Below are 55,441 nucleotides of genomic sequence, written 5' to 3'. Positions count from 1 at the left end.
GCCCGACGGGCCGGTGCGGGGCTGGGGGGTGTTCTCGCACGGTTTCACGCTCGGCAAGGACTCTCCGGCCTCTGCGCGCATCTGCAAGCAGTTGGCCGCCGACGGCATCGGGATGTTGCGCTTCGATGCTCTCGGCCTGGGCGATTCGGAGGGCGACTGGGGCGACGGCTCGTTCACCGTCAAGGTCGACGACGTGATCGCGGCCTGCAGGTTCATGGCCGAGCGCGGCACCCCGGCGGATCTCCTGATCGGGCACTCGTGGGGTGGCGCGGCGGTTATCGCCGCGGCCCGGCAGTCCCCCGGTGTGCGGGCAGTGGTGACCGTCGGTGCGCCGTTCGACGTCGGACACGTCGAGCATCAGTACGACGCATGCCTCGAGCAGGTCTTCGCCGAGGGCAGCGGCCAGTGGATGGTCGGCGGGAAGACGCTGACGCTCAAGCGGTCGTTCGTCGAAGATGTCCGGGCTGCCGAACTGCTGGACAAGATCAAAAGCCTCAAGATGCCGTTGCTCATCCTGCATTCCCCTACCGACAACACCGTCGGCATCAAGAACGCCAGCGACATCTTCTGGGCCGCCCGCCATCCGCGCAGCTTCGTCTCCCTGGAGGGTTCCGAACACCTGCTGACCGGACCCGGCCAGGCCAAACGCGCGGGACGGATCATCGGCGCCTGGGCGGACGCCTACCTCGACGTGCGATAGCGTCACTACATGTCTGACGCAGCCACTCAGATCGCGTTCGTGCAAGCCACCTGGCATCGCAACATCGTCGACAAGGCCCGCGAAGGGTTCACCGAACAGATCGGAACCCACGGCTTCGACGGCTCGGCCCTGGAGTTCTTCGAGGTGCCCGGCGCCTTCGAAATCCCACTCACCGCAAAGCGTCTGGCGCTCACCGGGCGTTACCGGGCGGTGGTCGCAGCCGGACTCGTGGTCGACGGCGGCATCTACCGCCACGACTTCGTGGCCACCGCGGTGATCGACGGGCTGATGCGCGTGCAGCTCGACACCGACGTGCCGGTGTTCTCGGTCGTGCTGACCCCGCACCATTTCCACGAGCACGACGAGCACATCGACTACTTCACCAAGCACTTCGTGAAGAAGGGTGCCGAAGCGGCCAACGCCGTCGCGGCCACCCTGGCCGTGCACAGCACGCTGGGGTAACCCCGCGGCCCGACCCGGATCAGTCGCGCACCAGAGCGTCGCGGCCGGCCCGGATCATGTCCTCGCGCGCAACCACCTTCACGCGTTCACGGTTCTGCACCTCACCCAGCGACACCTCGTGGGCATCGAGGCGCTCCCACTCGGCCCAGGTGGTGTAGTCGACGCCGTTGTCCGCCAGATGCTCGAGTATCGCGTCGGGGTCGGTGGTTTCGGCGGCCCGCAGGCCCGGCAGGTCGTTGAGCAGACTCGTGACCGTTTCGGCGGCGTCGGACTTGGTGTGCCCGATCAAGCCGATCGGGCCACGTTTGATCCATCCCGTCACATAGGTGGCATCGATCAACCCTCCGTCGATGTCGAGCACCCGTCCCGCGTCATTAGGCACCACCCCGGCGTGGTGGTCGAACGGCAGACCCGCCAGATGCGTGGACAGGTAGCCGACGGCGCGGTACACGGCCTCGACCGGCCAGTCGATGAATTCGCCTGTACCACGGACATTTCCGTCCCCGCACAGCCCAGTTCGTTCGGTACGAAGTCCCTCGACCCGGTCCGTGCCCAGCACCTCCACGGGCGACTGGCACAGGTGGAGATGGATCCGGTGCGGCGCGCCGGTCGGCTCACGCTGCAGATACTTCATCATCGTGTCCACCACCAGCCTGGTCGACTTGCTCGTGTTGATGGCGTGCTGGCTGGCCTCGTCGATCTCGAAACCCTCGGGATGCACGATCACGTCGACGCTCGGCGAGTGCGACAGCTCACGAAACTCCATGGGACTGAACTTGATCTGCGCCGGGCCGCGACGGGCGAACACGTGGACGTCGGTGGCCTGATTCGCGGCAAGGCCTTGGTAGACGTTGCCGGGGATCTCGGTACCGAGTTGCTCGTCGGCCGGCTTGGCCAGCATCCGCGCGACGTCGAGTGCCACGTTGCCCGCGCCGAGCACCGCGACGTGCCTCGCCGTCAGCGGCCACGAGCGGGGCACGTCGGGATGCCCGTCGTACCAGGACACGAAGTCGGCTGCGCCGTAGCTTCCCGGCAGGTCGATGCCCGGGATGTCGAGAGCCCGGTCCGCGCGCGCCCCGGTCGAGAAGATCACCGCGTCGTAGTGGCGCCGCAGATCGGCCAGGGTGAGATCGGTCCCGTAGTGGACGTTTCCGATGAAACGCACAACGTTCTCGTCCCGGGAGAGCACCCGGCGCAACGCCTTGATGATCTCCTTGATCCGCGGATGGTCCGGGGCGACGCCGTACCGCACCAGCCCGTAAGGCGCGGGCAGCCGGTCGAATACGTCGACGCGTGCGTGCTCGTACTCCTTGGTCAGAATGTCGGCGGCATAGATGCCCGCCGGCCCCGCGCCGATGACTGCTACCTGGATCTTCCTCATGACCGCCCTTACATATTTAGGTAAGGCAAGCCTAAATACAGGCGGGCATCCCGCAAGACCTCCCCAACGAGATCCGCGTCACGGTGCGGTGGCACGGCGGACGTGCCCGGCGATCCGTTCGTAGACGCGCCGGGTGACCTCGGCCGCGTTGCTCATGATGTTGTAGCCGTGATCGACGTCGGGTACTTCGTGATATTCGGCTAGGGCACCCACCGCGTCGAGCTTCTGCGCGTACTGCCACGCCTCGTCGCGCAGCCGGTCGTATTCGGCCGTGACGATCAGCGCTGGGGCGATCCCGTGGAGTCCGTCGGCGTTGGTGCCCCAGACCGGGGAGACCAGACGGTCGGTGCGCTGCGCACGGTCGGGGACATACGCGGTGTCGAACACCTCACCCATCCACGGCTTCAACACCGCCTTGGCGCCGACCGGGGAATGCTTGTCCTTGGTGGCGGTCACCAGATCCAGCGGTGGGTAGTGCAGCATCTGGAGCCGGATCTGCGGCCCGCCGTTCTCGAGGGACAACCGGGCGGCGCCCGCCGACAGGCTGCCACCGGCGCTCTGGCCTCCGACGCACAGCCGGGTGCCGTCCCAGTCCCGCTCGGATGCCGCGGCCCAGCTGAGTACGTCATAGATCTGCTCGACCGGCGTGGGGAACCGGTGGCCCGGGGCCAGCAGGTAATCGACGTTGAGCACAACGACATTCGCGTACTCGGCCAGGAAACGGCACCACGGGTCGTCCTGGTCGCGGTGCCCGACGACGAAGCCCCCACCGTGCACGTTCACGTACACCGCGGGCTTCTGTTCACCCGACGGCGGGTGGTACACCGTCGCGGCGACCACACCGTGACGGGTTGGAATCTGTACAAGTGTTGTGCGGCCGGGTATTTCGGGGAATCGGACGTCCCGCCTGGGCGCCGGGTTCACCCCGAAGGAGAAGAAACGGGCCAGGGCATCGGCCAACTTCGGCGTGGACAGTATCGACACGGTTTCCTTCTCAGACTCGTTGCGAACAAGCGCCTTCGACCGTACCCGCGCCGGCTTTCGGTCCCGCAGCGGCACAACTCACTTCAAGGTGTCCGACGGATTCTGTCCGTAGGCACTCCGGTAGGCGGCGGCGAAACGCCCGGTGTGGGCGAATCCCCAGCGGGACGCCACACCTTGCACGGTGACGGTGGCCGGGTCGGCCGTGAGCAGCTCGCGATGGGCGTGATCCAGTCGCACCCGGCGGAGATAGCCCATCGGGGAGACGTCGAGATGCCGCCGGAACATGTACTGCAGCGCGCGGGGCGTGACGTAGACCGCCTCGGCGACGTCGGCAAGCGCTATGTCGCGGTCGGCGTTGGACTCGATGTACTCGATGGCCCGGCGCAGAAGCGCCGGTTTGGCGTCACGTCGATCGATCGGGGTCGGTTCGAGCCCGGCGGTGGTCGGCATCGTGGTGACCACTGCCGCCGCGAGCATCGACATGCTGGTCGAGACCACCAACGGCGGTACCGGCCCGGTCTGGCCGCGCGCCACCGAACGCACGTACTCGATCGCGACCTTGAGTTGATAGCCGGCCTTCGCCGATATCGGGCGGTGGCCCGCCAACCGCACCGCCGCACCCGACTCTCCGGGCGCCGACGTCGCGACGCGGTTCAACATCTCCGCATCGAACATGGTGAGGTCGTAGGCGGCCTGGCAGACGCGGCCCGAATACGGCAATTCGGGCGGCGAGTACAGGGTGACGTCTCCGGGACCGAACACGTCCTGGGGCTGGCCGATGAAATTCTCCTCGATACGCCCCGAATGCACCCGGCACAGGCAGATCTTGTTCAGCGGATCGGCGTCATAGGACAAGTGGTAATCGAGCTCGAGTTCATCGAAACTGATCGGCCCCACCCACTTGCGGACGATTCGTGTCGAAGCCCGCTCGCCGCGGCCCCGGCCGATGGACATCTTGGCGTAGGCGCGCGCAAGGAAGTCCTCGGTGACGCCGAGGTCGGCACTGGTGAAGTCCAAGTTTTCGTAAGCGGGCATCAGGTTTCGCTTCAGGTGGCCTGACGGGGCATGGGCTCCACCCCGAAACAACGAGCCTACCTGCACCGCTTACGGTGTACACGCCATCGGCGAACACCGGCCTCAGGCTGGTTCAGGCCGAGCTGCTGACCTGGCCTGTCGAATCGACCAGCGGCAGCCCGTGGTCGGCGAACACCCGCAACAACGGGCGCAAGGCCTCGCCCGCCACCAGGTGCCACGCCACATGTGCGCGATCGCACTCGTCGGAGAACGCCAGTAGCTCGCGGAACCCGCTCACCCCGATGAAGTCGATCGCCCGCAGATCGACGACGAGCGACGTTGCCGGCGGGCCCAGGCGCCGGATCGCCGCGCCCACCTGGTCGGAGTTGCACATGTCGATGTCCCCTTCGACCACCAGGACGGTGGCCGGGCCGCGGACATGGGCCGAGACGCGCGCACCGCCGCAGTCGACGATGCCGACGCAGGACGCCGGAACCGGGCGCAACGGACCGGAGCTGTGAGCCGCAGTCATGGTGGTTACCACCCATCGCATAGCTACAGGGACGAAGTACCCCTCGACCAATGACCGGCTGTGTGCTCAACCCCGTCGAGATTATCGCCATCCGGGCTCGACTGTCCCGCCACGCATTGGGCCACGGACGCCCGGATCGGACGGTACCCCTTTCGGCAGCAACGCTTTTCGTCAGATTTGGCGAAGCGCCCGACCAACCAGCCTTTTCGTTCCGTGGCTGAAGCCGAGAACCGCGGTGTTCGTTTAGTGACCTGGGCTTCGATCTTGTCGATCCGTACCGCGATCACCGCGGTCGGCCCCCTTGTCCCCCCAGGTCCCGGGGAGCAACGGGTGGACCGGCCCACCGCTGAAGGCATTGTCGCTGTCCAACGCCACCATCCCCTCTGCACGGGCGTGCCGGGAATCGGACCTGGTGCCGGCGAAACTCCCTGCCGCACCGATGTTTCCGGTACCGCGGTCAGAGATTCTGTCCTGCTGCCGGGAGTCCGCAGCGGGCGCGGGACCGTTGTCGGTCCCGTCGTCCAGGGTCATGAACTCGTCGCGGTATCCCCGCTCCTTGAGATCCGCAGCGCGACGGCGGCGCGCCTTGCGCCGGGCCCGCGTGGCGGCCAGGGCCGCAGCCGACGTCGCAGCGGCGACGCCGGCGGCCGGGGCCTTCGCTCCCGTGCCCTCGGTCAACGTGGGGCCCACCCCCTCGTCCGGGTCACCGCCGTAGACCGCGTAGGGCGCCATCGCGGCCGACGGAACAGCCGGCGTCGGCACGCCACTTCCGGGTGTTGCCGGAGCCGACGTACCCGGGGCAGCCCCGGCGCCCGACCCTCCGGCCGGCAATGCCGCGATCGGCTGAATGTTGTTGTGTTCGGCGCGAACCGGTGACTGCACCGGTGCGCCGGCACCGGCGCCGGCCGGCGGGGCGTCCCCGGCGAGTGGCACCAGGCCGACCAAACCGATCAGCCCAAGGGACGCCGCCATCAGCAGCGGTGACGCGAGCAGCAGCCCGTAGATCGTCCACCACAATGGCCAACCCCACACCAGGTTGTAGCTGACCAGGAAGAAGGTAGGCCCCCAGGTGATCAGCGCCTGCACCGGATTGGTCGCCAAGCCCGTGAGAAAGGCCTGGATCATGGCTTCGGGGTTCTTGAGGAACTCAATGGTTTCCTGGCCGCCGGGGGCAGTGGCGAGATAGTCCACCAGGAACTGCCAGATGGTGTCGGCGATGTCCAGCGAGGAGCCGGATTCGCCGGCCCGGGCCTGGGTATCGGTCTGCGCCACGGACACCGCCGCCGAACCGGTCTCGCCGACTCCGGGGGCGACCACCATGGGTGCCGGCACAGTCTGCGGCACCGCTGCCAGGGCTGCCCCCGACACAGCCTGGTAGCTCGACATGGTGATCGCGGCCTGGAGCCACATCCGGACGTAGTCCGCTTCGTTGAGGGCGATCGGGATGGTGTTGATGCCGAAGAAGTTGGTCGCCGACAGCACGCCGTGGGCGACGTGGTTCGCGGCCAACTCCCCCAAGGTCGGCATCGCGGCCAATGCTGTGGAGTAGGCGGCCGCCGCCGTTTCGTGTTGGGTGGCGGCCAAGCCGCTGCGCGCGCTCTGTGAGTTCAGCCACGCGAGGTAGGGAGCGTGTGCCGCGGCATAGCGCTCGGCGCTGGGCCCCTCCCACGAACCGGCTTGCACGACACCGACCACTGCAGTCAGCTCGGCCGCCGCCGATGCGTACTCGGTGGCCAGGTCATGCCAGGCACCCGCGGCGACCAGCAGCGATGCCGGTCCAGGACCACTGGACAGCAGCGCGGAGTGCACCTCGGGCGGCGCGGCGAGCCAGATCGGTGCGGTCATCGGGCCACTCCTGGGACACTCGGACAATGGTTAACATGAATCGGGTTCATGTTAGCCATGTGCGACGATTTGTAGGTGGTCACCCACAAGCCACTACGGCGACGACAACCTGTGCAGGAGCGCAGCAGACGACGCGTCGAACGTATCCGGGCCGCAGCACTCGAGCTCCTCGAAACCCAGGGCGTAGATGCTGTCACCACCCGCGCCATCGCCCAGCGGGCCGAAGTCCCCGTCGCGACGGTCTATCAGTTCTTCCCCAACCGCGACGCGATCCTGCAGGAGATCGTTGCCGACCACCTCGACCGGCGCGATGCCGAGGGCGCGGCCGTACTCGCCGCGCTGGCCCCGACCAGCCTGGCCGAGGTCGCCCACGGCATCTTCGAATTCCACTATGAGCACCTGCGCAACCATCCGCACCTGGTCAACCTGCACTACACCAGCCTGGCCAGCGGACTGCTCGCCGACCCGCGTGCGCGCCGGGCGGAATTCGCCCACGCCCTGCACGCCGGACTGCTGCATTGGGGTCTGCTGCGCCAGGACACCGACCCGTTGGTGACGATGGTCGCGGTGGAGATGGGTGATCGCCTGCTGGAGATGGCCTTCCACGCCGGCCCGGGACCGGACCGCGCGATCCTCACCGAGGGTGAACGGGCGCTGACCCAGTATCTGCAGGCCTACGCCGCGCCCACTGCCTGATCGACAGCCCGTTCCTGCTTGGCCAGGGCGAATCGTGCGAGCGTGCCGACAAACTTGTCCAGATCGACCACCCGACGACACAGCCCCGGACCCGTAACCCAGCGCCCGCCGCGACGTTCGAGCACCAAAGCCTCGATCGGCTCGCCGAATACCGGAGTCGCCACGCCCGGGTCGGCCGCACCGCGCCAGTCCTCGACGATGTGCACCTGCAGTGGCCGGCCGTCGAGCCGGCGCACCCGCACCGAGGTGGCCGAGACCGAGACGGCGACGACGGCTTTGGGATAGTCGCCGCCGATACCCACCTGGACGACGTCGTCGACGACGGGAACCGTCAGACAGATCGTTCCGGGTCTGAGCCGGTCCAGATCCGATGCCGGCAGGGGCGACGAGCTCTCACGCATACCGTTAATGATTATCATTTTCATCGTCTGCGCTCAACGCAACAAGCGACGACGCAGGTCAGCGGGCTGGAGAGTCAGCGACGGGTGCTGCTACCGCCGACTTCGGCGGCCAACGGCGGCGGCAGTGGGGTCGTGGGGGTGGGCGCCGCGGTTGCGGGGGCCGGGGCCGCGCCGGGAGATTTCGGGGTGTCCTGGGCCGCCGGTGCTCCGGGGCGGTGGAAGTCGATCATCGCCTCCTCGCGGATCACCTTCTCCCCCACGCTCAGCACGAGCGACTTCGAGGTCACCAGGTATTCGATCCCGGCGTTCTCGACGCGGAACGCACCGTCGTCGTTGCGCGTGGCCGGCACGACCAACTTGGCACCGTCGCGCAGCCGCACACCGCGGTACTCGTACTTGCCGCCCGAGGCCGAACAGATCGCCACGCGCGAGGCATCGGTGCTGCCGAACAGCACGGTCGCCTCCGCACTGGCGCACCGCGCCGTGGAATCGACATACCCCCGGGAATCACTGGCCGGGGCGGCCGAGGCCGACGGAATTCCCACCGCGAGCAAGGCGATACCCGCCGTCACCGCAGCGGTGAGACAGCGACGCGGGGGCCAGACACCAGACATCGGTACCACTGAACCACGGCTTTGCTGCTTACACGAGCGTCAACCCCGAGAGACCACCGAATCGTTAGGTCCCCGCAATACATTCGACCCACAACCCCGACCGGTCTAGGGGGACAGGCTTCGCATGGTTCTCACGACGTAGTCGTCCAACAGGGCGTCGCGGGTGGGCCAATCGTTGGTGGTGATCAGCAGCGCATAGAACCCGAGCAGGAAGAACACCGCGCTGTTCCACGGGTTGACGTCGGCGGCGATCTCGCCCTCCTGCTGAGCCAACTCGATCTCGCGGGCCACCCCGGAGATCACCGGGTGCTCCTGGCTGTCCGGGGCGGGTGGCCGGGTCTGTGAGAAATGCAGGGCCAGAAAGTCTTTGAACAGAACCCCGCCGAGCCTGCGCTCCAGGCCGACCACCAGCCGCATGGCCTCGCGCAGCCCGTCCTCCAGGCTGTGCGGCTTCTTGAGGAACTGGGTGTACTGCTTGGCGATCCGCTCCTCTTCGCGCTGCTCCAGTTCCAGGAGCACGTGTTCCTTGGTGGGGAAATGGAAGAAGAACGTGCCGTGTGCGACGCCGGCCGCCGTCACGATCGCGCCCACGTCCGCCTCGGCCATCCCTGCGCGCTTGAACTCCGAGATCGCCGCACCCATCAACCGCTCACGCGTCTGCAGGCGCTTCGCCTCACGCGCAGACAACCCGTCTGCCACAGCCATTCCGTTCCTTCGCTCGGACCCGGCCCGACGAACCGCTCGTCGAACCGACTCCCCGAATCTAGCCCCTGGCCGCATCCCGCAGGATCTGTTGCAGGCGGTCCAGCGGATCGCCGGCCTTGGGGTCGAGCCGGTTTCGTGGCGGTGTGGGCGTGGCGCCGGCCGGCCCCGGCGGCGGAGCCTGCGCTGCCGGGGGCGGCGGCGGGTTCGGCGGCACGAGCCCGCCGCCCGCATCGATCTTGCTGGTCAACCGCGCCGGCGCATCGTTGCGCACGGTGCGCCGGTCCGGGTCGGGATCGGCATTGCCGACGAAGCACCCGCCGGGCGCCCGGTCCACCACATCTCGGGCGGCCAGGTAATGGCTCTGTGCCATCCGGCCGTCGGACGCCGCCGCCGCACGATCCCCGAGTGTCTCGCGAACCAACTCCAGATTCACTCTGGCCGAGCATGATTCATCTGCATCGAGTTGCTCCACCGCCTGGGCAAAGTATCGATCGGCCTCGGCCAGCCGGTCCTGCAGAACCGCCAGCGCACCTGCCGCGAAGCTCGCCTTGCCGGGTTCGACGACGTCGAGCACCTGAAGCCGCGTGACCTCGCCCGCCAGTGCCTCGGTGTCCCGGTCGGTGAAACTGGCGGCCGCCGAGTTGCCGATCACCACGACCGACAACAGCTTGACGATCGCGATGACGAACACCAGCACCACCGGAGCCGAGTACACCAGAAGCCGACGACGGAGCGTGCTCATGACCGCAGCTCCACGTCGATCGGCTGGGTGCGGCGGAATTCGCGAAGCACCAGATAGAGCTCGACCAGGACCAGCAGCGCCGCCACCCCGGCGAGGACCCAGTACAGCTCGACGGCGGTCGCCAGCGCTGGGGCCGCGGGCACCTGGCTTCCGGTTTCGTCGGCCGGCAGTGCATCGTCCAACGGCGTCGCATCGGTGCGCGGTACGAACGGCACCCCGATCTGTTCGGCGACTCCGCGCAGTGACTGCGCCCCGGCGGCGTCGTACCCAAGTACCGCGCCACCGTCCACGGCGTTCTCGGGCAGCTGGAATTCACGTTGTGGCGCTTGCGATTCCGGGGCGCCCGCGCCGAGATAGAACACGAGGTTGCGGGCCCTCGGGAATTGCTGCACGGCGCTGATCAGCTGGTAACGCAGGATGTTGGCGGCTGCTCCGGCGTTGGCATCCGGGGCATCGGCAGCCGCCGGTTGCGCATTGGTCGCAGCCGCCACCGGGCGCAGGCTCCAGGTATCGGCGGACAGCGGCCAGTCCACCGACGGGCGGTCCACGAACGAGATCATCGCGAAACGCGCCTGCGGATGGCGTTCGATCAGGTCCGCGATGTCGTCGCGGGCCGCCGCCATCCGCTGGCCCGACATATCGGGTGAACGGTCCAGCAGCACAAAGATATTGGGTTCGCGGTCACCGGCCGGCCTGGGCACACGGTCATCGGTTCTGCCGACGACCGGGCCGAGGGCGGCCACCAGCAGCAGTAACCCCGCGGTGGTGAGCGACGACCACCGCCAGACCGCGGCCCAGCCGCCGGCCTGGGCCCGGACCCGCCCGAACGTGATCGCACGCGCCACGACGAGCACCACCGCGAGCACCGCGACCAGCAGCGGCGGCAAAATCGGTTCGAGCCTCATCGCCGCATCACCACCGGCCACCACCACAGCACCGCCATCGCCAGCAAGGCGAGCAACACGGGAATCCCCGGGGTCTCGGCGGATCGGACATCCGCCGCCTCACCGGTCGACCCGGCCTGCGGCGGATGGTCCCGGATCTCGCCTAGATGCGCCGCGACGTCGGCCGAATCTGCAAACCACTGCCCACCGGTGCTGCGGGCCAGGTCCGCCGCGGGTCCGTCGCCAGGGCCGGGCGTGATGGCGTTGACCTGAACACCGGCCGTCACCGCCAGGTCGCGCAACCGGTCCGCACTGAACAGCGGCGTCGCTTCGCCGGGGCGAGGCAGAGATTCGGGGCCGACGTAGATCATCGACCGTCGCTGTGCCGACGGTTCCGAAAAGGACGGGAATCCGGTCAGACACATGGCGAGTACGTCCTCCACGCCGGCAGCGTAATCGACGTAGGACACCGGCGCCACGAACGGCCGGGCACCTTCGCGCTGACCGAATGCGGCGAATTGCGCTGCGGCGTACTGGTAGTCGCGGGTAAGTGGGACCAGGCGCCGATTCGCCGAGGTCAGCCCGACCCGTTCGGTGCCGAAGGAGCCGACCCGATCGCCGAAGTACCGTAGCGTGGTGCCGACCGCCGGGTCGGTGAGCGGGCCTCCGACGCACACCATGATGTCCTCGGCGGCCGCGACCCGGGTGCTGCGGTCCCACGACGGCAGACCGGTGGGGCGGGCGGCGATCAGGACAGACGCCGCGAAGGCGACCGTCAACATGACCATGGCGAGCACGGCCGAGACGATCCGCCGGCGCGCGGCCCGGACATACTCGGGCAACCGGGTGAGCCTGCCGGTGTTGGCCAGCGGCGTGAGTTCGTCCGAGTCGACCGACTGCTTCAGGAGCAGGGCCAGACCCACGCACGCGGCCAGTGCGAGGCAACCGCCGATCACCACCACCCACCAGATCAGGTCCATCCGCGGATCAACTCCTCGGTGGCGACGCTGGCCGTGCCTGCGTCGAGCGTCGAACGGTGGTTGAACTGAATGTCGGTGAGCTCGGCCAGGATCGGGGCGGCCGGCGCCGCAGCACTGTCACCGATCGCATCGACCTGCATGTACTGGGCCTGCACCCCGGTCGCGGAGTGCAGGAATCCGCGCAGCTCGGCACTGAGGGCGGCGCCGGCGCCCGCTGCGGTGAGATCGCCGGCCCGATAGCGGTTTCCGATGGCACGGACGGCCCGGGCCGACCGTCGCCGCAGCAGTTCGGCTCGTGCGGCGCCCAGGACCGGCAGCTCTCGCACCGGACGTCGCCGCGAGGTCAGCAGGAACACACCCGTGTACCAGGCACACACCAGGACGATCAGGCCGATCGCGATCCACAGCCAGATCGGCGAGTAGGGCGTGGGGCCGATCACGTGGCGCAGCAGGTCATCCGGCACGGGCGTATACCCCGGTCATCGCGGTCAAGGCCGCCCTGATCCGCACGCTCCCGGTGACCCGGGCGTGCGGTATCCCCTGCAGGGTCAGGAATTCGGAAAGCCGTTCGCGCCGTTGCACTTCAGCCCGCCGGTAGGCCTCGATGACGTCGCGGTCCAACCCGGAGAGGATGGACCGCCCGTCTGCCACCTCGTAGCTGCGCCCGGTGTCCCGGTGGGCGCTCACCGCGGGCATGTCGCTGAGCATCGCCCACAGCACGTCATGGCGGGCGGTCAACGACCCGAGCACCTCGGCCAACCGGTCATCGACCTCGGGCTCGTCGGAAACCACGAAGACCAGCAGCCGGTGCCGATAGTGCCGGGCGACCCACTCGAGCTGAACCCGGATGTCGCTCGGACCGGGGTGGTCGGTGGCGTGGTGGTGGAACCGGTGCAGCATGCTTTCGATGTGCGTCTCGCCGCGGCGCAACCGGATGTCCACATTGCCGCGGTGATCGCCGAGCACCATGGCGATCTCGTCGGACCTGGGCAGCGTCATCAGCCCGATCGCACCGATGATGTGCAGGGCCACAGTTCTTTTCAATTCGCCCGACGGCGCCAGTGCGCAGCTGTTGCGGCCGGCGTCGGCGACCACCAGGACCTTGTGGTGCTTCTCGGAGACGAACCGCTTGATCAGGGTGTGCCCGGACCGTGCGGTGGCCTTCCAGTCGATGTCGCGGACGTCGTCGCCGGGGACGTAGGGGCGCAACTCGTCGAATTCCAGGCTGCGGGTGTGCACGAGGGCATAGCGGCCGCCTTCGAGTAGCCCGCCGACGTCGCGGCCGGCGTACGCCTTGGCGGAGTCCAGATCTGCCCATCGTGACCTCACGGGACCTGCACCGCGCGCAGCACGGCGTCGATGACGACGTCGGGGGTGATGCGCGCGGTGGCGGCTTCGAAGCCGAGGATCAGCCGGTGTCGCAGTACGCGATGGGCCAGCCTGGCGATGTCGTCGGGCACCACGTGGTCGCGCCCGCGCAACACCGCCAGGGCGCGCGCGGTCCGGCAGAACGCCAGGGTCGCGCGCGGGCTGGCACCGTACTCGATCACCCTGGCCAGGTTGGCCGGCAGGTGGTGCCCGGGTTCGCGGGTGACCGCGACGAGCCGGCCGGCGTACTCGACCAGCGCACGGTCCAGATACACAGACCGGACGATGCCCTGGGCGCGGCGCACGTCGTCGATGGTGACGACGGGTGCGGCACGGTGCCCGCGGTCGTAGAGCCCGGCGTCCATCCGGGCGGCGATCTCGACCTCATCGTCGATCGAGGGATAGCCCACGATCTCCTTGAGCATGAACCGGTCGGTCTGGGCCTCCGACAGTGGATAGGTGCCTTCCTGGTCGACGGGGTTCTGGGTGGCGATCACGAGAAACGGCTCGGGAATGGGATATTCGACGCCGGCGATCGTGGTCTGACGTTCCTCCATCGCCTCCAGCATCGCGCTCTGGGTCTTGGCGCTGGAGCGGTTGATCTCGTCGAGCAGCACGATGTTGGCGTGCACCGGGCCGAGCTGGGTGGCGAACGAATTGCGCGCGGCCTCGTAGATCTGGGTGCCGATGATGTCGCTGGGCAGCAGGTCGGGAGTGCACTGGATACGCCGGAAGCTGCCGTCGACGGATTCGGCCACCACCCGTGCCGCCGTGGTCTTCGCCAGCCCGGGAACGCTCTCCAGGAGCAGGTGCCCGCCGGCCAGGAGCGCGACCAACATCGATTCGCGCAGATGGTCCTGCCCGACCACCCGGGTGGAGAACGCCGCGGTCACCGCACCCGCGATGCGCTGGGCCTCGGCCGTGTCACGCTGGTCAGCCTGCAATCGCGGTGCCGTCATGGATCCTCTCCGGTCGGTCGTCCCCCTTCCCCAGACCCAGTCGATGTACCCAGACTTCGCCGATCTCACGCCCCGCCGGACGGACCCGCAGTCGCGGGCACCCGACGCGGCCACCAGAACCAGCGGCCGAGCAGCACCGCGATGGGCGGCACCACGAAGGTCCGCACCACCATGGTGTCGATCAGCAATCCGATGCCGATCGTGGACCCCACCTGGGCGATCGTCACCACACTGGCACCGAGCATCGCGAACATGGTCAGTCCGAACACGACCCCCGCGATGGTGACGACGCTGCCGGTGCCGGCGAATGCCCGGATGGTCGCGGTCCGCACGCCGGCCCGGGCCTCGTCACGCAACCGCATCGCCAGCAGCAGGTTGTAATCCGCGCCGACGGCGACCAGGGCGATGAACGCCAGTGCGGGCACCGCCCAGTGCAGCGGTTGCCCGACCAGGTGCTGCCAGATCGCGGCGCTGACCCCGAGCGCCGACGCGTAGGAGATCGTGACGGTGGCCAACACGACGATCCCGGCGACGGGACTGCGCAGCATGGCGGCCACGATCACGAAAATCAAGATGAGCGTGACGATCACGAGCAGGGCGAAGTCGTGTTGCACATAGTCGATGAGTTCAGCGGTCGCGGTTCCGACCCCCGTGAGGTCGACGACGCCGCTGACCGCCAGCGGGGTGTCCTTGAGTGCCTCCGCGGCGGCGATGCGGATCTCGGCAGAGCGGTCCGCGCCGTCACGTCCCCAGGATTCCCCGTCGCCGTAGACCAGCAGCCGGGTGGCGTGGCCGTCCGGGGAGAACATCATGTTCATCACCCGGCGGTACTCTGGATCGTCGAAAGTCCGTGGCGGCAGGTAGAACCCGCCCTCGGAGCTGCCGTCGAAGTCCGTGCTGAGCTGCGACAGGTAACCGGTCATCTGTTGCATCTGCGGCCCGAGATCGCCCAGGCTGGAGCGCAAGGTGGAGGTCAGCCCGCGCAGCCGGCTCAGCGTGGTGCGCATGGTCGCCACGCCCTTGGCCGCGCCGTCGAGTGAATCGGTGGCGCTGGCCGCGCCCTCTTCGAGCGCACCCGCCCCACCGGCGAGGGTGCCCGTCGCGCTGACCGCGTCATCGAGGGGCGTGACGATCTTCTGCACTGCCGCACAGATCGGGTTGCCCGCACAGTCGGGGTTGCTGCTGACGAACTGACGCAGCGGATCGGCATAGCCGGAGACCGCCTGCAGGTTGCCCTGCAACCCGGACATGCCCGCGCCGATGTCCTGCGAGCCGGCCCCGACCCGGTTCAGGCCGTCGACGGCACCGGTCAACCCGCGTTGCATGCCGTCCAGGGCGGCGTCGAGTTGTCCGATGGTGGCCGCGACGGTGTCCACGGATCTCATCCCGCTGAGCGCGGATTGTGCTGTGCCGTCGAGTTGTTCACCGATCTGTCCGGCCTGGTAGGTCAGCGTGCCCTGGCGCACCGGGGTTCCGGCGGGCCGGCTGGCCGATTGCACGGTGCGGACCCCGCGCACCTCCAGGACCTTCCTGGTGACGCGCTCGACCGTGATCAACCCGGCCGGGGTCCGCAGGTCCCGGTCGGCCTGGATCGAAACGATCTCGGGTAGCAGCCGGTTGTCCGGGAAGCGGCCGTGGACGGCCTGGTATCCGCGGCTGGAGTCGGTGCTGCCCGGCTGCGCGGACAACTCCGCGAAGCTGACCTCCGCGCCGAGCAGCGGCACCGTGCAGAGGATCAGCGCACCGGCGGCGACCACCAGGATCGGCCCCGGCCAGCGGGCGACGGCCGTGCCGATCTTGCGCCACCGGCGGCTGATCCTTGACGCCCGCGGCTCGACCCAGCCGCGCCTGCTGAACAGGCCGATCAGCGCCGGGGTCAGCGTCAATGCGCCCAACATCGCCGCGAGAACACCTATCCCACTGGGTATCCCGGCACTGCGCAGAAAGTTCACCTTGGCAAAGGTCAGGCAGAACAGCGCGGCGGCGATGGTCGCCGACGACCCGGCGATCACCGGTGCGACCCGGCGGTAGGCGTCGGCCAGTGCATCCGGCGGCGCCAGGCCCGCCCGCCGGTTCTCGTGGTAACGGCCGAGCAGGAAGATGCCGTAGTCCGTCCCGGCGCCCAGCACCATCGCCGACATCAACGCGACCGAGAACACCGACACCTCGATCACCCCGTGCTCGCCGAGCAGCGCGACCACGGGACGCGCGACCGCCAGCGCCAGCCCCACCGAAGCCAGGGGTACCGCCGCGGCGATCGGCGACCGGTAGACGAAGAGCAGCAGTGCGGCGATCATCCCGACCGTCAGCACCGTGATTCGCGCCAATTGTGCATCCAGAGCGGCGAATTCATCGACCAGGCTGGGCCCTGGTCCGGTGACATGGGTCCGCAGACCTTGCGGCGGGCTGACCGAGTCGACTGCCGTGTGCAGTGCGGCCACGGCGTCGGTGGCGGGACTGCTGCCCAACTGACCGGAAAGCCGGGCCATCAGATAGGCCGCCTTGTGGTCCTGGCTTTCGAATACGGCTGCCGCAGCGGGGTCGTCCCACAGGTCCATGACCGATTCGACGCCCGGGGTGCCGGTGCGCAACCGGTCCGCCAGCACGCGGTAGTAGTCGCGGTCGGATTCGCCCAGCGTGCGGTCGGCTTCGAGGACGACATAGGCGATGTTGTTGCTGTCGGAATCGCCGAACAGGGTCCCCATCCGTTGTGCTGCCTGAGTGGCACCGGAGTCGGTGGGGAAGAACGCCCGGGATTGTTCCTTCACGACATGTTCGAGCTGGGGTACGGCGATATTGCCGACGCCGGCCAGCAGCACCCACGCCGCCATGACCAGGACCGCGTACCTGCTCACCCTTCGGGCAAAACTCTCCGACATCGCTCCCCACCCGTCCCATAACAATGTTATCGGCAGGTATAACATTGTTATGGCAGCATGTCTAGAACGATGGCCACCATGGGAATTCGCGAAAGCCTGATCGAGGAGAGCCTGCAGATCCTCGAGGAGAGCGGGCCCGAGGCACTCAGTGCGCGCATGCTGGCCAACCGGATCGGGGCCTCCACCATGGCGGTCTACACGCACTTCGACGGCATGCCCGGCCTCTACGAGGCGCTCGTACGGGAGTCATTCGTCCGGTTCGGCGAACACCTGCGCCGACGTCCGGACACCGACGACCCGGTGGCCGACCTCCTCGCCTCCGGACTGGCCTACCGCGAGTACGCGCTCACCCATCCGCAGCGTTACCGGCTGATGTTCGGCATCACCTCGCCGTCCATCACGCTGCCGATCGGCCGCGACGTCACGGTCGCCGGCAACCCGGCGGCGCTGTCCGAGATCAATTCGGTATACGCCCAGATCCCCGCATTCGTGCGGCGCTGCATGGACATCGGCGCCATCAACGAGGGCGATCCGGTGGCCGTCGCCGCTCAGATCTGGACAGTGATGCACGGCTATGTGCTGGCCGAGATCATCGGAGTCTTCGGCACCGACGGCGCGGGCGTCTCGACGGTGCTGGCCCCGCACATCACCAACCTCCTCGTCGGCCTCGGCGGCGATCGGGACCGTATTCAACAGTCCTTTCAGCGCCTGGAACCACAGTCGACACCGCCACGCCCGAGCGCACCCCCGGCTGCCACCGTCCGGCGCGGGCGCCGGACCCGCAATCCCTAGCGCGCCACCACATTGGCACCGCCGTGGCCGAGAATGGTGGGATGGCGCAGAGCTGGGACGGTTTCGACGGATTCGTGGAGCTCATCGACTACCCGATGGTCGTCGTGACGGCACGCGCCGAGAACGGGACCGCGGGTTGCCTGGTCGGGTTCACCACGCAGGCCAGCATCGATCCGCCCCGGTTCCTCGTCGGGATCTCGAAGAAGAACCACACCTTCGGCGTCGCGGAAACGTCCACCCATCTGGGCGTACACCTGCTGGCCCGCGACGACCTCGAGCTGGCCCGCTGGTTCGGCGGGCAGACCGGTGACGAGGTCGACAAGTTCGCCGGGTGCAGCTGGCAGAGCGGACCCGCCGGGGTTCCGATTCTCGATGCCGCCCCGGCCTGGTTCGTGGGCAGCATCCTCGACCGGTTCGATCTCGGCGATCACGTCGGCTACCTGCTGAACCCGGTTGACGGCCGAGCGCCCGACGAGCCGCGGCCCTGGGTCAGTCTCACCGACGTGGCCGACCTCAAGCCCGGACACGAGGCCTGAGGCTACTTCCAGGCGAAGACCGGTTGTTCGAGTTCGTCGACCGGATCTGTGCGTCCCTCCAGGGCCAGCCACCGCAGCTGCAGCAGCACCGCCCCGGTCGGCGCGTGGATCAGGTCGTTGCCCAACGGAATCTGCACCACCGGGCGCGAGCTCTCCGGAATCGTGATGAACCGCGGCGAATCCTCGCGCTGCAGTTGATGCAGCCCCACCCGGTACGCCGCCACCACCTCGTCGGGAGACGGGCGCAGGTCCAGCCGCCCACCGCCCCAGATCACCACCGGGGTGATGACGTACCCCGAGCGGGTCGGATAGTCGTCGAGCAGGCCCAACACCGCCGAGTCGGGCAGGGCGACCCCGACCTCCTCGTCCAGTTCCCGCAGCGCGGCCTCGACCGCCGTTTCACCGGGATCCAGCCGGCCGCCGGGCAGCGCCCACTGCGCGGCATGAGACGAAAGTCGAGAAGTTCTGCGGCACAACAGAAAAGCAGCGCCTCCGGACACGTCGACCATGCGTCCGTCGAGACCGGGCTCCGGCATGGGCCGGCCCCCGATCCACTCGTCGACCGGGGCCGGATCCACGCGGTCCTCCCCGAGTTCGGAGTCGACCAGGACCACCGCGACGGCCGCGTGCCGCTTCGTCGGGTCGGTAACGGCGCGGCGTTCGTGCCCCGCCAGATGCGCACCGATGCGTTCCCGCAGGGCTTCGTCATAGGCGATCGTCACCGCTCGACCATATGCGGGGCGGGATCGATGCGACCGGTGAGGTGGTCGGGCCCGCTTACTGGTCCGGCTTGCGGGTCTGCTGATACAGCGTGAGCTTCCACACTCCGTCGACCCGGTGGTAGACGCTGGACATGGCGCCGACGAACGCGGGTTCATCCCCGTCGCGGTAGGCCGTACCCGTATAGACCAGAGCCGCGTTGTCGTCGTCGAGGGCGATCAGCCGAACCCCGCTGATCTCATAGGCCCGCCACGGCGGTGCCTCACCCAGCGCGCTGACGACGGTGTTCCGGTCCATCACCATGCCGTTGGCGAGAACCATGACGGCGTCCGGCAACATCAGTTCGCCGTAGAAATCGGCCCCGGTCGACTCGCACAGCGAGTCCCACCCTGCCCGTTCGATGTGCAGCAGTTCGTCGAGTACTGGACTGGTCACGGCTGTCGGATACCCACTGCGCGCGTCCTCCATGTCTCGGCATAGCTGTTAAAACAGTGGTAGAAGTGATAACTGGGGATAACCATTTCACCCGGTACGGACAGGTCCACGTCGAGGAGTGGCATGCCTTTCGGCAGGTGGGCCCGGCGCGCGGGCAGCCGGGCCGGCATCGCAGCGGTAGGCGCTGCCACCGCGGTGTGCCCCGTCGTCGCAACTCCCCTGACCTCGGCCGCACCGAAATGCCCCGACATCGAGGTCGTGTTCGCCCGCGGCACCGACGAGCCCGCAGGCATCGGCAATGTCGGCAAGGCGTTCGTCGACACGCTGCGCCCCATGGTCAAAGGCTCGACTGTCGACACCTACGCGGTGGAGTACCCCGCGTCGTGGGACTTCATGAAAGCGGCGGCCGGCGCCACCGACATGAGCAAGCGCATCCAGGCCACAGCGGCGCGCTGCCCCAAGACCAAGATCGTGATGGGCGGTTATTCACAGGGCGCGGCGGTGGTCGACGTCGTGGCCACCTCCCCCGTCGGCGGCCTCGGCTACAGCGCGCCCCTGCCTGCCGCGGTCGTCCCGCGCGTCGCGTCCGTGGTGGTCTTCGGTAACCCGTCGGCGCGCCTGGGTCAGCCGCTGACCAGGATGAGCCCGGACTTCGGCGCCAGGACCGCGGACCTGTGCAACACCAACGACCCCATCTGTTCGCTGGGCCAGGACTGGAACGCGCACATCACCTATCCCAAATCAGGCCTGATCAAGCTGGCCGCGCAGTGGGTCACGCGTCACGTCCAGCCGCCGCCTCCAGCGCCCGCTGCTCGACGCTGAGGACCGGATAGAGCCGGTGGCTCCCGGGAAGACCCTTGAGTTCGACTTCACGGGCCGCACCCAGGACGATGTCGTCGAGGTGCTTGACCGCCTCCCCGACGGGTTCGCTGACCAGGATCTCGCCGCCATCGGCCTGGCCCGCGACCCGGGCCGCCATCGCGACATCGAGTCCGAACAGGTCGTCACCACGGCGCACCGAGGTTCCCATGTGCACTCCGATCCGCACCCGGATCGCCTGCCACCGCTGGGGATTCTCCGCCAGCGCACCCTGCACGTCGGTGGCGAACCGCACCGCGTTCTCCGGGTCGGCGAACGCGATCATGAATCCGTCACCCTGGGTCTTGACCACGTGACCGCCGTGCTTGTCGACGCGCGCCTGCACGAGCTTGTTGTGCTTCTCCAGCAGCTTCACCCACGCCCGGTCGCCCATGGCGGCGTTGCACTCGGTCGAGCCCTCGATGTCGGAGAACACGATGACGACCCGGCCGTCAGCGGTCAGCCGAGCCAGATCCGGACGCTCCACCTGGGCCCACCCGGCCAGATCCTCGATCGAGTTGCGAACCGTGGCACCCAGCCCTTTGTTGATCAGCATGTCCGCGGTCTGGAACACCGTCTTGATGGCCAGCGGCGCCACACCCCGCCGACGCCTCCGCCTGCGGTCATCGTCCTCGAGTTTCATACGTTCGATCTCACGCCGGGCGTTCGTCAACTGCCGCCGGCTCACGATGAACAGCACCAGGAACGTGACGAACGCCGCGAACAGTACGACGACACCCACCAGCAGGACGGACTCAAGGGCGGTCGGCATCGGCACCCGTTGATTATCGCCGCATGTCACATTTCGTGGATTCGCGGTGTCTTGAGGGGGTAATCACCAACGACATAGGAGTGCACCATGGATGCTCGTTTGAACCTGTTCGAGAACCGGACCGCCACCAAGATGCTCAAGTACGTCACCTCGGCGGGCAAGGTGATCACGGACTCCGCGCTCCCCGAGACAACGCAGCAATTGGTGGCACTACGCGCCAGCCAGATCAATGGCTGCGGCTTCTGCACCGACATGCACACCAAGGACGCCGCTGCCGCCGGGGAGACCCAGCAGCGCCTGCACCTGGTCGCGGCATGGCGGGAGGCAACGGTCTTCACCGAAGCCGAACGCGCGGCCCTGGAACTGACCGAGCAAGGCACCCGGATCGCCGACGCGGCGGGCGGGGTCAGCGACGAGGTGTGGGCGAATGCGGTCAAGCACTACGACGAGGATCAGCTCGCCGCGCTGGTGTGCCTGATCGCCTTCATGAACACCGTCAACCGCCTCAACGTGATCGTTCAGATGCCCGCAGGCGACTACCAGCCGGGGCAGTTCGGATAACGCGATCGACCGGGAGGATCGTCGGCAGGGGTGAACTGGCACGCTGGTCATCAATATGACCACTCCCCTGCTCGACGATCCGAACGACCTCTCGGCGCTGCAAGCCAAGGGCGGCGACGCCGACGCTCTGTTCACCGACTTCGCCGAGTGGGCCGAGGCCAACGGCACCACGCTCTACCCCGCGCAGGAAGAGGCGCTGATCGAACTGGTCAGCGGGGCGAACGTGATCCTCGCGACGCCGACCGGCTCGGGCAAATCCCTGGTGGCGACCGGGGCGATCTATGCGGCGCTCGCCACGGACCGCGTCAGTTTCTACACCGCCCCGATCAAGGCGCTGGTGAGCGAGAAGTTCTTCGCCCTGTGCGACGTGTTCGGCGCGGCCAACGTCGGCATGCTGACCGGGGACGCGTCGGTCAACGCCGACGCCCCGATCATCGCCTGCACCGCCGAGATCCTGGCCAACCTCGCGCTACGTGAGGGCGCCGACGCCGACATCGGCCTGGTGGTGATGGACGAGTTCCACTTCTACGGCGACCCGGACCGGGGCTGGGCCTGGCAGGTACCGCTGCTCGAACTGCCCAAGGCGCAGTTCCTGCTGATGTCGGCAACGCTGGGCGACGTCACGTTCCTGCGGGAGGACCTCACGCGCCGCACCGGACGTCCGACCGCGCTGGTCGCCGGCGCGGAAAGGCCGGTGCCGCTGTTCTTCTCATACGCCACCACGGCGATGCACGAGACCATCGCCGAGTTGCTCGCCACCTTGCAGGCACCGATCTACGTCGTGCACTTCACCCAGGCTTCCGCGTTGGAGCGGGCGCAGGCGCTCATGAGTGTCAACGTCTGCACCAAGGAGGAGAAGGCCGCCATCGCCGAGATGATCGGCGCGTTCCGCTTCTCGACGACGTTCGGTGCGACGCTGTCGCGGCTGGTGCGACACGGCATCGGCGTCCACCACGCCGGCATGCTGCCCAAATACCGGCGATTGGTGGAACAGCTGGCCCAGGCCGGACTGCTCAAGGTGATCTGCGGCACCGACACCCTCGGCGTCGGCATCAACGTGCCGATCCGCACCGTCGTGTTCTCGGCGCTGTCCAAGTACGACGGCATCCGGATGCGGCTGCTCAACGCCCGGGAGTTCCATCAGATCGCGGGCCGCGCCGGGCGCGCGGGATACGACACGGCGGGCACCGTGGTGGTGCAGGCACCCGACCACGAAGTGGAGAACCTCAAGCAGTTCGCCAAGGTGGCCGACGACCCGAAGAAGCGACGAAAGCTGGTGCGGCGCAAGGCACCCGAAGGCATGGTGCCGTGGGGCGAGAACACCATGAACCGGCTGATGGAGGCCGCGCCCGAGGCCTTGACCAGCAACATGCGGGTGTCCACGGCGATGATCCTCGACGTGGTCGACCGCCCCGGCGACCCGTTCGTGGCGATGCGGCGGCTGCTCACCGACAATCACGAACCGCGCAAGCGTCAGCTGAAACACATCCGGGAGGCGGTCGGCATCGCCCGCTCGCTGCTGCAGGCCGGAGTGATCGAGCGGCTCGACGAACCCGAACCGGACGGGCGCCGGTACCGGCTGACCGTCGACCTTCCCCCGGACTTCGCGCTCAACCAACCGCTGTCGACCTTCGCGCTGGCCGCGGTGGACGTGCTGGATCCCGAACCAGAAGATCCGGCAAGCTATGCCTTGAATGTCATCTCGGTGATCGAGGCCACCCTGGAAGACCCCCGGCAGATCTTGGCCGCGCAGCTGAACAAGGCCAGGGGCGAAGCGGTGGCCGAGATGAAGGCCGAGGGCATCGAGTACGAGGAACGCATCGAACTGCTCGACGACGTCACCTATCCCAAGCCGCTGCAAGAACTCCTGGAACACACCTACGAGGTGTACCGGCAGACCAACCCGTGGGCGGCCGACGGACACCTGTCGCCCAAGTCGGTGGTGCGCGAGATGTGGGAGCGTGCCCTGACGTTCCGCGAGTACATCAGCCTCTACGGGCTGACCCGCTCGGAAGGTGCCGTGCTGCGCTACCTGTCCGACGCGTTCAAGGCGCTGCGCTCCGGTGTGCCCGCCTCGGCCCGGACCGAGCAGCTCGCCGACATCGTCGAATGGCTCGGCGAATTGGTGCGCCAGGTCGATTCCAGTCTGCTCGACGAATGGGAACAGCTGACCAGCCCGGACCAGCCGCACGACGCCCCGGTTCCGGTGCCGGCCCGGCCGCGCCCGCTGACCGGCAACGAGCGGGCGTTCACCGCGATGGTGCGCAATGCATTGTTCCGCCGGGTGGAGTTGTTCGCCCGGTCCCGCTGGGACGAGCTCGGGGCGCTCGATGCGGCCTCCGGCTGGACCGCAGAACGCTGGGCCGACGCGGGTGAGGCGTATTTCGACGAGCACGCCGAGGTGGGTACCGGAGCCGACGCGCGGGGCCCGGCATTGCTGATCTTCGACCGGCAGCCGCAGGTGTGGCGGGTTCGACAGATCCTCGAAGATCCTGCCGGAGATCACGATTGGGGCTTCGACGTGGAAGTCGACCTGGCCGCCAGCGACGAAGAAGGTGCCGCGGTGCTGCGTATCTTGGATGTGGACCGGATGGGATAGGAACGAGTGACTGAACCGTGCCCTTTCCAGGTTATCGCGGACCCCGGGCCTTGCGGCAAGGCCCCGGTGATGGCGCACAATCGCTGGCCGGAGCAAGCCACGGAGGAACAGGGAGCACGTGCCAGCTGACGATCACGATGTCGAAGTGCAGTCCGAACAGACCTATGTCGACGGGCTCTATACCCGCCTGGACGCCGAACGTGTCCGGGTGCGTGACCGGTACCGCGCCGCACTGCGTGAGCACGGCGGCAGCGCGGTGGAACGCGACGCCGAGGTGCTGGCGCTGGCGAAGGAAGCCAACCGGCTCGACGTAGCCGACAACGGCCTGTGCTTCGGACGGCTGGAAACCCTTGACGGAGAACATCTCTACATCGGCCGGCTGGGCATCTTCGACCGCGACGACGACTACGAGCCGCTGCTGCTGGACTGGCGGGCACCGTTGGCCCGGCCGTTCTACACCGCGACCGGGGCCAACCCGGAGAACATGCGCCGGCGCCGGCAGTTCCGCACGCTGGGGCACCGGATCCTCGATTTCACCGACGAGGTGCTGGGCCGGCCCACCGCGGGCGACGAAGGTGACGAGGACGCCGCACTGCTGGCCGCGGTGAACGCCCCCCGCGGTGAAGGCATGCGCGACATCGTCGCGACGATCCAGGCCGAGCAGGACGAGGTCATCCGCAACGAACACACCGGGGTGCTCGTGGTCGAGGGCGGCCCGGGCACCGGCAAGACCGTGGTCGCACTGCACCGGGTGGCCTACCTGCTCTACACCCACCGCGAGCGCATCGAACGCCACGGTGTCCTGGTGGTCGGGCCCAATGAGGCGTTCCTGCACCACATCGGCCGCGTGCTGCCCTCGCTGGGTGAGTCCGACGCGGTGTTCATGACGCCCGGCGACCTGGTGCCCGGTCTGCAGGTCACCGCCGAGGATGCCCCCGAAGTGGCCGCGCTCAAGGGGTCGTTGAAGATCCTCGACGTGCTGGCCGCCGCGGTGGCCGACCGCCAGGAGGTCCCGGACGAGCCGATCCTGATCGATCTGCCCGACGTCACGGTGCGCATCGACGCCGAGACCACAGAGTGGGCGATCCAGGAAGCCCGTGACACCGGGCTGCCGCACAACGAGGCCCGCCCCACGTTCCGCGACATCGTCACCTACGTGCTCACCGAACGTGCCGTCGCCCGCATCGGCAAGGGCTGGCTCACCCGTCAGGACAAGGCGGCGTGGGAGGAACTGCGGGCCAGCGTGGTCAGCGAGCTCGACGAGAACGCCGCGTTCGCCGCGGCACTCGATACGCTCTGGCCGATCCTGACCCCGGAAACCCTTCTGGCCCCATTGTATTCGTCACCAGAACGGCTGTCGGCAGCCGGCGCCGACCCTCGGCTGTTCCGCGCCGACGGCAGTGCCTGGACCATCTCGGACGTTCCCCTGCTCGACGAGCTGGTCGACCTGCTGGGCCGGGACAAGGCCGGCGAGGAGGCCGCGGAACGCGAACGCCGGGAGGAGGCCGCCTACGCCGCCGGGGTGCTCGACCTGATGATCGCTCGTGAGGATCTGATGGACGACGAAGACCACCTGCTGGCCAGCGATCTGATCGACGCCGAGGACCTGGCCGACCGGTTCCTCGAACGCGATACCCGCGAACTGGCCGAACGTGCTGCAGCCGACCGGGATTGGACCTACGGTCATGTTGTGGTCGACGAAGCCCAGGAACTGTCCGAGATGGACTGGCGGGTGCTGATGCGTCGTTGCCCCCGCCGGTCCTTCACCGTGGTCGGCGATCTGGCCCAGCGCCGCTCGGCGGCCGGTGCCCGGTCCTGGGACGCCATGCTCGAGCCGTACGTACCCGGCCGGTGGATCTACCGGACGCTGTCGGTCAACTACCGCACCCCGGCCGAGATCATGGCCGTCGCCGGGGCGCTACTTGCTGAGTTCGCACCCGGGGTCCAGCCACCGGAATCGGTGCGGGCATGTGGTGTGCAGCCCTGGTCGAAGCAGCTGACGGCCGCCGAAATCCCGGCTGCGGTAGAGGAATTCCTGCGGGACGAAGCCGAACGCGAGGGCACTTGTGTGGTGATCGGTCCGCCCGAGGTGCCCGGCGCGGTGGCCCCGTCGGAAACCAAGGGCCTCGAATTCGACGCAGTGCTCGTGGTGGAGCCCGCACACATCCTGGCCGACGGCGACCGCGGCGCCGCCGAGTTGTACGTCGCGCTCACCCGCGCAACGCAGCGCCTCGGCGTGCTGCACACCGAACCCCTACCCGACGCGCTGAACGGATTGGCCCATGTCTGACACCACGTGTGCGATCGTCGGCGGCGGCCCCGCCGGGATGATGCTCGGGCTGATCCTGGCCCGGTGCGGGGTGGCGGTCACCGCCATGGAGAAACACGAAGACTTCCTGCGCGATTTCCGCGGGGACACCGTGCATCCGAGCACCATGCGCCTGCTCGATGAGCTCGGGTTGTTCGGCGAGTTCGACAAAATCGACTACAGCAAGGTGGAGAAGGCCGAGATCCCGGTCGGCGGTAAGCCGGTGACGCTCGTCGACTTCCGCCGACTGCGCCAGCCACACCCGTATGTGGCCATGGTGCCGCAGTGGGATTTCCTCGACCTGCTGGCCGACGCCGGCCGAGATGAACCCAACTTCACGCTGCTGATGCGGACCGAGGTGACCGGGCTGCTGCGCGACGGCGAGCGCATCACCGGTGTGCGTTACACCAGCCCCGACGGCGACGGCGAGCTGCGCGCCGAACTCACCGTGGGCTGCGACGGGCGCACATCGGTGGTCCGGCGGGAGGCCGGCCTGAAGACCAAGGACTATCCGGTGCCGTTCGACGTCTGGTGGTTTCGAGTGCCGCGCACCGAGGACGGCCAGTACTCGCTCATCCCCCGCACCGGACCCGGTCGGGCGTTGATCATGATTCCTCGCGTCGGCTACTTCCAGGTGGCCTACCTGATCCCCAAGGGCAGCGACGCCACGCTGCGGGCCCGCGGAATCGACATCTTCAAAAGCGAACTCGCCGAGCTCATTCCCGAGGCCGATCCGGATGCCCTGTCCTGCTGGGACGACGTCAAACATCTCGACGTCCAGCTCAACCGGCTGCCCACCTGGTACCGGGCCGGACTGTTGTGCATCGGTGACGCGGCGCACGCCATGTCGCCGGCCGGCGGGGTCGGTATCAATGTCGCCATCCAGGACGCCGTTGCCACCGCCCGCCTGCTGTACCAACCGCTGCGCGAGCACCGGGTCAGCCAGAAGGATCTTGCTGCGGTCCAGCGCCGTCGCATCGTGCCCACCGCTGTGACACAAGGCTTTCAACGCATCCTGCACCGCCAGGTCCTGGAACCCGTGCTGGCCGGCGGTGAGATCACCCCGCCCGAAGCGCTTGGGAAGATCTTTCAGCTGCTGCCTCAACTCTCGGCGATCCCCGCGTACCTGGTGGGCACCGGGGTACGACCCGAACACATCCCCTCCCCGGCCCGCCGCTAGGCGCATATGGGAGGCAAACAGAACCCCGAGCAACGTCGACGCGAATTGTGCGATGCGGCAATCGCTCTGCTCGCCCGCGAGGGCATCAAGGGGGTCACCCACCTCAAGGTCGACCGCAAGGCCGGAGTTGCCGACGGGACCACGTCGTTCTACTTCCGCACCAGTTCGGCGTTGATCCGTGCGACCGCCAACCGCATCGCCGACCTCGACCTGGCCGATCTCACCGCGGCCACCCGCTCGGACAACGGCGCCGGCAGCCCCTCAGCGGCCGCCGGCCTGGCCCGGCTGGTGATCCGCTCCGGAACCGGTGCGCGCCTCCTCCGGAGCAAGGCCCGCTATGAGCTGGTGATGCCGTCCAGCCGGGACGCCGGCCTGGCCGAGGCATTCAGCCACAACCAACAACGGTTCTTCGAGCTGCACCGAGATGTCGTTGTCGCACTGTGCCCGGCCGACACCGATTCGGGCCTGATCGATGAAAAGGCCTACGTACTACTGACATTCATCAGCGGGCTGATGCTCGCCCTGGCTCGCGGCGACCGCACGATCAACTCCGCCGAAGAACTGCACGACATCATCACCGCGATCGTCGCGGCGGCCCCGGCCGGCTCACATGGCAAAGGAGTAGCCGCCGTTGACCGGTAGCGTCTGGCCGGTGATCCAGGAGCCGTGGTCACCGGCCAGCAGCACCGCAAGGTAGGCGACGTCCTCGGGCAGTCCGGGCCTGCGGATCGGATAGCGCGACAGGATCGCCTTGGCCTGCGGGGAATCGGCCATCTCAGCCCACAGCGGTTCGGTGAGCGGGGTACGCATGGTGCCCAGCGCAATGTTGTTGGCGGTGATGCCGTAGCGACCGTTCTCCAGCGCGATCGACCGGGTCAGGCCCGCGGCGCCGGCCTTGGCCGCCGCATACACCGCGCCACTGGCGTCCCCCGTCCGTCCAGCATCCGACACGATGGTCACGATCCGGCCCCATTGCCGTTCCACCATCGTCGGCAGCACGGCCCGCGTGCAGTTCAGCACGCCGTACAGGTTCACCTGCAGGAACGGGTCCCAGTCCGCGGGAGTGGTTTCGGCGAACGGCATCCGGGCGGCGAAGCCCTCGGCCCCGGCGTTGCCCGCATTGTTGACCAGGATGTCGATCGGGGCGGCTCCGTCGATCGCATCGGTGACCGCCTGATAGTCGGTGACGTCGAACGGCACCGCCAGCGCATCGCCGCCCGCTTCCCGCAGCTCTGCGGCCACAGCCTCGGCCCGCTCACCGCGGAGGTCATTGACCAGCACGGTGGCGCCCGCCGCGGCGAAGGCATCGGCCAGGCCCCGGCCGACACCCTGTCCGGCACCTGTGATCAGCACCCGGCGGTTCGACAGATCGAATTGCAGCGTCACCGTCTCTCTATACCAGTAGAGACTTGGAGGCTGTTCGGGCGGGGCGGGCTGCCATAGTCTGAGAGCTCGTCCAAAGGAGGAACCGATGAGCGACCACGACGTGCGGATGATCATTCTGTCGACCGACGACCTGGATGAGTCGATCCGCTTCTACACCGAGACGCTGGGAATGCCACTGAAGTTCCGCGATGGCGCCCACTTCGCCGCGCTCGACGGTGGATCGCTGACTCTCGCTCTGGCCACTTCGGTGGATCACCCGATCCCCGGTCAGGTCGTCGTCGGGATCAAGACCGCCGACGTCGACGGTGCCGCCAAGGCCATCGAGGAGAGCGGTGGCGGAATCATCAAGCATCCGTACGACGACGCTCACGAGCGCCGGGCCGTGGTCTATGACAACAAGGGCAACGGCCTGGTGTTCTACAGCCCGCTGGCGCGTTAGCCGGACCGAGCCGCGGCGTCGAGCAGAGTTTCGGCCAGCCGCGCCGCGGCCGGCGTCATCCGCTCGACCGGTGGCGCGGCGAGATAGACCTGCCATACCGCCGGGTCGCGCAGCACAACGGTCCGCAGATCGCCGAAGCGACGCGCCTCCGATGCCGGCATGAAGGCGGTACCCAGTCCGTTGCCGACCAGTTCGGCGATCGCGGCGAACCCGGCCGGGACCTCGTACTGCGTCTGCGGTTGCATGCCGGCGCGGTGAAATGCCTCGTCCATCAGCCGCCGCAGCCCGAATTCCGGTGGGAAGCCGACGAGTTCCTCGCCGGCCAGGTCCGCCAGGTCGAGACCGCGGCGCCGCGCCAACGCGTGGTCGTCGCGGCAGACGAACACCATCGGCTCCTCGAACAGCAGCTTCATGTCGAGCTGCGCCGGGAACCGGTTGGGCAGCGAGACCAGGGCCAGATCCAGCGAGCCCTCCAGAAGTGCCGCCAGATACGCCGACGCACCCGACTGGCTCAGCCTCAACCGCAGCCGGACGAAGGGATGCGCACGGTGGAAGTCACCGAGCGCACCGGCGACATCGACCGGCCCGTAGGAGATCAACGAACCGAATTCGACTGTGCCCATGAGAGACCCACGGAATTGACCGGCGGACTCGGCCGCCGCGCGGGCCGCGTGCAGCACCGCATAGGCGTGCGACCGGAAGGCCTCGCCCGCGGCGGTCAGGCTGATCCGTTGCCGCGACCGGTCGAACAACTCCACCCCGAGTTCGCGCTCCAGCTTTGCGATCGAGGTCGACAACGCCGACTGCACGACATGCGCCCGCTCGGCGGCACGGGTGAAACTCATCTCGCCGGCCACTGCGATGAAGTGTTCGATCTGTCGTAACTCCACCGTGTCAGCCTATCTATCTTGCCGATGGGGATCATCAGATTCAATCGTTGGACTTGATGCATCTGAACGGGTGAGATGGACCCCGAGACCCCGCGAGAAGGAGCAGCAACGGTGAATGGTTTGAGCAGAAGGAACTTCGGTTTCCTCACGGCGGCCGCCGCCGGAGCGGCGACACTCGCGGCCTGCGGCACCGCACCCGCGCCCACTCCCCCCGCCGGGCCTCCGGCCAAGCCCTCGCACACCATGAACCCGGTCAAGCAGATCGACGCCGGCGAGCTCAACGTCGGCTACACCGAGGCCGGTCCGTCGGATGGACAGCCGGTGATCCTGCTGCACGGCTGGCCCTACGACATCCACAGCTACGCCGACGCCTCGGCCCTGCTCGCCGATCAGGGCTTCCGGGTCATCGTGCCCCACCTGCGCGGCTTCGGGTCCACGCGGTTCCGCTCCGCCGGCACCGTACGCAACGGCCAGCAGGCCGCGCTGGCGCACGACGTCATCGCGCTGATGGATGCGCTGGACATCCCGAAGGCCGTGCTCGGTGGATACGACTGGGGCGGGCGCACCGCCAACAACGTCGCCGCCCTGTGGCCGCAACGCTGCGCGGGGCTGGTCGCGGTCAGCGGTTACATCACCGTGAACCTGGCCGCGAATCTGAAGCCGCTGCCACCGGAGGCCGAATTGGGTTGGTGGTACCAGTACTACTTCGCCACCCCGCGCGGTGAACTCGGCTACCGCGAGAACACCAAGGAGTTCAACAGGCTGATCTGGGCCAAGGCGTCACCTCTGTGGCATTTCGACGACGCCACCTACGACCTGTCGGCGGCGGCGTTCGACAACCCCGACCACGTCGACATCGTCGTGCACAACTACCGGTGGCGGCTCAGTCTGGCTCCCGGCGAGGCCCGCTACGACGGCGACGAGGCGCGGCTGGCGGGCAGGCCGGCCGTCACCGTGCCGACCATCACGATCGGGTCGGACTTCGACGGTGCCGCCAAGGACGGCAGCGGCTATCGCGCGCTCTATACCGGGCCCTACGAACACCGCATCCTCAACGGCATCGGACACAACGTGCCCCAGGAGGCACCCGAACAGTTCGCCGCGGCCATCGCCGACGTGAGCCGCATGGGTGGCCGCTGAAGCCCGTCAGGGGTACGGCCGTCCGGTCAGCTTGCGGATCGTGCGGATCTCACCGTCGCGATAGGGCCGCCCATCGGCGTGGAAGAGGTCGTGGAACCATTCCGCCGGCGGCGCCTTGTAGGGACGGTCCCAGGAATCCCACGGCAGGTAGGTCTGAGTCTTGCCCGCCACCAGGCCCCAGCTGTAGGCACCGACGTTGTGCCGTTTGGCAACGGGCAGTACACCCTCGACCGTGCTGCCCTCCCCACGAGCCAGATATTCGGTGCACATGATCGGACGCCCCATCGGCGCCAACTCGCCGATGCGGGCCTCGAAACCGGCCGGATGGTCATAGCTGTGGAAGGTCAGCACATCGGAGAGGTCGAGCTGCAGCGTCGCCATCCGGCTGCGCACCTTAGGGTCGGCCCACGGGCCGTCCCACACACCGCTGGTCAGCGGTTGCACCGGATTGACCGAGCGGGCCCAGCCGAACACCTGCGGCAGCAACTCTTCGACCAGCGCGACCTTGTCCTGCCGTTCCACCTCGCGGTAGTTGGCCGCGGGATTGTCCGGCTCGTTCCACAGGTCCCACCCGAGCACCCGGTCATCGTGGCGGAACTGGCTGATGACGCCGACGACGTACTCGCGCAACATGCGCCGGTACCGGTGATCGTCGAGGTTCTGCGCCCCCGGGCTCTGAACCCACACCGAGTTGTGGATCCCGGGCCGCGGCCGCCGCTGGCGCCCCAATCGGGGAAACGGATCCCAGCAGGAATCGAACAGCACGAACAGCGGTTTGATGCCGTGGCTGGAGGCCAGAGCAACGAATTGGGCCAGGCGGTTCTGAAAGCCCAAGTGGCCCTGGGCCCAGAGCTGGTCATGCAGGAACACCCGCACCGTGTTGAATCCGGCCAGCCGGGCGATGCGCAACTCATTGTCGATCCGCTGCGGGTCATAGGTCTCCGGCTGGAACATCTCCAGCTGATTGCCCGCATTGGACGGAATGAAGTTGGCGCCGACCAGCCAGCCCTGCGCGGCGTACCAGCGGTGCGCCCGCTCCGGTGACCAGCGGGCCCCGTGCCCGTCGATCTGTGCGTCGGCTCGCGGCGTCCTGGCCACCGACAAACCCGCGGTGAGCAGCAGCGAGAGCTTGAACGCGGCACGACGGCCCATACCGGCACCGTCGTCTTTCCTGTTGACCTGCATCACTTTACGAATCAAACGGCATCTCCCTGTGCGATCACTTGTGGCACCAAGGGGGTACCCGCCGAACCCGCGATCCAACTCCACGACGAGTCATCGACTGCGCAGTCACCGGTAGCGTTGCCGTCGTGGATCACCAAGACGGCGAGCAGGCCCCCGACACGGTTCCCGGCAAGATCGACGCCAGCCCGTTGACCGGCGTCTCGGAAACCGCACTGCTCACGCTGAACGGCCGGGCCGCTCAGGCCCGGCACCCCCATGCCATCATCGATGATCCCATGGCCGTCCATCTGGCCGACGCCATCGCCTTCGACTTCGACAAGTTCGGTCGACGCAAGGGCCAGGAGATGGCGCTGCGCTCGCTGGCCTTCGACACGGCGGCCCGGCAGTACCTGGGCGAACATCCATCCGCCACGGTCGTCGCGCTGGCCGAAGGGCTGCAGACGAGCTTCTGGCGGCTCGATGCGGCACTGCCCGACGCCCGGTTCCGTTGGCTGACCGTCGATTTCCCGCCGATCATCGAACTGCGTGAGCAGCTGCTGCCCGCATCCGACCGCATCGTCACCCGGGCCCAGTCAGCACTCGACTACAGCTGGATGGACGCGGTGGACCCGGCCGACGGGGTGTTCATCACCGCGGAGGGACTGCTGATGTACCTACAGCCCGAGGAAGCTCTCGGGCTGATCGCCGAGTGCGCCGGCCGTTTCCCGGGCGGGCAGATGATCTTCGACCTTCCGCCCACGCTGGTGAAGAAGTTTGCGCCGAAAGGCATGCGGTCCTCGAAGCACTACCGGGTGCCACCGATGCCGTTCAGCCTGTCACCGGCCCAGTTGGCGGACCTGGCCCATACCGTGCCTGGCATCAAAGCCGTGCACGATCTGCCGATGCCGCGCGGACGCGGCTGGTTCTTCCGCACCGCATTTCCGGCGTTCTGGCAGTTCAAGCCGACAAAACAGATCCGCGGCGCCTACACGCTGCTGGAGTTCGGCTGACTAGCCGCCTGCAGCGGCCGACCGGGCGCGTTCCCGCATCGAGGCGACGACGCCGCCGTCGTTGAGGATGTCCGTGCCGGTGAGGTAACCGGCCCGCTCACTGACGCAATAGGCCAACAGGTCCGCCATCTCCTCGGGCCTGCCCCACCGTGGCACGGCGGCGTCGGCGACCATCGCGCCCGCCCCGGCCTGCTCCTCCAGCCGGCCCATCTCGGTATCGATCGACCCCGGAGAAACCGAGACGATGCGCAGGCCACGACTGTTGAACCGCTCAGCCTGCGACGAGCTGTACCACTTCACGAACGCCTTGCTGATGGCATAGGAGATACCGGATCTCATGTCGTCGGGAGCTATGCCGCAGGCCGCCAGCATTTCACCGAGGAATCGGTCCTGGTCGTCCAGCGCCAACGGAAACTGCTGAGCGGGAATGACTTCCTCGGGCAGCAGGTGTGCCGCCATCGACGCCACGTTGACGATCGCCGCACCCTCGGTCGCGGTCGCGAAAAAGGCCTCGTTCACATGCAGCGTGCCCAACGCGTTGGTTCTCATCACGTACTCGGCATCACCCATGCTCGGGCTGACCCCGGCGGCGTGGACGACCGCGCCGACAGTGCCCACCCCGGCAGCGGTCGCCAGCAGCCGGTCCACGGCGTCGCGATCGGTGACGTCGGCATTGACGATCGTGGCCGCGATCCCCAGGTCCCCCAGGGCGGTGGCCGCGGCGTCGAGGCGATCCTGCCGGACATCGCACAGCACGACCGCCTGGTCCCGGCCGACGACCTTGGCCGTCGCCAATCCCATTCCACCCGCGCCGCCTGTGATCACCGTCACCTGTGTCATGGCTAGCACGGTAATACGGCTGATCCGCGGCCCGACTGCAGGGGGTCGTGCACCTGCTCAGTAGCCACCCGGGCGGGCCGCACCGGGATTTCCCCGGCAACCAAATCTGAGCGGCACGCTGTGCAGACGGACCGACCGGCATATAACGGGTAGTGATGACAGATGGCCCAACGATGACGCCGGCGAACCGTTGTCGATTGCCCGTAGCGGATCGCGCGCTATGACCTGCCCGTATTGCGGAACGCCACTCGGTGACAGCGACACCTGCGGCCGCTGTGGACAGATCCGGTCCAGGTCGACCGGTTGGCGCCCGGACCCCACGGCTCGCCACGAGGGCCGCTACTTCGTCACTGGGCATCCGACGAATCGGGTACGTGATGGCCGGACCACGTCAACCGATCCGGCCGGCGGCCGGATGCTGCCCGATTACCTCGAGTTGAAGACCGCGGGCATCCGGTCGACCTGGTTGGGAACCACCGCAGCAGCGGCAATCATCGTGATGACCGCCGCGGTGGTGTGGGTGCTGATGGTGGCGGGCCGCAGGCCGCCACCCCCTCCGGAAACCGGATACCTTGCAGCACTGCGGGATGCCGGTCTCAGCGATCAGTTCAATTCCGACGCCAACGCCGTCGCCTACGGCCGGCAGGTATGCCGCCGACTCGAAGACGGCGAGCCGCAACAGGGCCTGCAGGCCGACAAGATCGCCGTCGACACGTTCTGCCCGCATTTCTCCAAAGGTTTCCACGTGCTGGAAAAAGTCACGGTGAACGGCACTTTCGTCCTCTCCGACAACGCGGGGGCAGCGGGCATCGCCTCTGACGGAACGACATGCCAGGGCGCGAACGGATACTCCGATGTCAACGCAGGCACCCTCGTCACCGTCAAGAACGGCAAAGGCGCTGTCCTGGCGAGCACAACCCTGGGGCCGGGCAAGAGCGGCGATTCCAACTGCACGTTCTCCTTCACCGTGTCGCTGACTGAAGGCGAAGACCGCTACGTGTTGTCGGTCGGACATCGTGGCGAGTTCAGCTACAGCTTCGAACAGCTTGTGGCCAAAGGAATCCTGATGCAGTTGGGTCATTGACCTTTGCGAAGATCGCATTCCGCCGCAGAGTTTGCAGTTGATGCGTACCTGCTCAACACAGGACACGCACTCGGTTGGAAACGATGCGGTCACGAGTGCGGCTCGCTCACGTGTCGACCGCGCATCCATCTGAGAACTTGTCTGGACACGGGTTTCAGGTAGTTCTACGGTTCAGCTCGTCACAATTTTCATCGATGTAATTTTCCGCACGAACCAAGGGAGCTGATCGGGGATGGCCACCTTTGCTCACATCACGGTCAAAACTATTGTCAGCGCTGGATTGTGCGCGACCGCAGTAGGGGCCGCACTGGCGCTGAGCCCACACGCGGCAGCAGCGCTCCAACTCAAGACGGGCGGGTACAAGTGCCTTGACACCGCGGCCGGCGCGGCCGGCGCGGCGCCCGCCGCACCGTGTGCGGCTGCCGCGGTGGAAGCCGCAGGCGTCGTTCCCGCGGCGCCCGTCGCCGTCCCTCCCGTGCCCGTGGTGCCGCCACCCGTGGCCGTCCCGCCGGTGCCCCTCGCACCGCCGCCGGTCCCGGTTCCCCCGGTACCGCTGGCGCCGCCCGTCCCGGTCGTGCCTGCCGCAGCTCCCGTACCCGCCGCAGCACCCATTGCCGCTCCGGTGGCCGTGGCGGCAGGGACCGGAAAGGGCGTACCGACCGTTTCACCCGGGGGTGGGCCGGTTGCCGGGACACCCACACTGCCCGGCCCCGCGGACCAATCCCCCGCGGGCTAGTTCCACCACGCAGCGTCAGAAAGGCGCCTGGCTCGCGAGCCAGGCGCCTTTTCTGTGCCTCTTCGTCAACCATCAGCACCGCGGATCACTGCCTGATAGTGACTGCAATCCGCGGCGCTGAGTGCCGACACGGGCCAAGGCTCCCTGATCGTTGCGGGCCCGGTTCGACCGGCCCGCAGCAGGATTCGCTACTCCTGCACGATCACCGGATCTCCGATGTTGGCAGTGTTGAAGTACCACTCGGCCGCGGCCGGAATCAGGCTGATACAGCCATGACTGGTGTTGTCCAGTCCCATCGACGGAACAGCCCACGGCGCCGAATGCACGAACAGGCCACGGTGCGTGAAGCGAACCGCATAGTCCACGTCGAGGAGATAGCCGTCCGGCGCATCGACGGGAATGCCGACACTGCTCGAATCCATCTTCACCGTGCGGTCTTTGCCGAGGACGGTGTAGGTGCCGACGGGGGTCGGGTATTCCGGACGGCCCAGGGAGGCCAGCAGCACACCTGGTTCGCCGGCGTGCGGCAGATGATGCGGTGCAGGCAGAGCCACGGGCGGGTCTTCCCCCAACCCGTCGATGGTCACGGTGAAGGTGTGGTCGGAGATGTCGGCGACACCGATAACGGCTGGGCCGGTTTGGAATTCCGTCCGCAAACCGCCCACCGACAGCATCACGGTGCTGTGCGCCGGCCAGAACTGGGCGGGAGTCCACGACACGACGTTTGCGTCGAGCCACTCGTAGGTGCCGGTGCGCGCGGGCGTCGACTTCATCCCCAGTGCACGTTCGACGACCGACCGGTTGGAGATCGGGTTCTTGAACGTCACCACCACGGGATGGCCCACACCGACAACGGCGCCCTTGGCGGGCGCGATCGATTCGATGGTCGACGTCAGCGGCAGGCTGACCGCCGCCGTGTCGACGCTATCGGTACCGCCGGAGAAGAAGGTCATGGCGACTACGACCGCCACGAGAACACCCTGAAAAACCGCACGCATCAAATCGATCCCTCTGCGATGCCCCCATGATCTTGAACGATGTCATGGTATTGGCCCGCAGCGGCCCGAATGTGTAGTCACACGTAGACAATTCGGTCAAGCGTTCGTCACGTTTCGGCCACGGCGCCGGGGCCGGGGCGGTCGCACGTTGTGAACGCCGGGATCTCCGCAGCGTCAGTCCGCGACGACCTCATCGCGGGCGGCATTCAGCTTGAGGACGCGGGCGCACGACAGGGGAGTCACCAGAGCGGTGGTCCGCAGGCCCGCCTGGGGCGATCGCTGCGATTCCAGACCGGGTGTGTCGTCGTCTTCCTCAAGCCGATACGACGAGGGGTGCCTGCGCTTGGCCGCGGCGAGCTCACTCGAGTATCTCTGCGACGAACACCAGAGCGGATGCGTCGCCAACTCGATGACCGTCGAGCCGGCAGCTTTTGTCGCCATTTTCAATGACCTCCAGCGGAGCTTCACGACACGTCTACACAGTGGCAAGCGTGCTCGGCCAAGCTGAGACGATGCATCGAGTTGGCCGTGGACACATTAAGGATCGCTCTTAAACGGCGTTTACACACTAGAAAGAGCCTCGACAGAGACGTAATTCACACTCCCGGATTTGACATTTTCTGACGCGATGTTTGCTGCTTTCGCGGATCAAGCCGGACTGATCGAGCGATAAAGATCATCGCCGCCTGCGGTGCCAGCTACCGAAGTCAGGACGCAGCACCGAGAGCGCACCGAAACCGCCTCTGGCGGGGAGCCCAGAATCGCTGCATCTTCTTACATTCGCAAGAAACCTGCATGTAGGGCGTCTACATAAATTTAGGATGGGCGCCAGCGAACGCGCCGCCGTTAGCCCCGTCGATGCAGAATCGTTACCTATCATTTACCCTGTCCCGTGGCCGAGCTCCCCTGCTGGAACGTCAATTAGCTCGGTGAAGGGTGGTACGGCTGTGGATGCACATGATCCGAGCGTCGGAGAACATGCGCGTCCGACCGTGACTCGGGCGTCTCGCGCGTCCATCGAGAGCTGGCCGCTGCGGTGGAAGGTCGCCGCGACCCTGGTGTTGCCGATCCTGCTCGCGGCGACGTTCGGCGCAGTGCGTATCTACAACGAACTCTCGGCCGCATCGCGGTTGAACCTCGCATCCGACAACGCCGTGATCGTCGTACCCGCGGTGGAACTGGTCGACCGGCTCGACGGGCTGGCCTACGCAGCGGCATCGGGCGCGCCGCTCGACGAACCGCTCGCCCAGTTCGACGAGAGCGCCAAGTCCCTGGACGCGCTGATCTCGTCCGCCGAGTTCGACCCGGCCGTCGCCGCAGAGCTGACGACCGCATCCTCGACCGCCAAGACGTTGCGCGACGACATCACGTCGAGCCCACTGCCCCAGCGGGTGATCGCCGATCGGGCGTCCAACGTCGCGTCCGGCGTCGTCTCCGCGATCGCCACGACCACCAAGACCGTTGACGACCGCGCCGTGCGCCCGCTCGCGGACCAACTCGTGGATGCCCTCGCGGCCCAGAGAGCGCTGACGACGCAGCGCGTACTGATCGCCGCACCCGACTTCGCCGATTCGGACGAGCTGCGCACCGAGGCGGCCGACGCCGCGGGCGCGGAAGCGGCCGCCATCGACCGGCTCAACCGGCTGACCCCGACGGACGAAGTCGCGGCTCTGTCCAAGGAATCCGACGTTCGCCGCGACACATATACCCAACCGTCCGGCGACAGTGTGCAGACACCTGTGTTCACCGACTCGATGCACGCGAGTGTCGAGCAGTACCGCGCCATGACAGCGCGCCTGTCCTCCGACCTCGACGGCACGCTGCATCATCGGGCCAACGCGTTGCGGTCAGATGCCCTGCGTGACACCGCGATCATCCTCGGTGCCGTGCTGGCCGCCCTGGTCTTCGCGCTCGCGGTCGGCCGCTCCCTCATCCGGTCGATCGGCCGGCTGCGCCAGGGCGCACTGCAGGTCGCGCAGGTCGAGCTGCCCGAGGAGATCGAACGCCTCAGCAAGGGCGGCGGCATGCCGGAGATCCACACGTTGCCGTTCCGTACCAATGAAGAGGTCGGGCAGCTCGCCCGCGCGATCGACGACATCCACTCCCAGGCGGTGCGCCTGGCCAGCGAGCACGGTGTCCGCCTGCAGATCGGCGACATGTTCGAAACCCTGTCCCGCCGAAGCCGTTCACTCGTCGAAGAGCAGCTGGCACTCATCGAGACCCTCGAGCTCGACGAGGAAGATCCCATCCGGCTCGATCATCTCTTCCGCCTCGACCACCTTGCGACGCGCATGCGCCGCAACGGCGACAACCTGCTCGTCCTCGCCGACACCGTGGAACGCCACCGCACGTCAGCACCCGTCGCCCTGCCCGACATGCTGCGCGCCGCGATGTCCGAGGTCGAGGAGTACCGCCGGGTGCAGGTCGGGCACATGGCCGACGTCTCGATCGCCGGCTCGGCCGCAAGCGACATCGGCCACCTGATCGCCGAGCTGCTCGACAACGCCCTGCGCTACTCACCGCCGGACTCGCCGGTGCTGGTGACGGTCGGTCGCGCAGTCGACGCCGGCCTGCTGGTCGAGGTCGCCGACCGGGGACTGGGCATGTCCAAGGACGACTTGACCGCCGCGAACGAACGACTCGCGCTCGGCGGTGAGGTGACCTCCGAAACCGCCAAGCGGATGGGCCTTTTCGTGGTCGGGCGGTTGGCGCGACGCCATGAGGCCACCGTGCGGCTGCGTACCACCTCGGCGCTGACCGAGCGGCCCGGCGTGACCGCGAGCGTCCACCTTCCGGGCACGCTGGTCTCGCCCATCGGGATGGGCGAATCGCTCGACGATCTGCGGACCGGTTCGTTTACCGAATCGCGGCCGCGGGCCACCGCCAACGGCCGGGGTTCGGCGACCGGCGCCGGCACCGCGGCGCTCGCCGAGACGTACGGCTCGCCGGCAGCGACGCAGTCGCAGAGCGCATCGGACACCCCCGCCAGGGCGACCACCAACGGGCTGCCGAAACGATCGCCCGGTGCCAGCGGTGTCAACGGACATCCCGCGACCATCCCGGCCCCTGCTGCGGCCGCCGTCCCAGAGGAACCCGAACGCCGGCAACGCGGGAATCCCCTTTCCTACTTCACCTCGGGCAAATCCAGCCCGGACAATTCGACTCCGCCGAGCCCGGAACCGGCACCGGCACCCGCGCCCGCCAGGGAATCCGAGCAGCCGCACATCGAGCCGGAGAACTTGGAGAGTGCGCCCATCTTCGAGCGGATGGCCTCGGAGTGGCTGATGGATCCGACCGCGCCGGAATCGCGCAACCGCGTCTGGGCCAGCGCGGCCGACGCCGGCTGGGCAGCTGCGGCGAAGGCCGTCGAGCAGGAACCCAAGCGGCACACGGCATCCGGATTACCGATTCGCGAACGCGGAGCGCGGCTGGTGCCGGATGAGGCAAGATCGGAAACCCAGGCCAGGCCCGACGGCGGAAACGATCCCGCGGCGATCCGAGACATCCTCAGCCGACAGTTGGCGGGCGTACGCAGGGGCCGAGCAGAAACCGATGCAGCACACAGCCGAATCGAAGGAGATCGATGAACACCGGCACGCAACCACATGACCGGTCCGCGGGCTCTGCTGCAACGCCGTCAGGGAACCGGGGCACGCTGGACTGGTTCGTGTCCAACTTCGTGCGCGACGTACCGGGCGTGTCACACGCGATCCTGGTGTCGGCCGATGGTCTGCTGATGGCGTCGAACTCCCACCTCCCGGCCGATCGCGCCGAGCAATTGGCCGCTGTCACATCCGGTTTGGCGAGCTTGTCGACCGGTGCCGCCCGGCTGTTCGAGGCCGGGAACGTGCGCCAGTCGATCGTCGAGATGGACGACGGGTTCCTGCTGCTGATGGGGGTCGGCAACGGCTCGTACCTCGCCACCCTGGCCTCGACCACGTGCGACATCGGACAGGTCGGATACGAGATGGCACTGCTCGTCGACCGGGTCGGCAAGACCGTCGAGGCGACGCCGCGCGCCACACATGGGGCTCGATGACCCTGAGTATGGACAGACCTGAGCAGAAACAGTCCGCCAGCCGCGCGCGGCCGTACACCCTGACCGGCGGACGAACCCGCGCCCGGGTTGAGGTGCCGATCGAGGCTCCGGTTGAGGCCCTGCTGTCATCCGGCGAGCTCGACTGCGCGCCAGGCGACATCCCCGCCGTCATCGTGCGGCTGTGCGGCAGCCGGCCGTCCATCGCCGAGATCTCGGCGTACGCCGGTCTGCCCATCGGGGTGACCCGGGTGCTCGTGAGCGATCTGGTGGACAGCGGCCACCTTCGTGTTCACGCCACACTGACCGACCGCTCGACCGTTGCAGAACGGCGCCTACTGATCGAAAGGACCCTCAGTGGATTACGCGCACTCTGACTCCGGCCCCACGGTGTCGTCGACGAAGATCGTGATTGCCGGCGGCTTCGGCGTCGGCAAGACCACGTTCGTCGGCGCCGTGTCGGAGATCGTGCCGTTGCGCACCGAGGCTCTCGTCACGAACGCCTCGCAGGGCCACGACGACCTCGAGGCGATCCCCGGCAAGGAGACCACCACGGTCGCCATGGACTTCGGCCGCATCACCATCGCCGACGACCTGGTGCTGTACCTGTTCGGCACGCCCGGGCAACGGCGGTTCTGGTTCATGTGGGACGACCTGGTCCACGGCGCCATCGGTGCCGTGGTGCTCGTCGACACCCGCAGGCTCGAGGACAGCTTCGCGGCGGTCGACTTCTTCGAGGCCCGCAGCCTGCCGTTCCTCATCGCCGTCAACGAGTTCGACGACTCCCCGACCCACAGCATCGAAGAGCTGCGCGAGGCACTGTCCGTGTCCCCCAACGTCCCGATCATCAATGTCGACGCACGGGAACGTGATTCGGCGAAGAACGCGCTGATCGCCATCACCTCGTTCGCGCTGGAACGTCTTCCGTCGACAGCCTTCTAGATCCGCCGCCCGTCAGTCTCACAGTCTCGAGGAACCCGTCATGAACCACCAAGTACATCACTTCGACATGGGCCTCTGGCTGCTGTTCCTGGCGTACATCGTCTCGGTGACCGGCTCGGTGGTCGGCCTGGCCTGCACCCGTTGCGGTGCCACCGCGACCACCGGACGCGACCGGCTCCGCTGGTTGCTCATGGCCTCGATCGCCATCGGCGGCGTCGGCATCTGGCTGATGCACTTCATCGCGATGCTCGGCTTCGCGATCCCGAGCAGCATGGTCCGGTACCACCTCGGCTGGACGGTCGCCTCGGCCGTGATCGCGATCGCCGCCGTGTTCGTCGGGCTGATCACCATCGGCCGGGACTTCGATCTGCGCCGGCTCCTGGCCGGCGGCGTGATCACCGGACTGGCGGTCGCGGTCATGCACTACACCGGCATGTGGGCGGTCCAGATGCAGGGCACGATGACCTACGACACCACCCTTGTCGTCCTGTCCTTCGTGATCGCCGTGGTCGCGGCCACCGCAGCGCTGTGGTTCACCCAGGTCCTCGAATCACGCGGACTCCGCTTCGTCGCCGGCCTGGTGATGGGCGTGGCCGTCGTCGGCATGCACTACACCGGTATGGCCGCGGTGCGGGTGAATGTCGATCACACGATGCCGGTTCCCGGTGGGCCCGAAGTGTTCTCGTTCCTGTTCCCGGTCTTCGTGATCGGCCTGCTCGCACTCGTCGTTCCGATCACCGCCGTCATGCTGGCGCCCGATCGCGACGCCGAGGAGAACCAAGCCGAGCGGCCCGTGGCAGCCACGGCCGGCCGGCACCGCTAGGCCGGCGCGCACGGGCGCAACACTGCGCCACCCGATCGGAAAAACTGTCAGAATCTGACAGTTTTCGTCCGCGGTGACGCTCCGCGATGCCATGATGCGGTCGATGCTGGACAACCTTCTCCGCGCGGTATGCGTCGCGCTTCTCGTGGCCATCGCAGGATTGGGGCCGTCCGCGGCGGCCCACGCCGGGCTTCCACCGGGGTACGACACGCGCTTCGACATCTGGCCGACCGCGGTCGACAAGGCGCAATGCCGGCCGGGCGACCAGGTCGAGACCGGACTCCAGGGCGAGGTGCCGGTCGCCGACCGCGAGTCCCACCGCAGCGCGCAAGGCTACAACTGCAACATCGACCTGGTGGGCCAGTACCAGGGCACCGGCGCAGGCATCACGAGTGCTTCGTACAAGAACTGCACCTACGTCGGGTCCACCTGGCCCTACACCAACGGCGTCCAGGTGATCGACGCATCTGACCCCGCCCATCCCGTCCAGGCCGATCTGCTGACCGAGCCCGCGATGGTCGGCGGGACCTGGGAGTCCCTGAAAGTGCATGCGGGCCGGGGGTTGCTGGTCGGAACCGGTGTTCCCCTGTTGTTCGGCGGCGGCTACATCTCCGTCTACGACATCTCGCAAGACTGCCGGCACCCTCGGCTACTCAACGAGGGCGCCGGTTCCCTTCCCGGCGTACGGATCCCGATGCTGACCCACGAGGGCAGCTTCTCGCCCGACGGCAACACCTACTGGGCCGGGGGCATCATCTGGAACAGCGCGGTGGACATCACCGATCCGACCGCGCCGCACGTGGTGTGGAGCGCGCCGGTCGGCTGGGCCTCGCACGGCATGGGATTCGCGCCCGACGGCCGGACCATGTACATGTCGCAGTTCAGCGGATTGACGGTGCTCGACACCTCGGCCGTCCAGGACCGGGTGGCGCCCAATTTCACCATGCATCAACTGCTTCCGGCGTACAGCCACAAAGCCTGGGTGGACGGGCAGGAGGCCCAGCACAGCGTCTACGTGACCTACGGCGGCGTACCGCACATCTTCACCATCGACGAACTCGGTTCCGGGGGCGTCAAGCTGTTCGACGTCTCCGACCCCGCTGACCTCAAGCTGCGCAACATCATCAAACTCGAGATCAATCTTCCTGAACACATGGACAACTGGACGAGCAGCGGCGGATTCAACGGTGTGTTCGCCTACGACTCGCACTACTGCTCGGTGGACCGGCAGGACGACCCGACAGCTCTGGCCTGCGGATGGATCCAGTCGGGGATCCGGGTCTTCGACATCCGCGACCCCGAGCACATCACGGAACTCGCCTACTTCAACCCACCGGCGCAGTCCGACAAGAAGTACGAGGACCTGCCCAATTCGATTCACGTCTACAACCTCTCGGTCCTCGCGACCCCGCCGCTGACCGGAATCTTCGGCGTGGGGCGCGCTGCCCTCGACGGGAAGATCCAGCTTTCCGACATCGTGCTGGGCAACCGTCCGGGCTGGGGCCAGCCGGCCGATTTCTCCGCAGACTGGTGCATGTCACCGCCGGAGTTCCGGGGAAACCTGCTCTACGTCACGTGCTCGGACAACGGATTCATGACCCTCAAGCTCGACCCGGCCGTCTACCCGCCACGATGAGCGCGTCCGGACCCGCCCGAATATTCGCCGCCGTCGTCGTGATCGCCGCCGCCGCGTTCCTCGGTGCGTTCGCCGAATCCCACCGGCACGGCAGCGCACCGCCACTGATGTCCGAGACCGACGTGGCCTTCGCGCAGATGATGATGACGCACCATCAGCAGGCGATCACCATCTGCGACCTGCTCAGTGCCGATGCCGCTCCCGAAATACGCACTCTCGCAGACCAGATCAGACTCCAGCAGCAGGCGGAGGTCGGCACCATGATCGGCTGGTTGCAGATGGCCGGCCAGCCACTCAACCCCACGGCGCCACCAGCGACCGCCGGGCACGGTATGTCCCATCACCACGACACCGGACAACCCACCGGCATGCAGATGGGCATGGCGTCGCCCGATGAACTGGCTCGTCTTCGGCACGCGACAGGCCGCGCCAACGAAGCCCTGTTTCTCCAATTGATGACCCGGCATCATCAGGGCGGCGCCGAGATGGCCTTCGACGAGACCCGCGACGGCTCCAACGAGACGATCCGGCGTACCGCGCTGGCCATGGTCGGCGAGCAGACACAGGAGATCCAGCTGATGGAACACCTGATGAAATCGCGGGATGCCACACCGCTTCCCTACCCGTGAGGCGCTAACCCCAGTAGGAGAAGTTGCAGACGGGCTTCACCTCGGTCTTGAACGAGACCAGTTTGTCGCCATCCATCGTGATCGTGCAGGTGAGCGCGGCACTTCCGCCGTCGGCGGCAACCTCTGACTCCAGCTTGTCGTAGACGGAGTACTGCTTTTCCCACGGCAGCGTCACGTCCGATTCGGTTTGTTCGGCGCCACCGTTGATCCGGTAACGGATCGTCACCGGCGCGGTTCCTCCGAGAACCTTCATGACCGCGGTACCGACCGGTGCACCGGTCGGCTCCGCCGCTTCGGGTGACTCGGACGCGGTCGTCGCGTCGGCGGTCTTCGCCACCGGGGTTCCCGTGGTCGTCGTGCATCCCGCGGCCACCACCGCGGCGGAGACGACACTGACGGTTATCCCGGCGAGACCCCTGAGCGGACGCATACCTGAGACTACGACGCCGGGGCGGGCCCGGATCGCGTATCGCGACAGGTGATCGAGCCGGTCAGGACGCGATCAGATCGTCAATCTGGTTGATCGCCAACGAAGCACCCTCGACCACACCCATGTCCAGCACCTGCTGAAGCGCTTCGGCGGACTCGTAGGTGCTCACGTAGATCGCGCGGGTGCCGCCGTCATGTTCGGCGAAGGTGTAGACGTTTCTGGACACCGGCATCTCGGGGTTCGGGTTGAAATCCTGATCGGCGAACCCGTCGTCGAAGGAGAAGCTCCTCGGCTCGTCGACGGCCGTCACGGCCCAGTATCCCGCGTGCTTGTCCCCCTCCGGGCCGGTCATGAAATAGGTGACGCGGCCACCGGGCGTCAGGCTGTGGTCGACCACGGTCGCCGGGTAGGTCGGCGGCCCCCACACCTTCTCCAGCTGGCGCGGATCGGCGTAGACCTGCCAGATGCGCTGCACCGGCGCCGCGAAATCGGCGGTGATCGTCAGCGTCAGATTGTCGAGGTCGTGTTTGACATCGGTCACGGGCATGGTTCAGTCCTCCTTGGGATCGGATGCGATCAGTTCATCGATGCGTGCGATGCGGCCACGCCAAACCTGTTCCAGCTCAGTCAACATGGACGCCACCGACCGCACTGCCTCCACGTCGCCACTGGCCAGCTGCTCACGGCCATTGCGCCGCTTGGTGATCAGTCCGGCCTTCTCCAGCACGGCAACGTGCTTTTGCACCGCGGCGAAGCTCATGTCGTACTTCGCCGCGAGCACCGAGACCGAGTGCTCGCCCGCCAAGACCCGGCGCATGATGTCTCGCCTGGTCCGATCGGCGAGTGCGTGGAACAGGGCATCCGCCCGGTCCTCGTCGCTCTCGGTCACCACACCAACATACAACCAATCGGTTGTATGTTGTCAAGAGATTCGTGCAAAATCTGTGACTGGCATCACACGTTGTCATATATATTGAGCCGGCGTGTGTTCGCGGCGGCTGGCATTCCCGCCACCGACAGACCCGGACACCATCGCGGAATGTCAAGGGGGACATCGGTAATGGTGAACGGTTCGCGCTGCCCGGAGAACGCCGGACGCACACCGCTGCGGTACGGCCTGTCGGTGCTGGCCATCGGTGTCGGCGTCGGCCTCGCAGGCGCGAGCGGGCACCCTGTGGCGTGGGCGGACCCCGGGGCCGCCGGTTCATCCGGCTCATCGGCCTCATCGGGCCAGTCGTCGAGCCACTCGAGTGCGGGAACCGGGCGCGGGCCCAAGAAGCCGTCAGACCGGCGTGGCACGCGTCCGAACCGGCCGCCCGCGTCCGCGAAGACCCACGCGCCCGACACCACGGACACCACACCTGCCGGCGCGGCCACATCCGGCGTCGACGACAAACCGCCTGTCACACAGCCGGATTCGACAGGGCTTCAGCGGGACTCGATCGCCGAGGTCGTTCGCGAAAAGCTCCGCTCGATCAAGCCGTCGGCATCCACCCCGGCCCGGGCCGACAGCACCCGTCTGGCCAAGTCCGACTTCTCCCCCCGCGCGACGACCAAGCGCCTGGCCGCGATCGCGCCGTCGGCAGTTCCCGACCGCGGGGACATCCGCTCCGCATTGTCGCCGGCGCCGGAAAGCACCGCGGCACTGCCGGACATCACCGCCGTCGTCCAAGCCGCCCCGAAGACCGCCGCCAACACGATCCCCTTGACGGCGAAGGTCGCCGCGGTAACCACCACGACCAAGACGACTCCGAACCCTCCGGAGCCGTTGTCCCCGATCGCCAGGATCGCCGAGCTGCCCGGGCGCATCGTCAACACGGTGCTGCAGGTGCTCGACATCACCGTCTCCGCCAACGGCCCGAAGAGCCCGATCAACTTCGCGCCGATCAACGACGCCCTCTTCGCGGCGTTCCGTGAGATCGAAGGTCAGCTGGGGCTGACCAAAACCCCTGCCGTACAACCGGTGCCGCCGACGATGACGTACAACGGCCCCACCACCGGCAAGACCCCGACGGTGTCACAGTTCCTCAACGCCGCCACCGCCGCCTATACGTGGGGCGGCACCCCGGGCGATCTGAAACCCTTCGTGGTCGACGGCAAACAGATGGAATCCACCAACGTGCTGACCGGCATGTCCGGCAAGGCATGGGTGACGCCCGACGGGCAGATCATCATCGCCTACCAGGGGACGACGGGTGGCACGAACCTGCTGCACAACCCGCTGATCGCGATCTCCCAGGTGATCGCGGACACCCAGGTGATCTTTACCGACACACCGCCCCAGGCTTTCCACGACGCAGTGGACTTCCAGCAGGAGGTGGAGGCCGCCGCCATCGCGCAGGGCTACCGCAAGGAGGACATCTTTGTCACCGGCCACTCGCTCGGCGGATGGGAAGCCGCATACGTGGCACAGCAGACCGGCGTGGGCGGAATCGGTTTCGAGAGCCCCGGCCTCAACACCACGGTGCCCGGCAACGGTGCCGACTCCGGATTCGTCAACGTCCTGACCTACGGCGACACCGCTGCCTACTTCTCCACAGACCTGCCCGGACTGCAGCCGTTCATGCCGGAGTACGTGCCCGGCGGCGGCAGCAAGCCGCACTACGGATCGATCGTGATGATCGGCAATCCCGACGCCGCCATCCCGCTGATGAACTCGGCAGCGCTGCTGAGCACCGGCCCGATCGGAGGCGTCATCTTCGTCGTCGACATCGCGGTCAACTTCCTCCAGTACCACCTGCCCGGCGTCCAGGCCTACCACCTCGGTGTCACGCCTGACCCCGGCGTGGTGCCGTGGCTGGGGAATGCGTCGGGGCCGGTCAATGCCGACTACGCCGACATGACGATCCCGGAGTTGCAGAAGGCGGCGTCGGACGCGGGCACGCTGATCAGGCCGTAAGCGGCGGGCCGCTGATCAGGCTTCGAGCGGCGGGCCGCTGATCAGGCAGAAGCGGACTCTCGCTGAATCTGTTCTGCGGCTTCTTGTTTGATCCGCTCGAACTGCGCAGCCATGGCCTCGGACAAGGCGGTCGCGCCGGACAGCGGCCTGACCATCACCATGAAGTCGTCGATCTTGCCGTCGTCGTCGTGATGCAGGAAGTCGCATCCGGTGATCTTCTTGCCGTCCACCGTGGCCTCGAAGACCAGCGCATGGTCGCGGCCTTCGGCATCGGCGATCTCGCGGATGTACCGGAAGTCCTCGAAGACGCGCATGACGGCGCGCAGGATCGCGGCCGTGATGGGCTTGCCCGGATACGGCTTGAATGCCACCGGACTGGTGAACACCACGTTGTCGGCCAACAGCGCCTCGATCGCGACCTCGTCGCGGGCCTCCACTGCCTCCCTGAACGGATGCATCTGCCACCTCCAAAACCCAATTCATCGACTAGCGGCGATGCTAGGCGCGAGCCGTTCGAATAGTCAACATATTGAATAATCACTTCGCTGCTAACATCGGCTCATGGCGCTACGCGACGCAGTCCTGGCCGCGCTCCTCGACGGCGAAGCATCGGGCTATGACCTGGCGAAAGGGTTCGACGCGTCGGTCGCCAACTTCTGGATGGCCACACCCCAACAGCTCTACCGCGAACTGGATCGCATGGCGTCTGAGGGGCTCATCGCCGCGCGGCTCGTCGAACAGGACCGGCGGCCGAACAAGCGCCTGTACTCGCTGACCGAGGCAGGTCGGCAGGCATTGCTCGAGTTCACCGAGGTGCCACCGAAACCCGGAGCGATTCGTGAAGACCTCCTGGTACAGATCCAGGCGGTGGATTCCGGCAACATCGAGGCGGTCCGCGACGCCCTCGCCGAACGTCTGCAGTGGGCCACCGCCAAACTCGGGCGTTACCGGCGCACGCAGGACCATCTGCTCGCCGGCCGCACCGAGGCTGCCTACCTGGCCGAAGCTGAACGCATCGGTCCGTATCTCACGCTGCTGCGGGGAATCCGGTTCGAGGAAGAGAACATCGACTGGGCGGGCCGGGCACTGGGCATCATCGAACAGCGGCTCGGCGCGGCGGGCCGGCCTCGTCGCTGACAGTCTCCTGCGGCTCGGTGACCCACGCGCTGAATATCGGCATCCCGCGCCACGGCTCCGGCCCCTCGTAACGGTCCGCACAGGCCAGTACCGCGAAAGGGCGGTTGAACCGCACGTCGATCCGGCGGACGAGCACCTCATGGAACGACGGCATTCCCGCCGCGCGGACACCCATCGCGGTGATGGCCGCGGCCTTGAAGCCGGTCCTCGAATAGGACGCGACGGCCGCCTGCTTCGCATCGAGTACGGCCGGCTGCTCCTCGTCCCGAACGAAGCGGGCCAGCGTCGCGAACACCGGGGCCACCCCGGGTGCGTTGTCGAGATCGTGGTCGCCGGTCGCCGACCAGGCCGGCAGGTAACTGCGCCATTCGGCCTGTACGTCCGGACCACCGACCCGGCGTTCCCGTCGCTCGGTCACGGTCCACGCGTGCCCGTCGGTCAGCTCTTCGATCGGGACCCGGCGGGCGGCGCGGTCATCGCCGCGCAGCATCGCGGCCACCTGATGTGCGGCGGCGTCGACATCGTGGGGCGCTACGCCGGGCTCCGCGATGACGGTGAAGACGTCGAGCGCCGACGACGAAGGCGGTGCGGCCACCGCGACCAGACCCGCGGCATCGGTGTCGACCACCAGTTGGATTCCGTCCCGGAACGTCAACGCCGTGCGTATCTGTTCGCCGAACGACCCACCCAGTTCGTTCGTGGTGCCGAGCGGCTCTGCCCAGCTGATGTCGGTGGCGAGCGCGGACGCGAGTACCAGCCTGGTCAGTTCATCGAGCCGGAGCGGGAAGCGGTCGATCAACCCGTTCGTTCGGGACCGCGCCCAGGCGTCGGCCTGCGCCTGATCCGGGACGGGTCCCCGCTCCACCACGCCCGGCAGGGTCCGCGCCCATTCGTCGAACGCCGGCCCCAGGTTGCGGTCCCACACCGCGGCCAGCGCCGACACCGCCGGGTGCGGATCACCCAGCAGGACGCCGGCCCGCGCGGCAGCGTCGTCGACCGTCGCGCCGAGTACCGCTTCGAGACAGCGGCGGGGCGCTCCCGCGGTCGCCGGCCCCACCAGCGCCAACAGCAGCCACAGCCCCAGCGGCGAGGCCACTGTGTGCTTGTCGAGCACTGACCGGTTGAACTGGGCCGCGTAGGCAGACACCATCTCGGGGTTACTGAGGCCGGGCATGGCCGCACCATATCTGCTGATCGAACGTTGCCGGTTGTACGCGTAATGGCGGTCAGACGTTAGTGTGCTTGCGTCGGCTTCAGCGAACAGGCCGATAGAAAAGTTGAGCAAATTCATGACCGCAGCACCAGAAGCATCGGCGCTCGAAGCCCGCGTCGGCCACTACTACGAGGCAGATGGCCTCTACCTGGTCGGCCGCGAGAAGGTTCGCGAGTACGCCCGTGCCGTGCAGGACTACAACCCCGCACACTGGGACGTCGACGCCGCCGCAAAGCTGGGCTACTCGGGCCTGGTCGCGCCGCTGACCTTCACCTCGACCCCGGCCATGGCCTGCAACCGGCGCATGTTCGAGTCGATCGTCGTCGGTTATGACACCTACCTGCAGACCGAAGAGGTCTTCGAGCAGCACCGCCCGATCGTCGCCGGCGACGAACTGCACGTCGACGTCGAGCTGACCTCGGTCCGTCGGATCGCCGGCCGGGACATGATCACCGTCACCAACACCTTCACGGACCGGGCCGGCGAGCGTGTGCACACTCTGCACACCACCGTCGTCGGCGTCACCGCCGAAGATCTCAATCCCGAGATCAAGACCGCCGTCCAGCGGGCGATGATGCACGACGTCGACATCTTCGGCATCGGCGATGACGAGTACGAGAAGACCGTCCGCCCCGAGGGCGAGATCCGGATCGCCGAGGACACCGCCCGGACGCCGGGCACCCCGTCCTTCGATGACCTGAAGGTCGGCGACGAGATCGGCGTGCACCACACCCGGCTGTCCCGCGGCGACCTGGTGAACTACGCCGGCGTGGCCGGCGATGCCAACCCGATCCACTGGGACGAGGACATCGCCAAGCTGGCCGGCCTGCCCGACGTGATCGCGCACGGAATGCTCACCATGGGCCTGGGTGCCGGATTCGTCTCCACCTGGTCGGGCGATCCGGGGGCCGTCACCCGCTATGCGGTGCGGCTGTCCCAGCCGGCGATCGTGTCGGCCAAGGAAGGCGCCGACATCGAGTTCAGCGGCAAGATCAAGTCGCTGGACCCGGAGACCCGCACCGGTGTCGTGATCGTCGCCGCCAAGTCCGACGGCAAGAAGATCTTCGGCCTGGCGACGATGAACATCCGCTTCAGCTGACCCGCCGAGGCCGCGTTACGACGCCACCTCGGCAGGATCGCGCTGGATGGGCTTGGGCCATGGCGAACGCGGCGGCCGGGGACGCACCCGCTGCGGCCACCAGAACCACCGCCCGAGCAGGGTGGCGATGGATGGCGTCATCAACGCCCGGATCACGAATGTGTCGAAGAGCAGGCCGAGGCCGATAGTGGTGCCAACCTGGCCGATGACGATCAGCTTGCTCACCGCCATCGAGGCCATGGTGAACGCGAACACCAGCCCCGCGGCGGTGACCACCGGGCCACTGCCGCCCATGGCGCGAATGGTGCCGGTCTTCAACCCGGCGTGAATCTCCTCTTTCATCCTCGACACCAGCAACAGGTTGTAGTCCGCGCCGACGGCCACCAGCACGATGACCGACATCGGTAGCACCATCCAGTGCAGCGGTATCCCGACGATGTGCTGCCAGATCACCACCGAGAGGCCGAAGGCGGTGGCCAAGCTGACCACCACGGTGCCGACGATGACCGCCGCGGCCACCAGGGCCCGGGTGAGGATCATCATGATGATGAGGATCAACATCAGCGCAGCGGTTGCCGCGATCAACAGGTCATAGTCGGCACCCTGCTGCATGTCCTTGAACATCGCGGCGGTACCGCCGAGGTAGACCGACGATCCCTCCCACGGTGTTCCCTTGATCGCTGCCGCCGCAGCTGTTTTCAGCGCCTCGGAACGCGCGGTGCCTTCCGGGGTCAGCGGATCGCCTTCGTGAATGATGGTGAACCGCACGGCCTTCCCGTCCGGCGACATCATCAGTTTCATGCCCCGTTGGAAATCGTCCGTTTCGAAGGCTTCCGGAGGAATGTAGAACGAGTCGTCGTTCTGGGCTTTGTCGAACGCCTCACCCATCGCGGTGCTGTCCTGCTGCTGGGCCATGGTCTGGTCCTGCTGGGTCTTCTGAACCTGATACTGATTGAGCATCATCTGTTTCTGGTTCTTCATCGACTGGATCATCGACGGCATCAATGCGACCAACTGCGGCATCAGGGCGTCCAGGCGCTCCAGGTCGGGTACGAGATCCTGAATGTCGTCAGACAACGTGTTGATTCCGTCGAGAGTGTCGAATATCGACCGCAGCGCCCAACACACCGGGATGTCGAAACAGTGTGGCTCCCAATAGAAGTAGTTTCGGAGCGGCCGGAAGAAGTCATCGAAGTCGGCAATGTGGTCGCGAACCTCCTTGGTATCCGTCGACGTCTTCTTCGTCTTCTGCACCATGCTGTGGGTGACCGCAGCCATCTGCTGGGTGATGGACTGCATCTTCTGCATGGTGTCGATGGAGGTCTGCATCTCGCCGGCCTGGGCCAGGATGTTGGCGATGACGCCCTGCTGGTAGTCGTTGCCCATGATCTGGCCGGTCCCGCTCTGGCTGAGTGTGTACGGGATCGTCGAGTGCTCAATGGGTTTGCCGTCGGGGCGGGTGATGGTCTGCACCTGGGCGATGCCGGGCACCTGCGCCAGCGCCTTGGCGATCTTGTTGATCACCAGGAAGTCGGCCGGATTCCGCAAATCGTGGTCGGTCTCGATCATCATCACGTCCGGATTCATCCTGGCCTCGGAGAAGTGTCTGGTCGCGGCCGCGTAACCGACATTCGCCGACACGTCAGGGGGCAGATATCTCCGATCGTTGTAGATGGTGTGGTACCCGGGCAGCGCGAGGAGACCGAGCAGGCACGCCGACACCGCGAACACCAGCAGTGGGCCAGGCCAACGGACGGCCGCAGTGCCGACCCGGCGCCATCCTCTGGCCTTCGACTTCCCTCGCGGCTCCAGGAACCGGCCCCAACGACTCGCTATCGAGATCAGCGCGGTTCCGAACGTCAGGGCTGTCGCCACGACGAACGCCATACCGACGGCCAAGGGGTAGCCCATCGTCTGGAAGTACGGCAACCGGGTGAAGTGCAGGCAGAAGGTGGCGCCGGCGATGGTCAGGCCGGAGGCCAGCACAACGTGGGCAGTCCCTTCAAACATGGTGTAGTACGCCGATTCTCGGTCCTCGCCGGCCCGGCGCGCCTCGTGATATCGACCGACCAGGAAGATCCCGTAGTCGGTCACCGCAGCGATGGCCAGGGTCACCACCATGTTGGTCGCGAAGGTGGTGAGGCCAAAGATGTTGTAGTAGCCCAGGAATGCGACCAGCCCACTGGCACCCGTCAGTCCCGCGATGAGCAGTACGCACAGGAGGAGCGTGGTGGTCACGGACCGGTAGATCACCAGCAGCATGACGACGATGACCCCGAAGGTGACCATCTCGATCATCCGCATGCTCTGGTCGCCGATCCTGTTCTGATCCGAGCTCGTCGCTGCCGCACCCGTCACGTACGCCTTGATCCCTGGCGGCGCCGGGCTCTCCTCGGCGATCTGACGAACGGCGTCCACCGATTCGTTGGCCAGTGCCTCGCCTTGATCGCCTGCGAGGTAGACCTGGACATACGCGGCCTTGCCGTCGACGCTCTGCGCTCCCGCTGCCGTGAACGAGTCCCCCCACAGGTCCTGCACGTGCTCTACGTGTTTGGTGTCGGCACGAAGGTCACGGATCATCTTGTCGTAGTAGGCGTGTGCGTCAGCACCCAACTTGTCCTGTCCCTCGATCACGATCATCACCGAGCTGCTGCTGCGGTATTCCTCGAATTTCGTGCCGATACGTTTGATGGCGATCATCGACGGTGCCTCGTTGGGACTCATCGACACCGACCGCATCTTGCCCACTTCCTCAAGCTGGGGCACAACGGTGTTGAGTATCGCGATCAAGGCGATCCAGATCACGATGATCGGGACGGCGAAAATCCGGATGAGCCGCGGGATGACCGGGCGCGACCTGTGAGCAGGGCGCGGAACGGGAGCGGTCGGGGCGTCGTCCACGGGCGCGCTCATGCTGCCTTCACCAAGCAGAAGGTTTGTGCGTTCACTCCGGTAGCCGTCCTCTCGTCCTTGACGACGTCATCGACGGTGATCCGGCAACCG

At 67.2% G+C, this 55,441-nt stretch carries 57 protein-coding genes (2 of these 57 cut by a window edge); 26 read left to right on the top strand and 31 right to left on the bottom strand.

Annotated features, from left to right (window positions below; genetic code table 11):
* Positions 1–700, top strand: the 3' portion of a protein-coding gene (locus ACNQR1_RS02925) for an alpha/beta hydrolase family protein (protein ID WP_418043871.1). It extends 62 nt beyond the left edge of the window; only the last 700 of its 762 coding nucleotides appear in the window; the start codon falls outside the window, past its left edge; it ends in the stop codon at positions 698–700.
* Positions 701–709: 9 nt separating this feature from the next.
* Entirely contained in the window at positions 710–1,162 is a 453-nt protein-coding gene (locus ACNQR1_RS02920; protein ID WP_418043870.1) for a 6,7-dimethyl-8-ribityllumazine synthase, read from the top strand.
* Between the two features lie 19 nt (positions 1,163–1,181).
* Here ACNQR1_RS02920 and ACNQR1_RS02915 read toward each other — a convergent pair whose 3' ends face one another.
* From ACNQR1_RS02915 to ACNQR1_RS02895, 5 genes are all read right to left on the bottom strand, one after another.
* Complete coding sequence (locus tag ACNQR1_RS02915; protein ID WP_418043869.1) at positions 1,182–2,543, bottom strand: FAD-dependent oxidoreductase; 1,362 nt, start codon at positions 2,541–2,543, stop codon at positions 1,182–1,184.
* A gap of 78 nt (positions 2,544–2,621) precedes the next feature.
* A complete protein-coding gene (locus ACNQR1_RS02910; protein WP_418043868.1) occupies positions 2,622–3,527 on the bottom strand; it encodes an alpha/beta hydrolase in 906 nt (301 codons plus the stop codon).
* Between the two features lie 78 nt (positions 3,528–3,605).
* Positions 3,606–4,562 carry a helix-turn-helix transcriptional regulator gene (locus tag ACNQR1_RS02905; protein ID WP_418043867.1) on the bottom strand — a complete coding sequence of 319 codons (957 nt, stop codon included), beginning with the start codon at positions 4,560–4,562 and terminating at the stop codon, positions 3,606–3,608.
* A 112-nt stretch (positions 4,563–4,674) separates the two neighbouring features.
* Positions 4,675–5,073, bottom strand: coding sequence for an STAS domain-containing protein (locus tag ACNQR1_RS02900; protein WP_418043866.1), 399 nt, complete (start codon positions 5,071–5,073; stop codon positions 4,675–4,677).
* A 243-nt stretch (positions 5,074–5,316) separates the two neighbouring features.
* Positions 5,317–6,918, bottom strand: a complete 1,602-nt coding sequence (locus ACNQR1_RS02895; protein ID WP_418043865.1) for a PPE family protein — start codon at positions 6,916–6,918, stop codon at positions 5,317–5,319.
* Positions 6,919–6,993: 75 nt separating this feature from the next.
* On the opposite strand from ACNQR1_RS02895, the gene ACNQR1_RS02890 reads away from it, so the two are divergent.
* Positions 6,994–7,614 (top strand): TetR/AcrR family transcriptional regulator, encoded by a 621-nt coding sequence (locus tag ACNQR1_RS02890; protein ID WP_418043864.1) that lies wholly within the window; start codon positions 6,994–6,996, stop codon positions 7,612–7,614.
* Here ACNQR1_RS02890 and ACNQR1_RS02885 read toward each other — a convergent pair.
* The 10 genes from ACNQR1_RS02885 to ACNQR1_RS02840 all read right to left on the bottom strand — a co-directional run bounded on the left by ACNQR1_RS02885 (position 7,593) and on the right by ACNQR1_RS02840 (position 17,146).
* The gene (locus ACNQR1_RS02885; protein WP_418043863.1) at positions 7,593–8,015 is read right to left on the bottom strand and encodes a hypothetical protein; all 423 of its coding nucleotides are present in this window, start codon (positions 8,013–8,015) and stop codon (positions 7,593–7,595) included. The two genes, ACNQR1_RS02890 and ACNQR1_RS02885, sit on opposite strands and share 22 nt — an antisense overlap.
* A gap of 74 nt (positions 8,016–8,089) precedes the next feature.
* Complete coding sequence (locus tag ACNQR1_RS02880) at positions 8,090–8,629, bottom strand: hypothetical protein (RefSeq protein WP_418043862.1); 540 nt, start codon at positions 8,627–8,629, stop codon at positions 8,090–8,092.
* A 105-nt stretch (positions 8,630–8,734) separates the two neighbouring features.
* Positions 8,735–9,334 (bottom strand): TetR/AcrR family transcriptional regulator, encoded by a 600-nt coding sequence (locus ACNQR1_RS02875; RefSeq protein ID WP_418043861.1) that lies wholly within the window; start codon positions 9,332–9,334, stop codon positions 8,735–8,737.
* Between the two features lie 58 nt (positions 9,335–9,392).
* A complete protein-coding gene (locus tag ACNQR1_RS02870) occupies positions 9,393–10,076 on the bottom strand; it encodes a hypothetical protein (protein ID WP_418043860.1) in 684 nt (227 codons plus the stop codon).
* Positions 10,073–10,981, bottom strand: a complete 909-nt coding sequence (locus ACNQR1_RS02865) for a hypothetical protein (RefSeq protein ID WP_418043859.1) — start codon at positions 10,979–10,981, stop codon at positions 10,073–10,075. Before ACNQR1_RS02865 ends, ACNQR1_RS02870 begins: the two co-directional genes overlap by 4 nt.
* On the bottom strand, positions 10,978–11,940 hold the full coding sequence (locus ACNQR1_RS02860) for a hypothetical protein (RefSeq protein ID WP_418043858.1): 963 nt from the start codon (positions 11,938–11,940) through the stop codon (positions 10,978–10,980). The genes ACNQR1_RS02865 and ACNQR1_RS02860 overlap by 4 nt, the downstream gene beginning before the upstream one ends.
* Positions 11,931–12,404, bottom strand: coding sequence for a hypothetical protein (locus ACNQR1_RS02855; protein ID WP_418043857.1), 474 nt, complete (start codon positions 12,402–12,404; stop codon positions 11,931–11,933). Before ACNQR1_RS02855 ends, ACNQR1_RS02860 begins: the two co-directional genes overlap by 10 nt.
* Complete coding sequence (locus tag ACNQR1_RS02850) at positions 12,394–13,269, bottom strand: DUF58 domain-containing protein (protein ID WP_418043856.1); 876 nt, start codon at positions 13,267–13,269, stop codon at positions 12,394–12,396. The genes ACNQR1_RS02855 and ACNQR1_RS02850 overlap by 11 nt, the downstream gene beginning before the upstream one ends.
* Complete coding sequence (locus tag ACNQR1_RS02845) at positions 13,266–14,267, bottom strand: AAA family ATPase (RefSeq protein ID WP_418043855.1); 1,002 nt, start codon at positions 14,265–14,267, stop codon at positions 13,266–13,268. Before ACNQR1_RS02845 ends, ACNQR1_RS02850 begins: the two co-directional genes overlap by 4 nt.
* Positions 14,268–14,332: 65 nt before the next feature.
* Positions 14,333–17,146, bottom strand: coding sequence for an RND family transporter (locus tag ACNQR1_RS02840; RefSeq protein ID WP_418043854.1), 2,814 nt, complete (start codon positions 17,144–17,146; stop codon positions 14,333–14,335).
* A 57-nt stretch (positions 17,147–17,203) separates the two neighbouring features.
* Between ACNQR1_RS02840 and ACNQR1_RS02835 the strand changes: the two genes are divergently transcribed.
* Entirely contained in the window at positions 17,204–17,938 is a 735-nt protein-coding gene (locus ACNQR1_RS02835; protein ID WP_418043853.1) for a TetR/AcrR family transcriptional regulator, read from the top strand.
* Between the two features lie 41 nt (positions 17,939–17,979).
* Positions 17,980–18,474, top strand: a complete 495-nt coding sequence (locus ACNQR1_RS02830; RefSeq protein WP_418043852.1) for a flavin reductase family protein — start codon at positions 17,980–17,982, stop codon at positions 18,472–18,474.
* Positions 18,475–18,476: 2 nt separating this feature from the next.
* Here the strand turns inward: ACNQR1_RS02830 and ACNQR1_RS02825 are convergent, their stop codons facing one another.
* Both ACNQR1_RS02825 and ACNQR1_RS02820 read right to left on the bottom strand, forming a co-directional pair.
* Entirely contained in the window at positions 18,477–19,196 is a 720-nt protein-coding gene (locus tag ACNQR1_RS02825; protein WP_418043851.1) for an NUDIX hydrolase, read from the bottom strand.
* A gap of 55 nt (positions 19,197–19,251) precedes the next feature.
* Positions 19,252–19,662, bottom strand: coding sequence for a nuclear transport factor 2 family protein (locus tag ACNQR1_RS02820; protein WP_418043850.1), 411 nt, complete (start codon positions 19,660–19,662; stop codon positions 19,252–19,254).
* 90 nt (positions 19,663–19,752) lie between these two features.
* On the opposite strand from ACNQR1_RS02820, the gene ACNQR1_RS02815 reads away from it, so the two are divergent.
* A complete protein-coding gene (locus ACNQR1_RS02815; RefSeq protein ID WP_418043849.1) occupies positions 19,753–20,451 on the top strand; it encodes a cutinase family protein in 699 nt (232 codons plus the stop codon).
* Here ACNQR1_RS02815 and ACNQR1_RS02810 read toward each other — a convergent pair.
* Positions 20,402–21,259, bottom strand: a complete 858-nt coding sequence (locus ACNQR1_RS02810) for an adenylate/guanylate cyclase domain-containing protein (RefSeq protein ID WP_418050254.1) — start codon at positions 21,257–21,259, stop codon at positions 20,402–20,404. The two genes, ACNQR1_RS02815 and ACNQR1_RS02810, sit on opposite strands and share 50 nt — an antisense overlap.
* Before the next feature lie 87 nt (positions 21,260–21,346).
* Between ACNQR1_RS02810 and ACNQR1_RS02805 the strand changes: the two genes are divergently transcribed.
* From ACNQR1_RS02805 to ACNQR1_RS02785, 5 genes are all read left to right on the top strand, one after another.
* Entirely contained in the window at positions 21,347–21,820 is a 474-nt protein-coding gene (locus tag ACNQR1_RS02805; protein WP_328819906.1) for a carboxymuconolactone decarboxylase family protein, read from the top strand.
* 55 nt (positions 21,821–21,875) lie between these two features.
* A complete protein-coding gene (locus tag ACNQR1_RS02800; RefSeq protein ID WP_418043848.1) occupies positions 21,876–24,419 on the top strand; it encodes a DEAD/DEAH box helicase in 2,544 nt (847 codons plus the stop codon).
* 118 nt (positions 24,420–24,537) lie between these two features.
* Complete coding sequence (gene helR, locus ACNQR1_RS02795; RefSeq protein WP_418043847.1) at positions 24,538–26,709, top strand: RNA polymerase recycling motor ATPase HelR; 2,172 nt, start codon at positions 24,538–24,540, stop codon at positions 26,707–26,709.
* Entirely contained in the window at positions 26,702–27,907 is a 1,206-nt protein-coding gene (locus ACNQR1_RS02790; RefSeq protein ID WP_418043846.1) for an FAD-dependent oxidoreductase, read from the top strand. The genes helR and ACNQR1_RS02790 overlap by 8 nt, the downstream gene beginning before the upstream one ends.
* A 6-nt stretch (positions 27,908–27,913) precedes the next feature.
* On the top strand, positions 27,914–28,549 hold the full coding sequence (locus tag ACNQR1_RS02785) for a TetR/AcrR family transcriptional regulator (protein WP_418043845.1): 636 nt from the start codon (positions 27,914–27,916) through the stop codon (positions 28,547–28,549).
* On the opposite strand, the gene ACNQR1_RS02780 is transcribed toward ACNQR1_RS02785, so the two are convergent.
* Positions 28,514–29,293, bottom strand: coding sequence for an SDR family NAD(P)-dependent oxidoreductase (locus tag ACNQR1_RS02780; RefSeq protein WP_418043844.1), 780 nt, complete (start codon positions 29,291–29,293; stop codon positions 28,514–28,516). The genes ACNQR1_RS02785 and ACNQR1_RS02780 overlap by 36 nt on opposite strands.
* 85 nt (positions 29,294–29,378) lie before the next feature.
* Here ACNQR1_RS02780 and ACNQR1_RS02775 point away from each other — a divergent pair, with 85 nt between their 5' ends.
* Positions 29,379–29,732 carry a VOC family protein gene (locus ACNQR1_RS02775; protein ID WP_036443520.1) on the top strand — a complete coding sequence of 118 codons (354 nt, stop codon included), beginning with the start codon at positions 29,379–29,381 and terminating at the stop codon, positions 29,730–29,732.
* Here the strand turns inward: ACNQR1_RS02775 and ACNQR1_RS02770 are convergent.
* Positions 29,729–30,622 (bottom strand): LysR family transcriptional regulator, encoded by an 894-nt coding sequence (locus ACNQR1_RS02770; RefSeq protein ID WP_418043843.1) that lies wholly within the window; start codon positions 30,620–30,622, stop codon positions 29,729–29,731. The genes ACNQR1_RS02775 and ACNQR1_RS02770 overlap by 4 nt on opposite strands.
* Before the next feature lie 75 nt (positions 30,623–30,697).
* On the opposite strand from ACNQR1_RS02770, the gene ACNQR1_RS02765 reads away from it, so the two are divergent.
* Positions 30,698–31,762 carry an alpha/beta fold hydrolase gene (locus ACNQR1_RS02765; protein ID WP_418043842.1) on the top strand — a complete coding sequence of 355 codons (1,065 nt, stop codon included), beginning with the start codon at positions 30,698–30,700 and terminating at the stop codon, positions 31,760–31,762.
* A 6-nt stretch (positions 31,763–31,768) separates the two neighbouring features.
* On the opposite strand, the gene ACNQR1_RS02760 is transcribed toward ACNQR1_RS02765, so the two are convergent.
* Positions 31,769–32,914 (bottom strand): 1,4-beta-xylanase, encoded by a 1,146-nt coding sequence (locus ACNQR1_RS02760; protein ID WP_418043841.1) that lies wholly within the window; start codon positions 32,912–32,914, stop codon positions 31,769–31,771.
* Between the two features lie 158 nt (positions 32,915–33,072).
* Between ACNQR1_RS02760 and ACNQR1_RS02755 the strand changes: the two genes are divergently transcribed.
* Positions 33,073–33,936: a class I SAM-dependent methyltransferase gene (locus tag ACNQR1_RS02755; protein WP_418043840.1), complete on the top strand. Its 864-nt coding sequence runs from the start codon at positions 33,073–33,075 to the stop codon at positions 33,934–33,936.
* Here the strand turns inward: ACNQR1_RS02755 and ACNQR1_RS02750 are convergent, their stop codons facing one another.
* Entirely contained in the window at positions 33,937–34,776 is an 840-nt protein-coding gene (locus ACNQR1_RS02750) for an SDR family oxidoreductase (protein WP_418043839.1), read from the bottom strand.
* Positions 34,777–34,996: 220 nt separating this feature from the next.
* Here ACNQR1_RS02750 and ACNQR1_RS02745 point away from each other — a divergent pair, with 220 nt between their 5' ends.
* Positions 34,997–35,860, top strand: a complete 864-nt coding sequence (locus ACNQR1_RS02745; RefSeq protein ID WP_418043838.1) for a DUF732 domain-containing protein — start codon at positions 34,997–34,999, stop codon at positions 35,858–35,860.
* 232 nt (positions 35,861–36,092) lie between these two features.
* The gene (locus ACNQR1_RS02740; RefSeq protein WP_418043837.1) at positions 36,093–36,596 is read left to right on the top strand and encodes a hypothetical protein; all 504 of its coding nucleotides are present in this window, start codon (positions 36,093–36,095) and stop codon (positions 36,594–36,596) included.
* Between the two features lie 188 nt (positions 36,597–36,784).
* Here ACNQR1_RS02740 and ACNQR1_RS02735 read toward each other — a convergent pair whose 3' ends face one another.
* Both ACNQR1_RS02735 and ACNQR1_RS02730 read right to left on the bottom strand, forming a co-directional pair.
* Positions 36,785–37,594, bottom strand: coding sequence for a L,D-transpeptidase (locus ACNQR1_RS02735; RefSeq protein ID WP_418043836.1), 810 nt, complete (start codon positions 37,592–37,594; stop codon positions 36,785–36,787).
* Between the two features lie 174 nt (positions 37,595–37,768).
* Positions 37,769–38,035, bottom strand: a complete 267-nt coding sequence (locus tag ACNQR1_RS02730; protein ID WP_418043835.1) for a hypothetical protein — start codon at positions 38,033–38,035, stop codon at positions 37,769–37,771.
* Positions 38,036–38,586: 551 nt separating this feature from the next.
* On the opposite strand from ACNQR1_RS02730, the gene ACNQR1_RS02725 reads away from it, so the two are divergent.
* The 7 genes from ACNQR1_RS02725 (at position 38,587) to ACNQR1_RS02695 (ending at position 45,660) form a co-directional block, all read left to right on the top strand.
* Positions 38,587–41,181: an ATP-binding protein gene (locus ACNQR1_RS02725; protein WP_418043834.1), complete on the top strand. Its 2,595-nt coding sequence runs from the start codon at positions 38,587–38,589 to the stop codon at positions 41,179–41,181.
* The gene (locus tag ACNQR1_RS02720; RefSeq protein WP_418043833.1) at positions 41,178–41,633 is read left to right on the top strand and encodes a roadblock/LC7 domain-containing protein; all 456 of its coding nucleotides are present in this window, start codon (positions 41,178–41,180) and stop codon (positions 41,631–41,633) included. Before ACNQR1_RS02725 ends, ACNQR1_RS02720 begins: the two co-directional genes overlap by 4 nt.
* The gene (locus ACNQR1_RS02715; protein ID WP_110917870.1) at positions 41,630–42,007 is read left to right on the top strand and encodes a DUF742 domain-containing protein; all 378 of its coding nucleotides are present in this window, start codon (positions 41,630–41,632) and stop codon (positions 42,005–42,007) included. Before ACNQR1_RS02720 ends, ACNQR1_RS02715 begins: the two co-directional genes overlap by 4 nt.
* Positions 41,988–42,572 carry a GTP-binding protein gene (locus tag ACNQR1_RS02710; protein ID WP_418043832.1) on the top strand — a complete coding sequence of 195 codons (585 nt, stop codon included), beginning with the start codon at positions 41,988–41,990 and terminating at the stop codon, positions 42,570–42,572. The genes ACNQR1_RS02715 and ACNQR1_RS02710 overlap by 20 nt, the downstream gene beginning before the upstream one ends.
* A 40-nt stretch (positions 42,573–42,612) precedes the next feature.
* A complete protein-coding gene (locus ACNQR1_RS02705; protein WP_418043831.1) occupies positions 42,613–43,395 on the top strand; it encodes an MHYT domain-containing protein in 783 nt (260 codons plus the stop codon).
* A 103-nt stretch (positions 43,396–43,498) separates the two neighbouring features.
* Positions 43,499–45,031 (top strand): LVIVD repeat-containing protein, encoded by a 1,533-nt coding sequence (locus ACNQR1_RS02700; protein WP_418043830.1) that lies wholly within the window; start codon positions 43,499–43,501, stop codon positions 45,029–45,031.
* Positions 45,028–45,660, top strand: coding sequence for a DUF305 domain-containing protein (locus ACNQR1_RS02695; protein ID WP_418043829.1), 633 nt, complete (start codon positions 45,028–45,030; stop codon positions 45,658–45,660). The genes ACNQR1_RS02700 and ACNQR1_RS02695 overlap by 4 nt, the downstream gene beginning before the upstream one ends.
* Positions 45,661–45,664: 4 nt before the next feature.
* Here ACNQR1_RS02695 and ACNQR1_RS02690 read toward each other — a convergent pair whose 3' ends face one another.
* From ACNQR1_RS02690 to ACNQR1_RS02680, 3 genes are all read right to left on the bottom strand, one after another.
* The gene (locus tag ACNQR1_RS02690; RefSeq protein WP_418043828.1) at positions 45,665–46,090 is read right to left on the bottom strand and encodes a hypothetical protein; all 426 of its coding nucleotides are present in this window, start codon (positions 46,088–46,090) and stop codon (positions 45,665–45,667) included.
* Positions 46,091–46,151: 61 nt separating this feature from the next.
* Positions 46,152–46,637, bottom strand: a complete 486-nt coding sequence (locus ACNQR1_RS02685) for an SRPBCC family protein (protein ID WP_418043827.1) — start codon at positions 46,635–46,637, stop codon at positions 46,152–46,154.
* 3 nt (positions 46,638–46,640) lie between these two features.
* Complete coding sequence (locus ACNQR1_RS02680) at positions 46,641–46,979, bottom strand: ArsR/SmtB family transcription factor (protein WP_055119049.1); 339 nt, start codon at positions 46,977–46,979, stop codon at positions 46,641–46,643.
* Between the two features lie 171 nt (positions 46,980–47,150).
* Between ACNQR1_RS02680 and ACNQR1_RS02675 the strand changes: the two genes are divergently transcribed.
* The gene (locus tag ACNQR1_RS02675) at positions 47,151–48,989 is read left to right on the top strand and encodes a hypothetical protein (protein ID WP_418043826.1); all 1,839 of its coding nucleotides are present in this window, start codon (positions 47,151–47,153) and stop codon (positions 48,987–48,989) included.
* Between the two features lie 41 nt (positions 48,990–49,030).
* Here the strand turns inward: ACNQR1_RS02675 and ACNQR1_RS02670 are convergent, their stop codons facing one another.
* On the bottom strand, positions 49,031–49,447 hold the full coding sequence (locus ACNQR1_RS02670) for a nuclear transport factor 2 family protein (protein ID WP_418043825.1): 417 nt from the start codon (positions 49,445–49,447) through the stop codon (positions 49,031–49,033).
* A gap of 103 nt (positions 49,448–49,550) precedes the next feature.
* Between ACNQR1_RS02670 and ACNQR1_RS02665 the strand changes: the two genes are divergently transcribed.
* Complete coding sequence (locus ACNQR1_RS02665; protein WP_418043824.1) at positions 49,551–50,126, top strand: PadR family transcriptional regulator; 576 nt, start codon at positions 49,551–49,553, stop codon at positions 50,124–50,126.
* On the opposite strand, the gene ACNQR1_RS02660 is transcribed toward ACNQR1_RS02665, so the two are convergent.
* Positions 50,083–51,300: a hypothetical protein gene (locus ACNQR1_RS02660; RefSeq protein ID WP_418050633.1), complete on the bottom strand. Its 1,218-nt coding sequence runs from the start codon at positions 51,298–51,300 to the stop codon at positions 50,083–50,085. The two genes, ACNQR1_RS02665 and ACNQR1_RS02660, sit on opposite strands and share 44 nt — an antisense overlap.
* A gap of 115 nt (positions 51,301–51,415) precedes the next feature.
* On the opposite strand from ACNQR1_RS02660, the gene ACNQR1_RS02655 reads away from it, so the two are divergent.
* Positions 51,416–52,438, top strand: coding sequence for a fused (3R)-hydroxyacyl-ACP dehydratase subunits HadA/HadB (locus tag ACNQR1_RS02655; RefSeq protein WP_418043823.1), 1,023 nt, complete (start codon positions 51,416–51,418; stop codon positions 52,436–52,438).
* Positions 52,439–52,453: 15 nt separating this feature from the next.
* Here ACNQR1_RS02655 and ACNQR1_RS02650 read toward each other — a convergent pair whose 3' ends face one another.
* On the bottom strand, positions 52,454–55,351 hold the full coding sequence (locus ACNQR1_RS02650) for an RND family transporter (RefSeq protein ID WP_418043822.1): 2,898 nt from the start codon (positions 55,349–55,351) through the stop codon (positions 52,454–52,456).
* Positions 55,348–55,441 carry the 3' portion of an MmpS family transport accessory protein gene (locus tag ACNQR1_RS02645; RefSeq protein ID WP_418050253.1) on the bottom strand. 332 nt of this gene lie beyond the right edge of the window, so 94 of the gene's 426 nt are visible here — the last part of the coding sequence; the start codon falls outside the window, past its right edge; it ends in the stop codon at positions 55,348–55,350. Before ACNQR1_RS02645 ends, ACNQR1_RS02650 begins: the two co-directional genes overlap by 4 nt.

The organism is Mycobacterium sp. 48b (assembly GCF_048282725.1).
In the GTDB taxonomy this organism is placed as follows: domain Bacteria; phylum Actinomycetota; class Actinomycetes; order Mycobacteriales; family Mycobacteriaceae; genus Mycobacterium.
This window is presented reverse-complemented; position numbering and strand designations above follow the sequence as displayed.

Coding starts and splice junctions, on each gene's coding strand:
- ACNQR1_RS02745 (WP_418043838.1), top strand. CDS start 34,997: ATGACCTGCCCGTATTGCGGAACGCCACTCGGTGACAGCGACACCTGC.
- ACNQR1_RS02700 (WP_418043830.1), top strand. CDS start 43,499: ATGCTGGACAACCTTCTCCGCGCGGTATGCGTCGCGCTTCTCGTGGCC.
- ACNQR1_RS02895 (WP_418043865.1), bottom strand. CDS start 6,918: ATGACCGCACCGATCTGGCTCGCCGCGCCGCCCGAGGTGCACTCCGCG.
- ACNQR1_RS02810 (WP_418050254.1), bottom strand. CDS start 21,259: ATGCCGACCGCCCTTGAGTCCGTCCTGCTGGTGGGTGTCGTCGTACTG.
- ACNQR1_RS02775 (WP_036443520.1), top strand. CDS start 29,379: ATGAGCGACCACGACGTGCGGATGATCATTCTGTCGACCGACGACCTG.
- ACNQR1_RS02730 (WP_418043835.1), bottom strand. CDS start 38,035: ATGGCGACAAAAGCTGCCGGCTCGACGGTCATCGAGTTGGCGACGCAT.
- ACNQR1_RS02875 (WP_418043861.1), bottom strand. CDS start 9,334: ATGGCTGTGGCAGACGGGTTGTCTGCGCGTGAGGCGAAGCGCCTGCAG.
- ACNQR1_RS02685 (WP_418043827.1), bottom strand. CDS start 46,637: ATGCCCGTGACCGATGTCAAACACGACCTCGACAATCTGACGCTGACG.
- ACNQR1_RS02690 (WP_418043828.1), bottom strand. CDS start 46,090: ATGCGTCCGCTCAGGGGTCTCGCCGGGATAACCGTCAGTGTCGTCTCC.
- ACNQR1_RS02785 (WP_418043845.1), top strand. CDS start 27,914: ATGGGAGGCAAACAGAACCCCGAGCAACGTCGACGCGAATTGTGCGAT.
- ACNQR1_RS02860 (WP_418043858.1), bottom strand. CDS start 11,940: ATGGACCTGATCTGGTGGGTGGTGGTGATCGGCGGTTGCCTCGCACTG.
- ACNQR1_RS02835 (WP_418043853.1), top strand. CDS start 17,204: ATGTCTAGAACGATGGCCACCATGGGAATTCGCGAAAGCCTGATCGAG.
- ACNQR1_RS02845 (WP_418043855.1), bottom strand. CDS start 14,267: ATGACGGCACCGCGATTGCAGGCTGACCAGCGTGACACGGCCGAGGCC.
- ACNQR1_RS02675 (WP_418043826.1), top strand. CDS start 47,151: ATGGTGAACGGTTCGCGCTGCCCGGAGAACGCCGGACGCACACCGCTG.
- ACNQR1_RS02740 (WP_418043837.1), top strand. CDS start 36,093: ATGGCCACCTTTGCTCACATCACGGTCAAAACTATTGTCAGCGCTGGA.
- ACNQR1_RS02655 (WP_418043823.1), top strand. CDS start 51,416: ATGACCGCAGCACCAGAAGCATCGGCGCTCGAAGCCCGCGTCGGCCAC.
- ACNQR1_RS02830 (WP_418043852.1), top strand. CDS start 17,980: ATGGCGCAGAGCTGGGACGGTTTCGACGGATTCGTGGAGCTCATCGAC.
- ACNQR1_RS02715 (WP_110917870.1), top strand. CDS start 41,630: ATGACCCTGAGTATGGACAGACCTGAGCAGAAACAGTCCGCCAGCCGC.
- ACNQR1_RS02705 (WP_418043831.1), top strand. CDS start 42,613: ATGAACCACCAAGTACATCACTTCGACATGGGCCTCTGGCTGCTGTTC.
- ACNQR1_RS02840 (WP_418043854.1), bottom strand. CDS start 17,146: ATGTCGGAGAGTTTTGCCCGAAGGGTGAGCAGGTACGCGGTCCTGGTC.
- ACNQR1_RS02720 (WP_418043833.1), top strand. CDS start 41,178: ATGAACACCGGCACGCAACCACATGACCGGTCCGCGGGCTCTGCTGCA.
- ACNQR1_RS02790 (WP_418043846.1), top strand. CDS start 26,702: ATGTCTGACACCACGTGTGCGATCGTCGGCGGCGGCCCCGCCGGGATG.
- ACNQR1_RS02670 (WP_418043825.1), bottom strand. CDS start 49,447: ATGCATCCGTTCAGGGAGGCAGTGGAGGCCCGCGACGAGGTCGCGATC.
- ACNQR1_RS02800 (WP_418043848.1), top strand. CDS start 21,876: ATGACCACTCCCCTGCTCGACGATCCGAACGACCTCTCGGCGCTGCAA.
- ACNQR1_RS02765 (WP_418043842.1), top strand. CDS start 30,698: ATGGACCCCGAGACCCCGCGAGAAGGAGCAGCAACGGTGAATGGTTTG.
- ACNQR1_RS02695 (WP_418043829.1), top strand. CDS start 45,028: ATGAGCGCGTCCGGACCCGCCCGAATATTCGCCGCCGTCGTCGTGATC.
- ACNQR1_RS02880 (WP_418043862.1), bottom strand. CDS start 8,629: ATGTCTGGTGTCTGGCCCCCGCGTCGCTGTCTCACCGCTGCGGTGACG.
- ACNQR1_RS02905 (WP_418043867.1), bottom strand. CDS start 4,562: ATGCCCGCTTACGAAAACTTGGACTTCACCAGTGCCGACCTCGGCGTC.
- ACNQR1_RS02885 (WP_418043863.1), bottom strand. CDS start 8,015: ATGCGTGAGAGCTCGTCGCCCCTGCCGGCATCGGATCTGGACCGGCTC.
- ACNQR1_RS02650 (WP_418043822.1), bottom strand. CDS start 55,351: ATGAGCGCGCCCGTGGACGACGCCCCGACCGCTCCCGTTCCGCGCCCT.
- ACNQR1_RS02815 (WP_418043849.1), top strand. CDS start 19,753: ATGCCTTTCGGCAGGTGGGCCCGGCGCGCGGGCAGCCGGGCCGGCATC.
- ACNQR1_RS02915 (WP_418043869.1), bottom strand. CDS start 2,543: ATGAGGAAGATCCAGGTAGCAGTCATCGGCGCGGGGCCGGCGGGCATC.
- ACNQR1_RS02920 (WP_418043870.1), top strand. CDS start 710: ATGTCTGACGCAGCCACTCAGATCGCGTTCGTGCAAGCCACCTGGCAT.
- ACNQR1_RS02735 (WP_418043836.1), bottom strand. CDS start 37,594: ATGCGTGCGGTTTTTCAGGGTGTTCTCGTGGCGGTCGTAGTCGCCATG.
- ACNQR1_RS02900 (WP_418043866.1), bottom strand. CDS start 5,073: ATGACTGCGGCTCACAGCTCCGGTCCGTTGCGCCCGGTTCCGGCGTCC.
- ACNQR1_RS02750 (WP_418043839.1), bottom strand. CDS start 34,776: ATGACACAGGTGACGGTGATCACAGGCGGCGCGGGTGGAATGGGATTG.
- ACNQR1_RS02865 (WP_418043859.1), bottom strand. CDS start 10,981: ATGAGGCTCGAACCGATTTTGCCGCCGCTGCTGGTCGCGGTGCTCGCG.
- ACNQR1_RS02870 (WP_418043860.1), bottom strand. CDS start 10,076: ATGAGCACGCTCCGTCGTCGGCTTCTGGTGTACTCGGCTCCGGTGGTG.
- ACNQR1_RS02820 (WP_418043850.1), bottom strand. CDS start 19,662: ATGGAGGACGCGCGCAGTGGGTATCCGACAGCCGTGACCAGTCCAGTA.
- ACNQR1_RS02760 (WP_418043841.1), bottom strand. CDS start 32,914: ATGGGCCGTCGTGCCGCGTTCAAGCTCTCGCTGCTGCTCACCGCGGGT.
- ACNQR1_RS02665 (WP_418043824.1), top strand. CDS start 49,551: ATGGCGCTACGCGACGCAGTCCTGGCCGCGCTCCTCGACGGCGAAGCA.
- ACNQR1_RS02660 (WP_418050633.1), bottom strand. CDS start 51,300: ATGCCCGGCCTCAGTAACCCCGAGATGGTGTCTGCCTACGCGGCCCAG.
- ACNQR1_RS02805 (WP_328819906.1), top strand. CDS start 21,347: ATGGATGCTCGTTTGAACCTGTTCGAGAACCGGACCGCCACCAAGATG.